49 protein-coding genes and 4 pseudogenes are annotated in these 57,671 nt (G+C 41.1%); 19 read left to right on the top strand and 34 right to left on the bottom strand.

Annotation, left to right across the window (positions count from 1 at the left end; translation table 11 throughout):
- The first annotated feature begins 469 nt into the window (after positions 1 to 469).
- Both ArsFIN_RS24360 and ArsFIN_RS24355 read left to right on the top strand, forming a co-directional pair.
- The gene (locus ArsFIN_RS24360) at positions 470 to 1,414 is read left to right on the top strand and encodes a replication initiator protein A (RefSeq protein WP_135679022.1); all 945 of its coding nucleotides are present in this window, start codon (positions 470 to 472) and stop codon (positions 1,412 to 1,414) included.
- A complete protein-coding gene (locus ArsFIN_RS24355) occupies positions 1,411 to 2,352 on the top strand; it encodes an Rpn family recombination-promoting nuclease/putative transposase (RefSeq protein WP_135679020.1) in 942 nt (313 codons plus the stop codon). Before ArsFIN_RS24360 ends, ArsFIN_RS24355 begins: the two co-directional genes overlap by 4 nt.
- 209 nt (positions 2,353 to 2,561) lie before the next feature.
- On the opposite strand, the gene ArsFIN_RS24350 is transcribed toward ArsFIN_RS24355, so the two are convergent.
- The 9 genes from ArsFIN_RS24350 to ArsFIN_RS24310 form a co-directional block, all read right to left on the bottom strand.
- Positions 2,562 to 5,756 (bottom strand): conjugal transfer protein TraG N-terminal domain-containing protein, encoded by a 3,195-nt coding sequence (locus ArsFIN_RS24350; RefSeq protein WP_026823970.1) that lies wholly within the window; start codon positions 5,754 to 5,756, stop codon positions 2,562 to 2,564.
- Positions 5,757 to 6,055: 299 nt separating this feature from the next.
- Positions 6,056 to 7,258 carry an IS91 family transposase gene (locus ArsFIN_RS24345; RefSeq protein WP_135678014.1) on the bottom strand — a complete coding sequence of 401 codons (1,203 nt, stop codon included), beginning with the start codon at positions 7,256 to 7,258 and terminating at the stop codon, positions 6,056 to 6,058.
- A gap of 9 nt (positions 7,259 to 7,267) precedes the next feature.
- The gene (locus ArsFIN_RS24340; protein WP_135678353.1) at positions 7,268 to 7,726 is read right to left on the bottom strand and encodes a hypothetical protein; all 459 of its coding nucleotides are present in this window, start codon (positions 7,724 to 7,726) and stop codon (positions 7,268 to 7,270) included.
- A gap of 59 nt (positions 7,727 to 7,785) precedes the next feature.
- Positions 7,786 to 9,126 carry a conjugal transfer protein TraH gene (locus ArsFIN_RS24335; RefSeq protein ID WP_167876781.1) on the bottom strand — a complete coding sequence of 447 codons (1,341 nt, stop codon included), beginning with the start codon at positions 9,124 to 9,126 and terminating at the stop codon, positions 7,786 to 7,788.
- Between the two features lie 2 nt (positions 9,127 to 9,128).
- Entirely contained in the window at positions 9,129 to 9,506 is a 378-nt protein-coding gene (gene traF / locus ArsFIN_RS24330) for a conjugal transfer protein TraF (protein WP_135679018.1), read from the bottom strand.
- Between the two features lie 14 nt (positions 9,507 to 9,520).
- Positions 9,521 to 10,680, bottom strand: a protein-coding gene (locus tag ArsFIN_RS24325) for an IS3 family transposase (RefSeq protein ID WP_135677411.1) whose coding sequence is annotated in 2 segments (ribosomal slippage) — positions 9,521 to 10,401 and positions 10,401 to 10,680 — 1,161 coding nt in all. Because the reading frame shifts where the segments join, the coding sequence is not laid out codon by codon here.
- A 43-nt stretch (positions 10,681 to 10,723) separates the two neighbouring features.
- Positions 10,724 to 11,440: a conjugal transfer protein TraF gene (gene traF, locus ArsFIN_RS24320; RefSeq protein ID WP_135679016.1), complete on the bottom strand. Its 717-nt coding sequence runs from the start codon at positions 11,438 to 11,440 to the stop codon at positions 10,724 to 10,726.
- Between the two features lie 2 nt (positions 11,441 to 11,442).
- Positions 11,443 to 11,622, bottom strand: coding sequence for a hypothetical protein (locus ArsFIN_RS24315; RefSeq protein ID WP_135679014.1), 180 nt, complete (start codon positions 11,620 to 11,622; stop codon positions 11,443 to 11,445).
- A 339-nt stretch (positions 11,623 to 11,961) separates the two neighbouring features.
- Positions 11,962 to 12,321 carry a VWA domain-containing protein gene (locus tag ArsFIN_RS24310; RefSeq protein ID WP_081700715.1) on the bottom strand — a complete coding sequence of 120 codons (360 nt, stop codon included), beginning with the start codon at positions 12,319 to 12,321 and terminating at the stop codon, positions 11,962 to 11,964.
- 39 nt (positions 12,322 to 12,360) lie between these two features.
- On the opposite strand from ArsFIN_RS24310, the gene ArsFIN_RS24305 reads away from it, so the two are divergent.
- Positions 12,361 to 13,520 (top strand): IS3 family transposase gene (locus ArsFIN_RS24305; RefSeq protein ID WP_135678034.1). Its coding sequence is split into 2 segments (ribosomal slippage): positions 12,361 to 12,640 and positions 12,640 to 13,520, totalling 1,161 coding nucleotides; the frame shifts between segments, so codons are not numbered across the junction.
- Positions 13,521 to 13,547: 27 nt separating this feature from the next.
- Here the strand turns inward: ArsFIN_RS24305 and ArsFIN_RS24300 are convergent.
- The 7 genes and pseudogenes from ArsFIN_RS24300 to ArsFIN_RS24270 form a co-directional block, all read right to left on the bottom strand.
- Positions 13,548 to 13,922, bottom strand: a pseudogene (locus ArsFIN_RS24300) (DNA methyltransferase); the annotation flags it as partial.
- A gap of 421 nt (positions 13,923 to 14,343) precedes the next feature.
- Positions 14,344 to 14,520 (bottom strand): Rop family plasmid primer RNA-binding protein, encoded by a 177-nt coding sequence (locus ArsFIN_RS24295; protein WP_135678700.1) that lies wholly within the window; start codon positions 14,518 to 14,520, stop codon positions 14,344 to 14,346.
- Between the two features lie 48 nt (positions 14,521 to 14,568).
- Positions 14,569 to 14,916 (bottom strand): plasmid partitioning/stability family protein, encoded by a 348-nt coding sequence (locus ArsFIN_RS24290; RefSeq protein WP_135678702.1) that lies wholly within the window; start codon positions 14,914 to 14,916, stop codon positions 14,569 to 14,571.
- 20 nt (positions 14,917 to 14,936) lie between these two features.
- Positions 14,937 to 15,833, bottom strand: a pseudogene (gene parM / locus ArsFIN_RS24285) (plasmid segregation protein ParM domain-containing protein); the annotation flags it as partial.
- A gap of 313 nt (positions 15,834 to 16,146) precedes the next feature.
- The gene (locus tag ArsFIN_RS24280; protein ID WP_135679010.1) at positions 16,147 to 16,698 is read right to left on the bottom strand and encodes a ProQ/FINO family protein; all 552 of its coding nucleotides are present in this window, start codon (positions 16,696 to 16,698) and stop codon (positions 16,147 to 16,149) included.
- A 3-nt stretch (positions 16,699 to 16,701) separates the two neighbouring features.
- Positions 16,702 to 17,679, bottom strand: coding sequence for an Rpn family recombination-promoting nuclease/putative transposase (locus tag ArsFIN_RS24275; RefSeq protein WP_135679008.1), 978 nt, complete (start codon positions 17,677 to 17,679; stop codon positions 16,702 to 16,704).
- A 32-nt stretch (positions 17,680 to 17,711) separates the two neighbouring features.
- Positions 17,712 to 18,065: a hypothetical protein gene (locus ArsFIN_RS24270; RefSeq protein ID WP_135679006.1), complete on the bottom strand. Its 354-nt coding sequence runs from the start codon at positions 18,063 to 18,065 to the stop codon at positions 17,712 to 17,714.
- Between the two features lie 254 nt (positions 18,066 to 18,319).
- Here ArsFIN_RS24270 and ArsFIN_RS24265 point away from each other — a divergent pair, with 254 nt between their 5' ends.
- Genes ArsFIN_RS24265 through ArsFIN_RS24255 form a run of 3 tightly spaced genes read left to right on the top strand, consistent with a single transcriptional unit; the run spans position 18,320 to position 25,294 of the window.
- The gene (locus tag ArsFIN_RS24265) at positions 18,320 to 20,911 is read left to right on the top strand and encodes a type I restriction-modification system subunit M (RefSeq protein WP_135679004.1); all 2,592 of its coding nucleotides are present in this window, start codon (positions 18,320 to 18,322) and stop codon (positions 20,909 to 20,911) included.
- A 1-nt stretch (position 20,912) separates the two neighbouring features.
- On the top strand, positions 20,913 to 22,109 hold the full coding sequence (locus ArsFIN_RS24260; protein ID WP_135679002.1) for a restriction endonuclease subunit S: 1,197 nt from the start codon (positions 20,913 to 20,915) through the stop codon (positions 22,107 to 22,109).
- An 8-nt stretch (positions 22,110 to 22,117) separates the two neighbouring features.
- On the top strand, positions 22,118 to 25,294 hold the full coding sequence (locus tag ArsFIN_RS24255; RefSeq protein ID WP_135679000.1) for a type I restriction endonuclease subunit R: 3,177 nt from the start codon (positions 22,118 to 22,120) through the stop codon (positions 25,292 to 25,294).
- Positions 25,295 to 25,617: 323 nt separating this feature from the next.
- Here ArsFIN_RS24255 and ArsFIN_RS24250 read toward each other — a convergent pair whose 3' ends face one another.
- Complete coding sequence (locus ArsFIN_RS24250) at positions 25,618 to 26,169, bottom strand: ProQ/FINO family protein (RefSeq protein ID WP_026823925.1); 552 nt, start codon at positions 26,167 to 26,169, stop codon at positions 25,618 to 25,620.
- Positions 26,170 to 26,172: 3 nt separating this feature from the next.
- On the bottom strand, positions 26,173 to 26,649 hold the full coding sequence (locus ArsFIN_RS24245; protein WP_246067598.1) for an Rpn family recombination-promoting nuclease/putative transposase: 477 nt from the start codon (positions 26,647 to 26,649) through the stop codon (positions 26,173 to 26,175).
- 127 nt (positions 26,650 to 26,776) lie between these two features.
- On the opposite strand from ArsFIN_RS24245, the gene ArsFIN_RS24240 reads away from it, so the two are divergent.
- Entirely contained in the window at positions 26,777 to 27,235 is a 459-nt protein-coding gene (locus tag ArsFIN_RS24240) for a hypothetical protein (protein WP_135678353.1), read from the top strand.
- Positions 27,236 to 27,244: 9 nt separating this feature from the next.
- Positions 27,245 to 28,447 carry an IS91 family transposase gene (locus tag ArsFIN_RS24235; RefSeq protein WP_135678014.1) on the top strand — a complete coding sequence of 401 codons (1,203 nt, stop codon included), beginning with the start codon at positions 27,245 to 27,247 and terminating at the stop codon, positions 28,445 to 28,447.
- 155 nt (positions 28,448 to 28,602) lie between these two features.
- Here ArsFIN_RS24235 and ArsFIN_RS24230 read toward each other — a convergent pair whose 3' ends face one another.
- From ArsFIN_RS24230 to ArsFIN_RS24220, 3 genes are read right to left on the bottom strand one after another with little or no spacing between them, the layout of a single operon-like run.
- Positions 28,603 to 29,097: an Rpn family recombination-promoting nuclease/putative transposase gene (locus ArsFIN_RS24230; RefSeq protein WP_246067597.1), complete on the bottom strand. Its 495-nt coding sequence runs from the start codon at positions 29,095 to 29,097 to the stop codon at positions 28,603 to 28,605.
- Between the two features lie 32 nt (positions 29,098 to 29,129).
- Complete coding sequence (locus tag ArsFIN_RS24225) at positions 29,130 to 29,465, bottom strand: hypothetical protein (RefSeq protein ID WP_135678998.1); 336 nt, start codon at positions 29,463 to 29,465, stop codon at positions 29,130 to 29,132.
- 43 nt (positions 29,466 to 29,508) lie between these two features.
- On the bottom strand, positions 29,509 to 29,772 hold the full coding sequence (locus ArsFIN_RS24220; RefSeq protein WP_135678996.1) for a DinI-like family protein: 264 nt from the start codon (positions 29,770 to 29,772) through the stop codon (positions 29,509 to 29,511).
- 184 nt (positions 29,773 to 29,956) lie between these two features.
- Here ArsFIN_RS24220 and ArsFIN_RS28465 point away from each other — a divergent pair, with 184 nt between their 5' ends.
- The 4 genes and pseudogenes from ArsFIN_RS28465 to ArsFIN_RS24205 form a co-directional block, all read left to right on the top strand.
- Positions 29,957 to 30,085: a hypothetical protein gene (locus tag ArsFIN_RS28465; RefSeq protein ID WP_276489444.1), complete on the top strand. Its 129-nt coding sequence runs from the start codon at positions 29,957 to 29,959 to the stop codon at positions 30,083 to 30,085.
- A 46-nt stretch (positions 30,086 to 30,131) separates the two neighbouring features.
- The gene (gene istA / locus ArsFIN_RS24215; RefSeq protein WP_135678994.1) at positions 30,132 to 31,172 is read left to right on the top strand and encodes an IS21 family transposase; all 1,041 of its coding nucleotides are present in this window, start codon (positions 30,132 to 30,134) and stop codon (positions 31,170 to 31,172) included.
- Positions 31,159 to 31,920: an IS21-like element helper ATPase IstB gene (istB, locus tag ArsFIN_RS24210; protein ID WP_135677409.1), complete on the top strand. Its 762-nt coding sequence runs from the start codon at positions 31,159 to 31,161 to the stop codon at positions 31,918 to 31,920. Before istA ends, istB begins: the two co-directional genes overlap by 14 nt.
- A gap of 66 nt (positions 31,921 to 31,986) precedes the next feature.
- A pseudogene (locus ArsFIN_RS24205) lies at positions 31,987 to 33,105 on the top strand (IS91 family transposase); the annotation flags it as partial.
- 148 nt (positions 33,106 to 33,253) lie between these two features.
- On the opposite strand, the gene parM (ArsFIN_RS24200) reads toward ArsFIN_RS24205, so the two are convergent.
- The 6 genes from parM (ArsFIN_RS24200) to ArsFIN_RS24175 all read right to left on the bottom strand — a co-directional run bounded on the left by parM (ArsFIN_RS24200) (position 33,254) and on the right by ArsFIN_RS24175 (position 37,074).
- Positions 33,254 to 33,511, bottom strand: coding sequence for a plasmid segregation protein ParM domain-containing protein (gene parM / locus ArsFIN_RS24200; RefSeq protein WP_135678992.1), 258 nt, complete (start codon positions 33,509 to 33,511; stop codon positions 33,254 to 33,256).
- Positions 33,512 to 33,684: 173 nt separating this feature from the next.
- The gene (locus ArsFIN_RS24195) at positions 33,685 to 33,873 is read right to left on the bottom strand and encodes a hypothetical protein (RefSeq protein ID WP_135678990.1); all 189 of its coding nucleotides are present in this window, start codon (positions 33,871 to 33,873) and stop codon (positions 33,685 to 33,687) included.
- Positions 33,870 to 34,418 carry a ProQ/FINO family protein gene (locus tag ArsFIN_RS24190; protein WP_135678989.1) on the bottom strand — a complete coding sequence of 183 codons (549 nt, stop codon included), beginning with the start codon at positions 34,416 to 34,418 and terminating at the stop codon, positions 33,870 to 33,872. Before ArsFIN_RS24190 ends, ArsFIN_RS24195 begins: the two co-directional genes overlap by 4 nt.
- 3 nt (positions 34,419 to 34,421) lie before the next feature.
- Positions 34,422 to 35,363 carry an Rpn family recombination-promoting nuclease/putative transposase gene (locus ArsFIN_RS24185; protein WP_135678987.1) on the bottom strand — a complete coding sequence of 314 codons (942 nt, stop codon included), beginning with the start codon at positions 35,361 to 35,363 and terminating at the stop codon, positions 34,422 to 34,424.
- A gap of 213 nt (positions 35,364 to 35,576) precedes the next feature.
- Positions 35,577 to 35,786: a hypothetical protein gene (locus ArsFIN_RS24180; RefSeq protein WP_026824315.1), complete on the bottom strand. Its 210-nt coding sequence runs from the start codon at positions 35,784 to 35,786 to the stop codon at positions 35,577 to 35,579.
- 589 nt (positions 35,787 to 36,375) lie between these two features.
- The gene (locus ArsFIN_RS24175; protein ID WP_026824316.1) at positions 36,376 to 37,074 is read right to left on the bottom strand and encodes a LuxR C-terminal-related transcriptional regulator; all 699 of its coding nucleotides are present in this window, start codon (positions 37,072 to 37,074) and stop codon (positions 36,376 to 36,378) included.
- Positions 37,075 to 37,173: 99 nt separating this feature from the next.
- On the opposite strand from ArsFIN_RS24175, the gene ArsFIN_RS24170 reads away from it, so the two are divergent.
- The 6 genes from ArsFIN_RS24170 (at position 37,174) to ArsFIN_RS24145 (ending at position 43,700) form a co-directional block, all read left to right on the top strand.
- Positions 37,174 to 38,448 (top strand): purine-cytosine permease family protein, encoded by a 1,275-nt coding sequence (locus tag ArsFIN_RS24170; protein WP_051297225.1) that lies wholly within the window; start codon positions 37,174 to 37,176, stop codon positions 38,446 to 38,448.
- Between the two features lie 179 nt (positions 38,449 to 38,627).
- Positions 38,628 to 39,086, top strand: a complete 459-nt coding sequence (locus ArsFIN_RS24165) for a hypothetical protein (RefSeq protein WP_210409078.1) — start codon at positions 38,628 to 38,630, stop codon at positions 39,084 to 39,086.
- A 9-nt stretch (positions 39,087 to 39,095) separates the two neighbouring features.
- Entirely contained in the window at positions 39,096 to 40,298 is a 1,203-nt protein-coding gene (locus tag ArsFIN_RS24160) for an IS91 family transposase (protein ID WP_135678014.1), read from the top strand.
- Between the two features lie 276 nt (positions 40,299 to 40,574).
- Entirely contained in the window at positions 40,575 to 40,886 is a 312-nt protein-coding gene (locus ArsFIN_RS24155; RefSeq protein ID WP_135678723.1) for a hypothetical protein, read from the top strand.
- Positions 40,887 to 41,041: 155 nt separating this feature from the next.
- The gene (locus tag ArsFIN_RS24150) at positions 41,042 to 42,244 is read left to right on the top strand and encodes an IS91 family transposase (RefSeq protein WP_135678014.1); all 1,203 of its coding nucleotides are present in this window, start codon (positions 41,042 to 41,044) and stop codon (positions 42,242 to 42,244) included.
- Positions 42,245 to 42,497: 253 nt separating this feature from the next.
- Positions 42,498 to 43,700 (top strand): IS91 family transposase, encoded by a 1,203-nt coding sequence (locus ArsFIN_RS24145; protein ID WP_135678014.1) that lies wholly within the window; start codon positions 42,498 to 42,500, stop codon positions 43,698 to 43,700.
- Positions 43,701 to 43,855: 155 nt separating this feature from the next.
- Here the strand turns inward: ArsFIN_RS24145 and ArsFIN_RS24140 are convergent, their stop codons facing one another.
- The 6 genes from ArsFIN_RS24140 to ArsFIN_RS24115 all read right to left on the bottom strand — a co-directional run bounded on the left by ArsFIN_RS24140 (position 43,856) and on the right by ArsFIN_RS24115 (position 54,952).
- The gene (locus tag ArsFIN_RS24140) at positions 43,856 to 45,529 is read right to left on the bottom strand and encodes a site-specific DNA-methyltransferase (protein WP_135678985.1); all 1,674 of its coding nucleotides are present in this window, start codon (positions 45,527 to 45,529) and stop codon (positions 43,856 to 43,858) included.
- 396 nt (positions 45,530 to 45,925) lie between these two features.
- Positions 45,926 to 47,377, bottom strand: coding sequence for a UvrD-helicase domain-containing protein (locus ArsFIN_RS24135; protein ID WP_246067595.1), 1,452 nt, complete (start codon positions 47,375 to 47,377; stop codon positions 45,926 to 45,928).
- Between the two features lie 685 nt (positions 47,378 to 48,062).
- The gene (locus ArsFIN_RS24130) at positions 48,063 to 48,383 is read right to left on the bottom strand and encodes a hypothetical protein (protein WP_026824070.1); all 321 of its coding nucleotides are present in this window, start codon (positions 48,381 to 48,383) and stop codon (positions 48,063 to 48,065) included.
- Positions 48,380 to 53,236, bottom strand: coding sequence for a DUF637 domain-containing protein (locus tag ArsFIN_RS27050; RefSeq protein ID WP_135678981.1), 4,857 nt, complete (start codon positions 53,234 to 53,236; stop codon positions 48,380 to 48,382). Before ArsFIN_RS27050 ends, ArsFIN_RS24130 begins: the two co-directional genes overlap by 4 nt.
- A 69-nt stretch (positions 53,237 to 53,305) precedes the next feature.
- Positions 53,306 to 54,535 (bottom strand): ShlB/FhaC/HecB family hemolysin secretion/activation protein, encoded by a 1,230-nt coding sequence (locus tag ArsFIN_RS24120; RefSeq protein ID WP_135678979.1) that lies wholly within the window; start codon positions 54,533 to 54,535, stop codon positions 53,306 to 53,308.
- A gap of 51 nt (positions 54,536 to 54,586) precedes the next feature.
- Entirely contained in the window at positions 54,587 to 54,952 is a 366-nt protein-coding gene (locus ArsFIN_RS24115; RefSeq protein ID WP_135678977.1) for a POTRA domain-containing protein, read from the bottom strand.
- Between the two features lie 617 nt (positions 54,953 to 55,569).
- Here ArsFIN_RS24115 and ArsFIN_RS24110 point away from each other — a divergent pair.
- Complete coding sequence (locus ArsFIN_RS24110) at positions 55,570 to 56,565, top strand: IS110 family RNA-guided transposase (protein ID WP_135678901.1); 996 nt, start codon at positions 55,570 to 55,572, stop codon at positions 56,563 to 56,565.
- A 535-nt stretch (positions 56,566 to 57,100) separates the two neighbouring features.
- On the opposite strand, the pseudogene ArsFIN_RS24105 reads toward ArsFIN_RS24110, so the two are convergent.
- A pseudogene (locus tag ArsFIN_RS24105) lies at positions 57,101 to 57,325 on the bottom strand (HU family DNA-binding protein); the annotation flags it as partial.
- Between the last annotated feature and the right edge of the window lie 346 nt (positions 57,326 to 57,671).

The following is a 57,671-nucleotide window of genomic DNA, read 5'->3' as shown; positions in this document are numbered from 1 at the left end:
CTTATCAGGAAAGAGCAAAATTAGGGATCTGATGGGTTTGCCAGATGTGAAGTTATCCACAGGCTCAAGGGGGTGAAACTCGGTTAAAAGACTAGTTATGTATAAGTTAAAAGAGTTAAAGGGATTTTTCTGGCTGTAGGTATATGAAATAAAATAAGTTTTTCGACTTGTTGGTTTTTGAAGTGCGATAGTTGGTTTTTGAAGTGCGATAGTTTGGTTTTTGAAGTGCGAGTGTCAAGCAGGGTTATACACAAAAATTCTCCGATAGTTTTGAATCGAATCTATCAAATTATTGACTTTGGTTTTTAAAGTACTATATTTTGTTTTTGAAGTGCGATGTTTTTTTTATCAAACATTGGTTTTTGAAGTGCGAAAGCGGTTTTTGAAGTGCGAAACAAGCGAACCGTCAAAGTGATGCAACACTATGACGGCTCTTACCAACAACCCTAGACTAGATAGGATTGAGGCTATGCCCGATCATACTGACAAAGTGAGAGCAAGCAAGTTGAAAACGTTACGCCCCCGTAGGCACGAAATAGATTTTTTTATTGCCGATGAGATAGAGCTTTCCAGCTTCCGTGATGAGATGGCGAGCATGGAGCATCCATTTTTTGCATTGAAAGCTGGAGATACGAAAGTTCGGGAGTACAAGAATGGATCTACCACGGTAACCGTTCGCCCTGCTGCGCAAATTGGGTTGGCTACTGTGTTTGATAAAGACATTTGGATTTATGCGATATCTAAATTACAAGAATCTATAAATAATAATGAGCCGGTAAGTAGAACTGTCTGTTTTACTCCGTATGATTTTTTTGTCACAACAAACAGAAGCAAAAGCGGGAAAAGCTATGATGATTTAAAGAAAGCTCTAAGGCGTTTAAAAGGAACAACGATAGAAACAAATATTATTTATTCTGAAGAAAACATAGATACAGAAAACTTTGGATTCATTGATAGATGGCGTGTCATTGAAGAAAAAAAAGGTAAGCTCGATATTGGTATGGTAGAGGTAACTTTACCTGACTGGCTATATCAGGCATTACATAAAAAGAAAATGCTGAAAATCAGTCCAGACTACTTCCGTATCAGAAAGGCGATAGACAGGCGAATTTATGAGATAGTCCGCAAGCATTGTGGCAACCAAGGGGAGTTTACCATATCCCTTGAAAAGCTGCATTTAAAGACGGGAAGTACCGCCTTATTGAAAATGTTCAGGCATAACATTAAGCAACTAGATAAAGCTAATGACTTGCCCGATTACAGTATTCGTTACGATGCTAAAGCGGATATGGTTATTTTTAATAACCGTAATCTGACGCCGGATCAGGAAGAGAAAGAGCAACAACGGGAAAAAGGTAAACGGGAAATTTATAAGTTAAAAAATTCACTGGCAGAAAAAAGGGCTAAAAATTGAGTAAACTATCCCACCACGACAGCCTGTTTAAGAAATTCCTCGGTGATATCACGATTGCAAGGGACTTTCTGAAAATTCATTTACCTGAAAAACTTCGTCAATTGTGTGATTTTAGTACGCTGGCGATGGAGTCCGGCAGTTTTATTGAGCCAGACTTGCGTAGCCAGTGTTCGGATATGCTCTATTCGGTACAGACGACAACGGGAGTGGGATATATCTATACTCTCATCGAGCACCAGAGCAGACCGGAAAAGATGATGGCGTTCAGGCTGTTAAGGTATGCGGTTGCTGCCATGCAACGGCATCTTGAGCAGGGCAACGACACCTTACCCGTGGTGATACCGCTGCTGTTTTATCAGGGGAAAACCTCGCCTTATCCCTACAGCACCCATTGGCTGGATTGCTTTGCTGATCCAGAACTGGCAAAGTCTGTCTATATGCAGACGTTCCCACTGGTTGACGTGACGGTTATCCCTGACGAGGAGATTGTCACGCATCGGCATGTTGCGCTGATGGAGCTTGTGATGAAGCATATCCGCACCCGCGATATGCTAGAGTTAAGTCATGAGATAGCATCCTTGCTCAATCAGTGGGTATTGGAGCCTGAGCTATTTCGAGGATTAATATGTTATATTGTAGAACGAGGAAATACTTCTGATGCAAAGCAATTTTTGTATCAGATTGCGGAGAAAGCGACTGATTATCGGGAGGTAGTGATGACCATTGCAGAGCAGCTACGGCAAGAGGGCGAGAAGCAAGGTATAGAAAAAGGTATCTTGAAAGGTCGTGAAGAAGGTATTCAGCTTGGCGAACAAAAAGGTAGGCAAGAATCCGCCAGAACCATAGCACGCCAACTTTTAGCCAACGGCGTTGATCGGGCGATTGTCAAAATATCGACGGGGCTGTCTGATACTGAGATTAATGCACTGATGGATTAATCGATGGAGCCATTTACACAAAATTCTTTACAGACTTTTTTTTGCTGCATTTACCCTGTGCGCCGTAAATCCCTGTCCTTCAGAGGCTGTCGAAAAAGAGGGATTTATAATAAAAATAATTTAATTTTTTCTTTAAAATCAAAACATTTAAATCATTAAAAACATGATATTACCTCTTTTGCGACAGCCTCTTTAGGGCGGGTAGGATGTCAATTTTTATCTATAAAACTACGCCATCCCTGTACAGCATAAGGTGTTATATCTATACCTGATATGGTTCTTTGATCTGAATTGTGAGGTATTTTATCCCCGCTGCCACCGACAAGCGCATTTGAAGCGTGATTGAATGTAGCCATTCCATCGCCTAGACGCATTGATCGTTGGGTCTGATTCAAGGCGGTGTACACTTGTGCATCAGTACCTGTTCCCCCATTCTCTCTATACACTTTCATAAAACGACTCGCTTGATCGTTTATTGTTTGAATGCCTCCTGCATTTTTTGCTACTGCTCCAAACTCTGCAAAGGAATTGCCTATATTTCGAGCCTGTTCTTGTGTGAGGCTTGAGCCTACTACTGAACGGTCTGTTATTTTGCTCAATTCATGTTGATCGGTTGCTTTAATGTTTTCGTAATCTCCCGTAATATTTTTCATTCCGTTCGTAATGCCTGTTCCAAGCTGCGTGAGTGATTCAGAGGTATTTACAGTAGAATGTGTTAGTGCTTCTGCGCTTTTCGCATTTCGGTCGGAATAAAACATTGCGGTTTGACCGTGTTCTTCTGCTGGAGAGAATTTATCTTTCAAATTTTCAAAGTGTTGTTGATTGAGACTCCCGTAATATAGGTCGGTTTCATTTTTGGCAAAATCTTTTTGATTTATGCCGTTTTGGTCTATGAAAGAACCATTATTATTTACGTCTGCCACACGCGCTGGTATTCCCCTGTTAACATCTCCTTCTACTCCGTTTGCAAGATTTGCGTTTCCTTGTACTTTTGATGAAGACAAACTTTCGGTATTGACACTAGGACCAAACAAATCATTTGCATAAGGAGCTAAAGTACCATTGTCATTAGCTGCATACAGAATCGCTGCTTGTTCTGCGTCTGAACGACTCATTGCTGTTGACAACTGTTGTGCATATTGCTGTTTCGATTTTTGGTATTCTTGATTTCCCAAGTTTTTATTATCAATACTGGTGAGTGTATCTTGATTATTTTCTGCCAAATAAGCCACTTGAGAAGGCTTAAAGGTTTGTTGCGTACCAATAGAATTATTGAGTGAGACTGCTTCATTGTAGGCTTTTTGTGCTGATTGTAATTCTGTAAGCGCGTCCTGATAACCACTGGTTCTTGAATGCGAACCACTGACTTGACCTTGTTTATTATATTGATAACCATCGGATAGAGAAGCAGATAGTTGATTTGCGTCAACTGAACTATCTCCTGTTTTCTTAGATATTTGATCTCCTGTTTTAATTGCTGTCGCATCAGTTTTTGCATCTACTACTGAACTACCTGAACGCACTGTACCCGTAATTGATCCTGAGACTGGAGATTTCCCGCCACCGCCTTTGTTCGGTGTTGATGTCGAAACTTGCCCCCCCACAGATGCAGAGATTGTTCCAGTTGAGTTTGTTGACAATGTTTTATTATGTTCCGACCCGCCAGACTCTAGTTTTGTAACTCCCACATCCTGATTGTGTGTATGAGTATCACCCAAAGTAAAATTAGAACCTTGGTTTATACCACCTGTTTCTGATAATCCCGTGCCGACATTTACGTTACTGCCACTTACCGCATTAAACTGTTTTTGTGCATTTTCGAGTCTTTGTCTTGATGATTGAAGATTGGATGATAGTGTCTTGCCAATATTTAAACTCGGTCCTGTTTGGTCTGTCCCTGTCATAGCTGATACAGCATTAAAGGCTGAATGTGATGATAGAGAAGACGTGGTGTTAATTGGTGCTGCATCGGTAGCTGCTGGAGCTAAAGGTGCTGAGTCTGGTGCGCTTGTGGATGATAAGCCACTTGTCAGCCCCATAAACGCATAGGACGAGCCAAAGACAACGAAAGCCCCCAATACAGGCACAGAAGCCATCAGATGCCCTGCTAGAGCGATATTTTTTTGCGTCACATCCAAGATATGATATAGGTCATTGAATGTGGTTATGCCAGACGACAACACGGATAAATCGGATTGGGTTTTCGTCAGTAAAATGGCGTTCATAATTGCCATTAGCGGTTGCCACGTTTGAACCCACAGCAAAACCAAAATGTATTTTAAGGTTAAGCCTATCCCCATCATTCCAAACGCCAGCGCAAACGCCACAAACGGTACTAATCCGTACACCGCAGCTTGCACAAATGATTGAAGATACTGTACCCAAATTAAGAAACTCGATCCCTCAGAAGCCCACTTAAACGATTGTTGTATTTGCGATTGATTCTTGGCAACCGCAGCATAATAGTGATAGGCGTTTTCATTCACCGTACTAGGCATATTCACCATATACGGGTACATCAACAACATTGTTTGGAATTGTCGTAAGTCAGTTCCCGAATTACTGTAAAACAGTAATGTGTTTTGCATACTATCTTCGGCAAAGGCAGATGTACATCGGTCTTTCGAGGTTACAGCGTTTTGATTACATCTCCTATTATAGGAGTTACGAACATTCATTATTCCGTCTGCTAACGAATTTTTCTCCCTTGCAACCAACGATTTAATGGCTTTCATAGCCTCTCTACACGTTACTTCCATTGTACCTGTAGTACCGTCAGCTTTTGGTAATAGTATTTTGCGGTTTGGACTCTGTGCAAATTCATCATTCATTGGCTTGTTCATTATGCTCAGATAACTTTGTGTACCCCTTGCTATATCAAACGAAAGGCACTGGCTGGTAAATGTTTGAATTGCCTTGTCAATATCTACACCATGAGAATATTTCGTCCACGTTAACGGATCTCGTGCAGCGTCATACATTGCTGACATCATATACAGTGGATCTATCGGACCGTACTCGGTCATTGAAGGAGTAGAAAAAGCCTGTTCTATCTTTTTTGAAAACTCATAACCTGTTCTGCTAATGATAGAAGCGGTGAAACCCACACCGAAAGGAACATTATCGACCGCACGAATCTCTCCCGTTGTCGTATCTTCTATCGTGACCCTAGTTGTAACCTGAAAGAAACAAAGGAACAGGACGATTGAAACCGCAGCATGTTGAAAGGATATTGTTCTCCCACTGTCTGCTGCTGCTTTTATGACATACCCTATAACGGCAAGTAACAAAGCTATTTTAAACGCACTCGTCAATACGCCATCGGTATTCAACATCGCCAGCGCATTGAATACCATTGAAAGCATGTCGGCAGCACCGCCCGTTGTAAATACTTTAAATTCCATCACCTATCCTTACTATTTTGCGCCATTGATGTTTGTCGGCATCTTCAACGGACTTGTGCCACTCATATAGGTATTGAAAATTTCCTGAATCCTTACCAATCCACCATTTTTGACAACATAGCTATTATGTACTTGAATGGTTAGGAAATTGAATCGCTTTTAAAGTGAGTAGCAAAAGCCATCCCTTATTGCAAAAAGGAGATGGGGATCGATTTATTGTGTTTAGTGCCAGTTAACATTTCCTCAGAGAGTGTAATTTCTAACCTGATTTCCTTATTTTAGACACATTAATCCTGCGTTTAGCTGCGTAACCATCGCTTTTTCTCCAGGTTATGCAGTCTTTCTGACAACAATTCCGTTGCTTTTTTACCCATTTGCGCCCCGGTGAAAAGCAGCCTGTCGCCACACAGAATACATTTGTACGGATCGGTACGCAGAAATCCTTTCATCAGCACAGAAAAACCTGGGTTCTCCGGTTTTTTACGTGCCGTCATCTCAAGTGCCTTATACACTTTCGGCAATAGTTTTCCCCGTTTACGATTCGACAAAAAACCAGAGTAACGCACCATTTTAAAATGCCTGGCCGGAATATGGCTTATATAGCGTCTAATCATCTCTTCCTGCGGCAGAGTCTGCTGCCGATGCTGGCCAGTTCGGTGGTCATGGTAGTGATGAACAACGGCACCCCCTCGGTAATGCCGCAGTTTTGACGCAGATACCGGTGGGCGTTTAAGGTAGCGACCGAGGTACTTAACACTATGCCATGCCCCTTTCGTTTTTTTAGCAAAGTGCACTTTCCAATAACGTCCGTACTGCGCCCTCAAGTAACGCCGCCAATGTTTTTTGTCACGGATATGGCCAAGACCGGGAAGAAGGCCAGGGTTAATTAAATCATAACTGTGACGCAGTAGTCGGATAACAGCCCCTCGCCAGATTTCTTCGACATCCTTTTTTTTGAAAAACAGCTTTCGCCATACACTATGTTTACTATCCAAACCCCCTCGAGTGACGGAAACATGAACATGCGGATGTTGATTGAGTTGCCGGCCATAAGTATGCAAGGCACAGAAAATACCAATTTCGATACCCTGTTTGCGAGCCAACTGCAGCATAGCTCGAGTGGCTGCCCGAAACAGAGCATTAAGTAGCGGCCAGTTATTGTTAAAAAAAGGCCAAAGGAGATGTGGCATGGTGAAAGTAATGTGTTGCCAGTCGCAGTCGGGTAAAATATGAACCTGCTGTGCTAACCACTGCTCGGTGGCTTTAAAGCCACATGAACTGCAGGCTTTTGACTTACAGCTTTGGCAGAAAAAACGGCTGTGAGAACAATCAGACGAAGCGCAACAATAGCGCCGGACACCCATGGCACAAGTGCCGCAGGCAAGCATGCGCTCCACAGATAAACTCGTCCACGAACTAACGCTATCGCCGTATTTTTCGAGGAATTTATTCCAACCGTCATCAATGGTGAAAAGTAGTTTAGCAGGACGAGGGATATACATCTGACTCAATTACCTTATGGGCATCTTGCCAAAGAAACAGAAATTGCCAGATTCGTCAGCCCAGTTATCGGTGTGTTTATCCCAGGGTTCAAAGGAAACAGGGATTATTCCTAGCTCCGTATAGGTGATGAATTCATCGGCAGGCAGACTTTCAGTTATTCCCCCCTCAGTGTAGTCGTATCCAGCGTCATCGGCTTGGTCTTGGCGTTGTTTAAAACCCCTGATAATCGTGACTAGCGGCGGGTAATACTGCGTGTCGAGAAAAAATTGGGGGCCGAGTCGGAGGCAGTGGCGTATGGCTTCTTTTAGGGTGTCATAAAAAAATTCAGGCGGTCTGTCATCATCATTTTCGGGTGGGAGAGAGAGCATAAAACGTTTCGGATAAACAGGCGCTGTGGCACGTGAAGTGACGGGCAGCCTGCCTGATTTAACCGGTTTACGCTTTCTGGGAGATTTATTGCGAGCCATCGAGATGAATCCCTGAAAAAAATTAACCTACTGCAGAGTATAAAACAGTACTTAACTCATTAACATCCCCGAAGCAGCACCGCTGCGCCGCTCACGCGTAGCGTGCTACGTTCACTTAATTCTTTTTTTGCTTCCTGTATTTTTTCAATTTGAATTTTCGTGTATGCCATCAGGGGATCGTCATTGCTCTGTATCATCTTCCCTAAACTCATTTCGGCAACATTGAGCATGGCATTTAAATACCCATAGACTGCTTCATAGGAAATGATAGGCGCAATAGAACGGTAGTAGTGCAAGGCTCTTGTGGTGTCTTGCCCTTCTATTAATTGATAGCCGTTCGTGACCGCCCCGTTCACATTAAACAGATATGCTTTTTGTAATAGCGCATTTGAAGTCTTGGCGTTACTGATATAATTTTCTAAAAAACCATCATCAAATAGTTTTAAAAAAATGTTTTCTAATCCATCTATTTTTATTTGTTTCGGTGACGGGTGAGCGCAGATATCGGTATCTGAACCACAACCATAAATACGAAAATTCGGATTATCCTTTGTTCCTTTCATTAAACTGTCATAAATTTCATTCATTGGAATAGGTGTGGCTACAGTATGGTTAAAAGGCATTTCGCCACTTGTGTTTTTGGTTGGTTTTTCTACTATCACCATTCCCACCATACTCATCACAAGCTCTTTTTGCTCTATCTCAGAACCCATAAAATTACTATTAAACCCGCCCCGATTTAACGCACACCACATTAAATTTCCATAGTGAGTACAAGGGGTGATTTTCCCCGCTTTTTCCGCAGTTTGGACTACAGGTTTTCTCCCCATAGGTTCGCTTGCTATTGACTCTATCGAATCTATAATTCCCTCAGAAGCAAGCGTATTACCGACCGCAGTTTTTGCATTTTCACTAAAGGCACTCGCCATATCGACTAATATCCCTTTGGATAATTGGCAAGAATTAGCACTATATTCATTAAGTTTTTGGATTAAAGCCTGTAATTTTGATATTTCGCCACCCAAAACAGAATCCATTGCGTTAATTGCAAGCTGAAAAGCAAGCCCTACGGAGTTAGCTGCAATGTTTCTTAATAACTGAACAAATTCATCAGCATTGATGAAGCTAAAAGAACCTGAAAAGAAATCTATGCCAGAACAGCCCGCAGAAATTTTTGGCGTTGAAATGTTGATTGGTGATATTGTTCTTAGTTGGTTTCTAACGACAAATCCACCGCCAATATACCCATCACGGGTTACGCTCTGGTATGATCCACTTCCAGTTGAATTTGACATAGAGCCAAACATTTCATTGAGTTGCGAATTAATGTTATCCGCATAGGTGATAGATGGAGTCGCCAATATCACAACAAGCATCAGTCCTAAAAATGTTTTTTTCATTTTCATTTTTTTGTTCTCAAATTGTCTTTTTCAACGGCTTTGCGAATGTACTCAACAAACTTTTCAGGGTTGTTTAATACGCCTTCTGGCATTTCTTCAAGTAGTCTACTGTCTATGTAGCCGTTGTCGTTGAAAGGTCTTGTGCTGGCGTATTCCTGCTCTGTTATTCCCCCCGCATCTTTGGCGACGAGTATTATCCTGTCTCTTAGAGTACTACCGCTAATCGCGCTGAATGAAAGTATCTTTATTTCTTTAGGCGGGATAGCTAAAGCCAGTGCCGGAACATTGGTGATCCCAAGTTTTTTTGCTTGACCGCTATCAATCCGAGAGGCTTCAAAAATATTATTTTTTAATTGGCTTCCGTCTGTAATGGTCAACAAATTCTGTAGAAGATCTAAGCGGCATTTTTTAGTTCATGATATTTTTGATGTGGCGTTAAATAACCAATCGTTGAATGGCGTCGATAATAATTGTAAAACTGAATATAATTTTCAACTTCACAGACAACAGATTGATGATTCATAAACGATAAACGGTTAAGTCTTTCTGTCTTTAAACTCCTAAAAAATCTTTCCATCACGGCATTATCGAGGCAATTACCTCGCCGACTCATGCTTTGAGTTATTTTCCGTTCAAAGAGGTGCGCCCTAAACTCCTCCGATGAATATTGGCAACCTTGATCTGAATGGAACATCAAACTTGTCGTATCCGGTAATTGCCGTTCAATTGCGTTATCTAAGGCTTCTTTCACTAATTTCGAATCCGGTTTTGTTGATAAGGCATAACCAATAATTTCTTTGGTGGCTAAATCCAACACACAGGCTAAATAGCTCCACCCATAGTGATGTCTAATATACGTGATATCCCCGACATAATAGTGATTATGCTGTTCAGGGGAAAATTGTCGTTTAAGCAAATTAGGGGCATATCGATGTTCGTTACCCGATGAGTGATAGTAGTGCTTTTTCGTTGGTCTAATTGCAACTAATTGATTTAATTTCATGATGTTCGATATTTTATAAGTGCCAATTTGGTGCCCTAAACCCTTTAACTCGGCTTGAATACGTCTTTTGCCATAAATTTGACCCGATGTATAAAAAATACGTTTGATTTCGCCACACAGTCTTTCATTTTCAACTGTCGGTATTTTCGTTTCATAATAAAAACTACTGCTGCTTACTTCAAAAAGATGGCATAACTCAGTGACCGTAAAATTGGGGTACATGATTTTCAGTTGCTTCACGATTTTGAGTTTTGATTGTCGAGGATGAAGTAAGCCGCGGCTTTTTTTAATATGTCATTATCCCTCTGAGCACGCTTAAGTTGAACTTCTAATTCTTGTATGCGCTGTTGCTCGGGTGTTAACGCTTTTGATTTTACAGGCGTATTCCCATTTAACTCGGCAAGATATTGTTGCTTCCATCGTGATACGGCAGATTTACCCGCACCGGATATTTTTTCAACTTGGATATTGCTATATCCACCTTCAACCATGAGTTTTGCATATTCCAGTTTTTGCTTTCCGCTAAAGGTTACTTTTACTTTTCGGGTCATATTTATACCTATAAGATTTTGCTTAATTATAAGCTATAAATCTCTACAGTTTTATTAGACCACTACAGTCAATAGATACAGGGATGATTGAAATCCCTGATTCTGTCTTAATAGCTCTTAATACCTCAACTTGCTTTTCGCACAATGAGCAACCTCTCCCCTTAAAGAAAAAGAAGATTCCCGCTTTTTTTGCGATAGTTTGTAGAACTTCTGTTTTTTTTTCTTCTGCGACACGGGATTGTTCCAGAGCAGCAAATGAAGATGTAGAACGCCTGTTGTTTTCATCGATGATAGGATCGGTGCTGGTTACGATTCTGGCAGTATCAGCGTACTTATTTGCCTTATCCAGCATAATCCTTTGAGCATAATAGTACCGCCTAACGTTTGTTGGTGTAGGATCATCTATTGCCTCATCACGGATTCTCTGTATGTTTTCTCTATACCACTTGACAGACCCTTTTTTTACTACAGGCTTTGGCTCTGGTTTAGGCTTTTGTTCGGGTTTAGGTTTTAGCTCTGGCTTTGGATTAGGTTTTAACTCTGGCTTAGGCTTTTTCTCCGCTTCTATCTTTTCATTGTAAAAAAACCAACCTTCATTTTTTTTCTCTATCTCTTTTACGCCACCACCTGTTACCTTCCCCCCTCTATCGATAACGCTGATTTCCTCATCAGTTTTGCTGTTTTCGTATGCAAATGAGTAAGGTAGTGTAAACATACTAGCGATGAACAGAGAAGTGAAAGTTGATTTTTTCTTATTCATTTTCAAACATTCTCGCTGTATATGATGTTGCTTATCAATTCCGTTAAAAACAGTTTGTTTTTGTTGTCGTGTAAACGTGCGGCTTTCAAAGATTCACCCAACTTGTTGTTTTTGGTGTACATAGCTTTCGTTACATAGTTTTTCGAGTATTTCAGTTCGTGGCAGACTTGTTCCAGCGTCATAGTTCGCCCGTAGTTCATAATAAGAAGATTTAGGTTAATATATGCCGAAATTTCTATGTCAGAGCAAAATGGCGTTAATACATCAAAAGGGCGTATTTTATTTAGATCTTTGCAGATATATGTTTTCATGTTCGTCTCTGTGAAGTGGGAATCTTGATCTTTTCGGGCTGAGAGCAGTCAATTTTTTATAACCTCGGTGTGTTTTTGTATTTTATCAATTTAAAATTGTTATTTTTTTCATTTGGTCAGAGATTTAGTGCAAAAAAAGCCCCCGTGAAGGAGGCTGTAAAGCAGGGAATCAACAACAACGGCGTTAAATCAAAACATAGTTGTTTTGGATCAAAGCGTATTGTTGATATATTTCTCGCAATAATTGATGATAGTCTCTTCAATTTGGTTGAAGTCTGTTATCATCACAAAGTTTGACGTAAACTGTTTAATCATTTTTTCTGTAATTTCTTTGTTTTTTTCTGAAGGTAGAAAGATTAATGAAATCACTTCAATGCCTTGAGATTTTGCGGTTTCATATGACTTTTTCGCAACCGAAACATCGTTAGGCTCACCATCAGTAATCACAAAGATAATTTTCTTTTTTTGTTTAGCGAGGCTTGTTTCTGTTATTACAGGAATCAGGGCTTCTCCTAGTGGAGTTCCTCCTTGCGCTGCTAAACTGTAGTGGTCTAATAAAACTGTAGAGATTTATAGCTTATAATTAAGCAAAATCTTATAGGTATAAATATGACCCGAAAAGTAAAAGTAACCTTTAGCGGAAAGCAAAAACTGGAATATGCAAAACTCATGGTTGAAGGTGGATATAGCAATATCCAAGTTGAAAAAATATCCGGTGCGGGTAAATCTGCCGTATCACGATGGAAGCAACAATATCTTGCCGAGTTAAATGGGAATACGCCTGTAAAATCAAAAGCGTTAACACCCGAGCAACAGCGCATACAAGAATTAGAAGTTCAACTTAAGCGTGCTCAGAGGGATAATGACATATTAAAAAAAGCCGCGGCTTACTTCATCCTCGACAATCAAAACTCAAAATCGTGAAGCAACTGAAAATCATGTACCCCAATTTTACGGTCACTGAGTTATGCCATCTTTTTGAAGTAAGCAGCAGTAGTTTTTATTATGAAACGAAAATACCGACAGTTGAAAATGAAAGACTGTGTGGCGAAATCAAACGTATTTTTTATACATCGGGTCAAATTTATGGCAAAAGACGTATTCAAGTCGAGTTAAAGGGTTTAGGGCACCAAATTGGCACTTATAAAATATCGAACATCATGAAATTAAATCAATTAGTTGCAATTAGACCAACGAAAAAGCACTACTATCACTCATCGGGTAACGAACATCGATATGCCCCTAATTTGCTTAAACGACAATTTTCCCCTGAACAGCATAATCACTATTATGTCGGGGATATCACGTATATTAGACATCACTATGGGTGGAGCTATTTAGCCTGTGTGTTGGATTTAGCCACCAAAGAAATTATTGGTTATGCCTTATCAACAAAACCGGATTCGAAATTAGTGAAAGAAGCCTTAGATAACGCAATTGAACGGCAATTACCGGATACGACAAGTTTGATGTTCCATTCAGATCAAGGTTGCCAATATTCATCGGAGGAGTTTAGGGCGCACCTCTTTGAACGGAAAATAACTCAAAGCATGAGTCGGCGAGGTAATTGCCTCGATAATGCCGTGATGGAAAGATTTTTTAGGAGTTTAAAGACAGAAAGACTTAACCGTTTATCGTTTATGAATCATCAATCTGTTGTCTGTGAAGTTGAAAATTATATTCAGTTTTACAATTATTATCGACGCCATTCAACGATTGGTTATTTAACGCCACATCAAAAATATCATGAACTAAAAAATGCCGCTTAGATCTTCTACAGAATTTGTTGACCATTACATTACCGGACGGCCTTTCGCCAACAGATAAGCATTTTCGTGGCTGTGCCCTAAAAACCCAGTTTTTGACGTATAGCGTTTCTTGAAAACGAGATGACCCACAATACGGAAGCCGGATTTTTTCCACGCATCAACAAATTTTTCAACCCGATTCCAGCCGTAAAAACTGACCATCAGACTATTGGGCTTCAATACACGAAACATTTGTTGACAGGCTGGCAATAACCAGTCGTCGTTTTTATCGTTGGCAATTGATCGCCCTGACCTGTCGGTATAATCAACCAGATATGGTGGGTCAGTTAAAATAAAATCGATTGCATTATCAGGAAAAGTTGACATAATTTTCTGGCTGTCGCCTTGTATAAATCGGGACATGGTCGTGTCTCCTATTTAGTGGGACAGCAGGAGGTGACCCCATGTCACCGTTCCCTTACTGCCCGATGTCACGAAGCCATTGACCATTTGGGGTCAAGTGGCTTTCGTGGAATACCGGAGCCATGTATGGCGAGGATATGCCGCGAAAGCCACTTGAAGGCTTGCCGTCCCCTAAAAATGGGCGAATGGCAAGCTGGCATCGGGCAGTAAGGGAAATCCTTCAAATTTTAAATTAATGCGATGGATAAATCTGATTTACAGGCGGAATTCAATTTATTTAAGCGATACGCTTTTTTTCACTATGCTTCTGACATCCCGTAGGGAAACATCAGCGGAGCCGCCATTAGCGGCGACATCCTTATTTTTATGAATAGCTACAGTATTTTGCTTGTTTTTCTGTGAAAAGAATAGGAGTGAGTAATCATCTTTCCAGTGTTATCTTCAAATTAAGATAAAGTTCTTCTGCCATGTCGTGCAAATCTTCGCACTCATCTGCACAATCATCCAGATTAAGTTGATTGAGCTTATCTAAGAGTATTAATGTTTGGCTTTTGATAAAACCCGCCATATTGAGGGCTGATAGTTCTTGTTTGTTCATCGTTTGTTAAAAGAATTAATACATTAATGAGAGAGTTGATATCGCCAATTATCTTTTCAGATTTGATAACATAGCAGACACATTTTTTTCAGAAGAAAGTTCATTAGTCGCCTCATGCTTAAGTTCTACAGATTGACTGATTTTTTCTCTGCCTGTTGTCTGCTCTAAAATTGAATAAAAATTATTAATATCAAACTCTTTAGAATAGAAAGTACTAATCAATCCTAACAAACGACTATCAATCTCGGATAAGGCCGCCGCCGTTATTATTGCCTGACGATAAAAATCGCCTTTCAGTTGACTAGGTAAGTTTTCAATAAAGTCAATGGCCTTTTTATCCTGTTGATATATTGAAGGATGAAGGTAAGCAGTGATTTTTTTTCGACTATTATTCATAAAGTTTTAACCTTATTCAGTTAAGACAAAGCAATCGCTTTAACTAAGGCTAATTGCGGTTCAAAAATTTTCTCTACCTTATGATTTTTAAAATAATCGTTAACATAAGAATAAATAATTTCAGCCCCCCCACCTGTTAAATAAATTCGATTAATATTATTAATTTTCTCAATCTCAGAGATAACTCTGTCCGCTAAATTTTTAGAACCTTCAATCACAACTTCAGTAATATGCGTGATTTTTTTCGGGTCATTAATGACTTTTTTTAATAACGCCATATTATTCACATTTTTAATAACTTCATCGGCAATGTAATAACTACTCGGTGATGAGGCAAGATAAAGTGCATTGATAACAGATTTAGTCAGTTTTGATACGCCTATTTCAGAATTACCTTTAATCTCTGAAATATTATCTAACAGACCTTGAATTACCGCGCAATCTAATGTTGTGCCACCTAAATCAACAATTAAGCTTCGTTCTAAAGAAGAAATATTATCTTTTATTAATACTTCTCTCACTGCAGGAATAGACTCAGGCATCACCATCACGTTAACGATGTTAAAGTTTTCCCCTTTATTTAGATTAACTTTCCTTAAAATATTTTCTTTTTTTCGCTGAATGTTTTTTTCGTTAATTTGCGCATCTTCCGTAAAGAATTCAGTAACAGGAAGCGTCACAGTCAACTCAATATCTTGGGGGAGTAAACCCGAAGTTAAAAGCGCATGGTGAATGGCGAGTCGGTTAAGCGCGCTGTATTGATAGGACACGTGCGTGGTTTCAATAACAGAACTACTCCCGATATCGAAAGTATATTTTTTATCGTCAACTAAATAATTGAATACGGGATTATTACTCAATATCTCAGTATTCCAACCTTCTTTAAAGCTATTTGGTGATATATGTGTCACTATTTTTTCATTTTCTAGCTAGGCTAATTTAACGCTAGTAGAACCATCATCACAGGCAATTTTCAACATAAATAAAACTCAATAAGAGTGATTATATTTGCACAACTTAACTCAAAACGAGTTAAATTTCAAATAAAAACTCATTATGAGTGTCAATAAAAATAAAATTAAACATAAATAAGCAAATGTAGAGCATTAACCAACTCAAATTGAAACAAAAAATAACAAAACCTCAAATTGAGACCACACAAGAAAAGATATGCTTTTTATCATATTAAGATAATAACAATCTTGCTCACTTTGAGATTATTGTCTTTGGTTATATCTTTTTCTTGTTTCGCCGCGCTAAACGTTGCAGATTATCCTCAACATCCGCTTGGGTAACTTCTCCGACTATCTGACCGTCTTTGTCATAACGAAACGCGCCTAACTGAATGAGTCCGCGATAATCAGCGTGATGACCAATACTGCCTAAACAGGCTCTCAAACGCCTTCTGGCTATCGGTAAACACTTATCCTTAACCTCTTGCCACATATCCTGCTGGATACCAATTTTCATTGGGCATAACTTGCCATCAGGGAAAAGATAAGGCCAAAACGTGGTTATCTGTGAGATGGCTTCTTCTAACGGCAATCGATTTTTTGGCGGAGTCGGTGGTTTTGGTGTTTTAACCTTCACTGCCTGTTTAGGTTTAACGACAGGTTTCTTGGGTTGCTGTTTTGCTACTTTGGGAAGATGAGGCTTTTTTACCTGTTTTTTGGGCACAGCATTCACCCATACCTTTTTACCGTAAGCAGGGGTACTTGAAGTCTGTTCTTCTGGTGAAGCCTTTCTAGGGCGATTGAGGTTTAATTTCTGGCGTTCTTTCATGATTCAATCTTTAAACAGGGTGCTCATTTCAGCATCAGTAAGCCCTGTTGATAGTTTCACAATATCTCTTTCTACGCCTTTATCAAGAAGTTGGCGCGCTATCTTCATCGAAGCCTGTTTTTCACCCTTCTGCATACCCTCTTGAATGCCTTCAATTTTACCTTCTTGGCGACCTTCGGCTTTACCTTGTTGCATACCTTGTTGCATACCTTTCTTGATTCCAATTTCTTCAATCTGTTGAGCAATAGTCATAAGTGCGCCTTCGTGTTTCTCTGATTGTTTGGCTATCTCGGTGATAAATTCCATGGGCTTTTGTGCGTTACCTTCTTGGATGAGATAGTTAAACATGGTGATAACTTGATTATCGGTATAATAATTATACGACAACAATTTAACAATGCTATCCAGTAGCTCGGTCATATCCCTTCTGCGAATGTGCTTTTGGAGTAACTCAAGCAACGCTATTCGCTTGTGTTGCATAATCTCACCATCATCAAGTGTGGTGACATCGGCTAACTTAAAAGGATTGGTGTAGATACGTTCTGCTAGTTTCCTGTCTTCAAAGCAATCAAGCCAATCAGTGCTATAGGGGTGAGGACTCTGTTCACCACAATAAAATAACATTGGGAAAACTAACGGTAATTGCTTGTGTCCGGCTTCTAGGTGCTTCTGCATGGCAGCAAGGCTATAACGCATTAATCGCCATGCAATGAGCTTATCAGGAGTGGATTGGTGCTCAATTAATATATAGATATATCCGCTTCCCTTTGAGATACTGACTGAATAGAGAATATCACTCTGGTAATTTTTCATCTCACTATCGATAAAAGAGCCAGATTCCACTTTTAGGCTCTCTAAGTCGCATAGTGCTTTAATCTCATCCGGTAGCCAGACATCAAAGAAGTCTTTTGCCGTCTCTTTTTCGCTTAGAAATTGTTTAAACACAGCATCGTGTGGGGTTGGGGTGAATTTTTTATTCATCTTGTAATGTTCGCTTTTAACTTAGAAAAATATCAATGAAGAGAGTTTGAAGGACAAGGTAAAAAGACCTTATCAGCCATAATCTCTTTGCTCACTTCCTCAAAATCATCAACATCAATCACATAGATTGTTGATGAATTCTTTGGTACAAAGTAAAAATTAACGGGAGAGAGGGAAAGCTCATTAAAATTAATGTAACTCACCTCTCCGACTTCCAGAAATGTTGATAATCCCTTATCAATACAGTAATCGGCTGCTTCATCGTAAGTATCAAAAAGTTGTGAAGAATGCTGATTATTAATATCAAATACCAAAAACGGTTTAGCTACAAAAGCATTGTCTTTACGTTTGATGTTTAACTTTTTCAAACTGCGGGTTTTACTCATCTCATATTTTCACTGTTTACATAACAAATTGCATCATAACAAACGAAAGCGCTATATTGAATGAGCAATCTTTTCACTACATGACATTAATTTTTTAACAATTGCTCCGGATTGACGATGATCTGACAGACGTACTGTCCTACACTGGGAGCTTACGCATTTGATGACAGACCCTAGCAAGAAGCTTTTATCAAACGTACAATCAAACCCTAAAATAGCCTTTTCAAAAAGAATTGCTCTAAACAGGAATTATAGTGAATAAACAACAGCTTGCGGCAAAAATATGGGAATCTGCCAACCAGATGCGCTCTAAAATTGAAGCCAACGAATACAAAGACTACATACTCGGCTTTATCTTCTACAAGTATCTAAGCGACCAGTTGGTGCAGTTTGTCACCAGACAGGGAATGACGCCCGAAGACATCAAAGCGCTCAATGAAAAAGACGCTGACACCGTTAAATACGTACAAAGCAACTTGGGCTACTTTATTGCCTACGATAATCTGTTTTCTACATGGATTGATCCAACATCCGAATTTGATGAATCTAACGTGCGTGATGCGCTCTCGGCCTTTAGCCGTTTGATTTCGCCAACTTACAAAAAACTGTTTGAAGGCATTTTTACCACACTGGAAACAGGTTTAAGCAAACTGGGTGAAAGTGCAGGCAAACGCACCAAAGCCATCAGCGACTTACTACACCTGATCAAAAGCATCCCCATGAATGGCAATCAAGGGTATGACGTACTGGGCTACATTTACGAATACCTGATTGAAAAATTTGCTGCCAATGCAGGTAAAAAAGCCGGTGAGTTTTACACGCCTCATGAAGTTTCGGTACTTATGTCGAACATCATCGCTCATGAGTTAAAACACAAAGATACCATCAAAATTTACGACCCCACTTCCGGCTCTGGATCGTTGCTGATCAATATCGGTGAGGCATTCGAGAAATACGCGAAAAATAAAGACTGTATTACCTATTACGCTCAAGAGTTAAAAGCCAATACCTACAACCTAACCCGTATGAACCTCATCATGCGCGGTATTAAAGCTAGCAACATTAAAACCCGAAATGGCGACACCCTAGAAGACGATTGGCCGTATTTTGATGACAGCGACCCGCAAGGCTCATACTACGCCTTGCATGTCGATGCCGTGGTGTCCAACCCCCCTTACTCACAAAACTGGGACCCCAGCTTTAAAGAAAGCGATCCACGCTATTCACGTTTTGGCCTGGCACCTAAAACCAAAGCCGATTTTGCTTTTTTGCTACACGATCTCTACCATCTAAAACCTGATGGCATTATGGCTATCGTACTACCTCATGGTGTTTTGTTCCGTGGCGGTGAAGAAGGTAAAATTCGCAAGCAACTCATTGAACAGAATCACATTGACACGATTATCGGTTTGCCAGCTAATATCTTTTTTGGTACTGGCATTCCCACGGTGATTTTGACACTCAAGCAAAAACGCCAAAACAACGATATATTGGTGGTCGATGCCTCTAAACATTTTATAAAAGATAGCAAAAACAACAAACTGCAAGCCAGTGATATCAAGCGCATTACTGATGCGGTGATTAACCGCGAAAGTATCGACAAGTTCTCGCAACTGGTGAGCAAACAAACCCTGCGCGACAACGGTTACAACCTCAACATATCGCGCTATGTGGATTCCTTTGCGACAGCAGAAAGCTGGGATTTACACGCCACCATGCTCGGCGGTATTCCCAATAGCGAAATTGCCGAGCTACACAATTTTTGGCAAGCGTTTCCGCAATTGCACGGCGCTCTGTTTACACCAAAATCCGCCGCTTATAGTGAACTACACATTGACAAACAAGCTGTTAACACCTGTATTAGTGAGCACCCTCAAGTGCTAGCGTTTATCAGCGCCTATCACCATGCTTTTAATGGCCTTGATGACCTTCTAAACCGCCAGTTAATTCAAAATTGGGAAAACGTACCACGTAACCAGCAAGAGGAGGTATTAAGTACCGAGTTATTTACTCGCTTAGCTCCCATAGCCTTAATCGACAGATACCAAGCTTATCAATTTTTGAGTAACCAATGGCAAATTATCAGCGCTGATCTAGAAATGATGCAAACCGAAGAGTTTGCCGTCACCAAACAAGTTGACCCCAACATGGTTATTAAGAAGAAAAATGGCCAAGACATAGAAGTTCAGGAGGGTTGGAAAGGTCACATACTGCCGTTTGATTTAGTTCAACAAACCTATTTGAGTGATGACTTACAAGCATTGAAAGATCAAGAAACTCGCCTAGCGGAAATCGCCAACGAGTTGGAAGAAATTCTAGAATCACTAAGTGAAGAAGAAAAAGAACAAGATACGGTTAAAGAAAGCAAAGACGGCTTTGCTAATGTCGAAGTCGGTAAAGCTGCCAAAGTGTTCTTAAAAGAGCAAAAAGATCTTAAAGCTAAATTTGCCGAAGACAGCTATGAAGCAAAAGTCATTCGCGCGAACACATTAATTGATGAAGAAAAAGCCCTGAAAAAAACGATCAAAGATGCCACTACTGCCCTGCACTTAAAAACCAAAACCACCATTGAAGCCTTCAGTGATGAACAAGTGAATAATCTACTGCACTTGAAATGGATTACACCGCTGTGCAATGAACTTGCGGCGATGCCAAACACAGTAATTACCCAGCTCACCAGACAAGTGCAAGCCCTTGCCGAAAAATACGCCGTGACCTATTCGCAAGTGGCGAATGAAATAAAAACCACCGAGCAAGAACTGGCACAAATGATGGGTGAACTCACTGGCAACGAATTTGATATGCAGGGCTTAACCGAACTTACCAACTTATTGAAGGGTGAATAAGATGAGTATGGATAATAAAGTGCCTGAGGTTCGGTTTAAGGGGTTTAGTGAGGAGTGGGAGGAAAAGGGACTGGGCGAGGTGTTTACTTATGAGAGACCTGATAATTACATTGTTAAATCATCTGTATATTCTGATGAGTATCATACACCAGTACTAACTGCTAACAAGGGGTTTCTTCTTGGCTATACTCATGAGAAATCGACATATAATGATCCGAGTATTATTTTTGATGATTTTACTCTTGACTGTAAATTTGTTGATTTCCCTTATATGGTAAAATCGTCAGCGATTAAAATTCTTACGGTAAAAAACAGTAGAGAAGATGACCTTATATTCGCATTTCATTTACTGAATACCGCACAAATTGAGGTAATGGGGCATGCCCGACACTATATAAGTGTTGTACAAAATACAAAAGTAAGTATACCTAAGAAAAATGAACAAATCATGATCAGCAACTACTTCCAAAAGCTCGATAGCCTAATCAATCAGCACCAACAAAAGCATGACAAACTCAACAACATTAAAAAAGCCATGTTAGAAAAAATGTTTCCTAAACAAGGTGAAACCATACCTGAAATCCGCTTTAAAGGGTTTAGTAGGGAGTGGGATGAGATCAGCTTGCTTGATAGCATTGAACGGATTATTGACTTTCGAGGCCGCACGCCTAAAAAGCTAGGCTTAGATTGGAGCTCTTCAGGGCACAGAGCGCTGTCGGCTTTAAATGTTAAGCAAGGCTATATTGATTTTTCAATTGATCCGCATTTCGGTGATCAAGAGCTGTATGATAAATGGATGAGTGGTTCTGAACTCCATCAGGGCCAAGTGCTTTTTACTACAGAAGCGCCAATGGGCAATGTGGCTCAAGTTCCTAATACTGATAAATACATTTTAAGTCAGAGAACAATCGCTTTTATAGTTAAATATGGAATTATTGCGGAAGATTTCCTGGCAGTTTTACTTAGAAGTTCTAAAGTGTTTCGAGAGCTTTCTGCACTATCTAGTGGTGGTACCGCTAAAGGGGTAAGTCAAAAAGTTTTAGCTAATCTAAACGTTTCTATACCCACTGATTTGGTCGAACAGTCTGCCATCGGCAACTACTTCCAAAAGCTCGACGCATTAATCAACCAGCACCAGCAACAAATCACTAAACTCAATAATATCAAGCAGGCCTGCTTGAGCAAAATGTTTGTCTAGGAGTAAGTATGACCACCTTTAAAACTGAAGCACAATTTGAGCAGGCCTTTATTGAGGTACTTACCCAAAAGGGTTGGGAACCAGAGATTCTAAAAAACAAAACTGAAGCGGAGTTATTGCATAACTGGGCAACCATTTTGTTTGAAAACAACCGCCAACAAGACAGATTAAACGATGTGCCGTTAACTGACACCGAAATGCAGCAAATTATTGAGCAAATCAAAGAACTGAAAACGCCGCTCAAACTCAACGGGTTAATTAATGGTAAAACCGTCGCCATTAAACGCGACAACCCTGCCGATACCTTGCATCTTGGCAAAGAAATCAGCTTAAAAATATACGATCGCCAAGAAATCGCCGCAGGACAAAGCCGCTACCAAATTGTTCAGCAGCCCAAATTTGAACGCGGGAGCCCTTTGCGTAACGACCGACGTGGCGATGTACTATTACTGATCAATGGTATGCCAGTGATCCATGTCGAGCTAAAGCGTAGCGGTATTCCGGTTAGCCAAGCAGTGAACCAAATTGAAAAGTACAGCGCAGAGGGCATATTCAGTGGTTTGTTTTCGCTTATCCAAGTATTTGTGGCTGTGGAGCCAAACGAGACCAAATACTTTTCCAACCCCGGGCTAGACGGCAAGTTTAACCCCGACTATCAGTTTAACTGGGCCGATTTTAATAACGAACCCATGAACTATTGGAAAGACATCGCCTCTACCTTGCTTTCTATCCCTATGGCGCACCAGTTGATTGGTTTTTATACCGTCGCCGACGATACCGATGGCGTGCTTAAAGTTATGCGCAGTTATCAGTATTACGCCGCCAATGCGATATCTGACAAAGTGGCTAAAACCAACTGGCAGCAACTGGGTAGCGCTGCCAATAACCCTGATCGTCTCGGGGGCTATGTGTGGCATACTACCGGTTCGGGCAAAACCATGACTAGTTTTAAATCGGCACAGTTAATTGCACAATCGAAAGATGCCGATAAAGTGATTTTTTTAATGGACAGGATTGAGCTGGGTACCCAGTCGCTGACGGAATATCGCAATTTTGCTAGCGATAGCGAAGACGTACAAACTACTGAAAATACTCACGTACTGCTCACCAAATTAAAAAGCACCAACACCTCCAACACCTTGATTGTTAGCTCCATTCAAAAAATGAGTAATATTTTTGAAGAGGTAGACAATCAAGGCACAGCCACAAACTCTGCAGATATTGAAAAAATACGAGCTAAGCGCTTGGTGTTTATTATTGATGAAGCGCATCGCTCAACCTTTGGCGATATGCTGATTAAGATTAAGCATACTTTTCCACGCGCCTTATTTTTTGGTTTTACAGGTACACCTATTCAGGAAGAAAACGAAAAAAAAGGCAATACCACCAGTACTGTATTTGGCAACGAGCTACACCGCTATAGCATAGCAGATGGTATACGTGATGGTAACGTTTTGGGCTTTGATCCTTACAAAGTGCCTACCTTTAGAGATAGTGACCTAAGGAAAGAAGTTGCATTAGAACAAGCCAAAGCTGGTTCGGTTGCTGATGCGATGGCGGATCCAGCTAAAAAGAAAAAATTTAATCACTTTATAAAAGATGTACCTATGGCTGGCTACAAAGATGCCACAGGCAAATACCACAAAGGCATTGAAGACTATGTACCTAAAAGCCAATATTTAACTGTCACCCACCAGGAAAAAGTCGTTAGTGACATCTTAGATAAATGGGATGTGCTCAGCCAAAGCAATAAATTTCACGCGATTTTAGCCACGAATAGTATCGCTGAAGCGATTGACTATTACCGGCGTTTAAAAGCGGCTAAACCTGAGCTAAAAATCTCAGCCTTATTTGATCCTAATATTGATAACGACGGCAGTGGCGACCATGGCTCCACCTTTAAAGGTGATGGCTTAGACGAAATTATGGCCGACTATAACGCGCGTTACGGTCAGGATTTTGATTTTGCGCGCCATGCAGCTTTTAAAAAAGATGTAGCCAAGCGGCTTGCCCACAAAAAGCCTTACGAGCGCATTCATACCGATCCTTCGAAGCAATTAGATTTACTGATTGTAGTGGATCAAATGCTCACGGGTTTTGACTCTAAATGGCTTAATACCTTGTATTTAGACAAGGTAATTAAATACCAACATATAATTCAAGCATTCTCACGCACCAATCGCTTGTTTGGTCCTGATAAACCCCACGGCATCATTCGTTATTATCGCTATCCACATACCATGGAGCAGCACATTAATGCTGCGGTAAAACTCTATTCCGGCGATAAGCCTATCGGCTTGTTTGTTGACAAGTTAGAAAGCAATATTAAAGCCATGAATGAATTAGTGGATAACATTTCCGAGCTGTTTGTTAGCACCAGTGTTGAGAATTTTGAAAAACTACCAGACGATATAGAAGCCTGTGCCCAATTTGCCAAGTTGTTTAACACCTTTAGCCAGCACCTGGAAGCGGCTAAAGTACAAGGTTTGCATTGGGAACAGTCGGTCTATTCCTTTACTGAAAATGATGTAGAACATGAGGTAACGTTGGCTATAGACGAACAAACTTACCTGAGCCTGGCCCTGCGCTATAAAGAGTTAGTAGGCAAAGGTGATCACGATGTTGCAGGTGGCAGCGATGTGCCTTTTGATATCAGTGGTTATTTAACTGAGATAGATACCGGCAAAATCGATGCCGACTATATGAACAGCCGCTTTGATAAATATTTAAAAGAGCTGAACAAACACCAAAACCCTGCGAGCATTGAATCCACATTAAATGAACTGCACAAGTCGTTTGCAACGCTCACCCAAATTGAGCAAAAGTACGCCAAACTCTTCTTGCACGACTTGCAGCGCGGCGATGTGCAGCTAGTTGAAGGCCATACTTTCAGAGACTACATCAACATCTACAAAGATAACGCTGAAAACGCACAATTAAACGCCGTTGTTAATGCTCTTGGTTTAGATAAAGAACTACTCATAGCATTAATGGTTAATAGTGTTAATGAGAAAAACCTAAACGATTTTGGTCGCTTCGACGCATTAAAAGAATCGGTAGATAAGGTGAAAGCAAAAGTCTATTTTGAAAAACAAGATGGCGTAACCATATCTCTATTTAAATTGAATATACGCATTGATCTGTTTTTAAAGCAGTTTATTTGTAGTAGCTCAGACTTGAGCTGACAGCTACTGTAGTGGTCAAGAACGTAGCACGCTACTTTTTACCTGCGCCCAGGCAGGCAAACAGGCAACGGAATTGTTGTCAGAAAGACTGCATAACATGGAAAAAAAACGATGGTTACGCAGCTAGACGCAGGGTAAATGTGTCTAAAATTAGGAAATTAGGTTAGAAATCACACTATCTGAGGAAATGTTAACTGACCCCAAACACAATAAATCGATTCTCTCTCCTTTTTGCAATAATCGATGGCTTTTGCTCCTCACTTTAAAAGCGATTCAATTTCCTAACCATCAAGTGGATCAGTTTTGCATGATCGGTGACAGGGTTATGGGTTTGATTTTTTTCGCCGTGCTAAACGTTGCAAATTATCCTCAACATCGGCTTGGTTGACTTCTCCGACTATCTGACCTTCTTTGTCATAACGAAACACGCCTAACTGGATAAGTGCGCGATAATCAGCATGATGACAAATACTGCCTAGACAGGCTCTTAAACGCCTTCTGGCTATTGGTAAGCTCTTTTCTTTCACTTCCTGCCACATATCTTGCTGTATACCTACTTTCATTGGACGTAATTGATTTTCAGGAAATAGATTAGGCCAAAACGTGGTTATCTGGGAAATAGCCTCATCTAACGGCAATCGCTTTTTGGGCGGTGTAGGTGGTTTTGGAATTTTAACCTTCACTTCCTGTTTAGGTTTTTCAACCAGCTTCTTGGGCTGCTGTTTTACTACCTTTTGGGGCTTTGGTTTTTTTGCCTGTTTTTTGCGCGCAGGATTTACCCAGACCTTTTTACCGTAAACAGAGGTACTTGAGGTCTGCTCTTCTGGTGAAGCTTTTTTAGGACGATTGAGGGTTAATTTCTGGCGTTCAGTCATGACTTAATCTTTAAACAGGTTGATCATTTCATCATCATTTAAGCCCGTAAATTTCATCACAGATTGTCTGTCCATACCACTTTCGAGCATTTGGCGCGCTATCTTCATCGATGCATGTTTTTCGCCCTTTTGCACCCCATTTTGTTCACCAATTTGAATACCCTTTTGAATTCCTTCTTGAATTCCTTCAATTTTACCTTGTTGTATGCCTTTCTTAATTCCAATTTCTTCAATCTGTTGAGCAATAGTCATAAGTGCTCCTTCGTGTTTCTCTGATTGTTTAGCTATCCCAGTGATAAATTCCATTGGCTTTTTGGCGTTACCTTCTTGAATGAGATAGTTAAACATCGTGATGACTTGATTATCGGTATAATAATTATACGACAACAGTTTAACAATACTATCCAGTAATTCTGTCATATCCCTTCTGCGAATGTGTTTTTGCAGCAATTCTAATAGCGCCATTCGCTTGTGTTGCATGATTTCACCATCATGAACGTAGCACGCTACGCGTGAGCGGCGCAGCGGTGCTGCTTCGGGGATGTTAATGAGTTAAGTACTGTTTTATACTCTGCAGTAGGTTAATTTTTTTCAGGGATTCATCTCGATGGCTCGCAATAAATCTCCCAGAAAGCGTAAACCGGTTAAATCAGGCAGGCTGCCCGTCACTTCACGTGCCACAGCGCCTGTTTATCCGAAACGTTTTATGCTCTCTCTCCCACCCGAAAATGATGATGACAGACCGCCTGAATTTTTTTATGACACCCTAAAAGAAGCCATACGCCACTGCCTCCGACTCGGCCCCCAATTTTTTCTCGACACGCAGTATTACCCGCCGCTAGTCACGATTATCAGGGGTTTTAAACAACGCCAAGACCAAGCCGATGACGCTGGATACGACTACACTGAGGGGGGAATAACTGAAAGTCTGCCTGCCGATGAATTCATCACCTATACGGAGCTAGGAATAATCCCTGTTTCCTTTGAACCCTGGGATAAACACACCGATAACTGGGCTGACGAATCTGGCAATTTCTGTTTCTTTGGCAAGATGCCCATAAGGTAATTGAGTCAGATGTATATCCCTCGTCCTGCTAAACTACTTTTCACCATTGATGACGGTTGGAATAAATTCCTCGAAAAATACGGCGATAGCGTTAGTTCGTGGACGAGTTTATCTGTGGAGCGCATGCTTGCCTGCGGCACTTGTGCCATGGGTGTCCGGCGCTATTGTTGCGCTTCGTCTGATTGTTCTCACAGCCGTTTTTTCTGCCAAAGCTGTAAGTCAAAAGCCTGCAGTTCATGTGGCTTTAAAGCCACCGAGCAGTGGTTAGCACAGCAGGTTCATATTTTACCCGACTGCGACTGGCAACACATTACTTTCACCATGCCACATCTCCTTTGGCCTTTTTTTAACAATAACTGGCCGCTACTTAATGCTCTGTTTCGGGCAGCCACTCGAGCTATGCTGCAGTTGGCTCGCAAACAGGGTATCGAAATTGGTATTTTCTGTGCCTTGCATACTTATGGCCGGCAACTCAATCAACATCCGCATGTTCATGTTTCCGTCACTCGAGGGGGTTTGGATAGTAAACATAGTGTATGGCGAAAGCTGTTTTTCAAAAAAAAGGATGTCGAAGAAATCTGGCGAGGGGCTGTTATCCGACTACTGCGTCACAGTTATGATTTAATTAACCCTGGCCTTCTTCCCGGTCTTGGCCATATCCGTGACAAAAAACATTGGCGGCGTTACTTGAGGGCGCAGTACGGACGTTATTGGAAAGTGCACTTTGCTAAAAAAACGAAAGGGGCATGGCATAGTGTTAAGTACCTCGGTCGCTACCTTAAACGCCCACCGGTATCTGCGTCAAAACTGCGGCATTACCGAGGGGGTGCCGTTGTTCATCACTACCATGACCACCGAACTGGCCAGCATCGGCAGCAGACTCTGCCGCAGGAAGAGATGATTAGACGCTATATAAGCCATATTCCGGCCAGGCATTTTAAAATGGTGCGTTACTCTGGTTTTTTGTCGAATCGTAAACGAGGAAAACTATTGCCGAAAGTGTATAAGGCACTTGAGATGACGGCACGTAAAAAACCGGAGAACCCAGGTTTTTCTGTGCTGATGAAAGGATTTCTGCGTACCGATCCGTACAAATGTATTCTGTGTGGCGACAGGCTGCTTTTCACCGGGGCGCAAATGGGTAAAAAAGCAACGGAATTGTTGTCAGAAAGACTGCATAACCTGGAGAAAAAGCGATGGTTACGCAGCTAAACGCAGGATCAATGTGTCTAAAATAAGGAAATCAGGTTAGAAATTACACTCTCTGAGGAAATGTTAACTGGCACTAAACACAATAAATCGATCCCCATCTCCTTTTTGCAATAAGGGATGGCTTTTGCTACTCACTTTAAAAGCGATTCAATTTCCTAACCATCAAGTATGGTAACATCGGCTAACTTAAAAGGATTGGTGTAGATACTTTCTGCCAGTTTTCTATCTTCAAAGCAGTCTAACCAGTTCGTGCTATAGGGGTGAGGGCTTTGCTCACCGCAATAAAACAGGATGGGAAACACCAAGGGTAATTGCTTGTTTCCGTCCTCTAGATGTTTCTGCATGGCAGCAAGGCTATAGCGCATTAATCGCCATGCTATGAGCTTGTCAGGTGTGGACTGGTGCTCTATGAGAACATAGATATATCCGTTTCCCTTCTTGGTGTTAACAGAGTAGAGAATATCACTCTGGTAATTTTTCATTTCACTATCGATAAATGAGCCAGATTCCACTTTTAGGCTCTCTAAGTCACACAGCGCTTTAATCTCATCGGGTAGCCAAATGTCGAAGAAGTCTTTTGCCGTCTCTTTTTCACTTAAAAACTGCTTAAATACCGAATCGTGTGGCGTTGGGGTGAATTTCTTATTCATCTTGTAATATTCGCTTTTAACTTAGAAAAATATCAATGAAGAGAGTTTGAAGGACAAGGTAAAAAGACCTTACCTTCCATTATCTCTTTGCTCACTTCCTCAAAATCATCAACATCAATTACATAGATTGTTGATGAATTCTTTGGCACAAAATAAAAATTAACGGGAGATAGCGAAAGCTCATTAGAATTAATGTAACTCACTTCTCCGACTTCCAGAAATGTTGATAATCCCTTATCAATACAGTAATCGGCTGCTTCATCGTAAGTATCAAAAAATTGTGAAGAATGCTGATTCTTAACATCAAATACCAAAAACGGTTTAGCTACAAAGACATGGTCTTTGCGTTTGATGTTTAACTTTTTCAAACTGCGGTTTTTACTCATACGATATTTTCAATGGTGTTAATGTCTAAAGAGGGAGCCAACTATCATCTTCCCAAATTTTCTCTATCGCTTTCATTACTTGTTTTTTTTCTTCACCTTTAACTCCAGATATATTTATCCCCTGAGATGAGCTTTTTCTAACCCTCAATATCATATCAGAATAACGAATACCTATTTTTTTTATAATTTCTTTTTCCAGCGCTGACATCGAACCCTTTGGCATTCCCTGGATGTCTCTTTCTGTGAATTTAATATCAATGTTTAACATAACACCCTCAATGCTGTTCATTTATACAGTATAAGTGTATTGTAACGCTTGTCAAAAGTTCCTTTAAACTGATAAAAAAATAAGTGCATGAATTTGCATAAAAGTGCACAAATTCGCAGAACATAAGCACGCCTTTGGCGTGAGCATCGCGGCAAAGGCGCTCTATTTCTAGGCAATTCCCTTCTCGTCTTTTATACTCTGCTCTATGTACATCCCCAGACCTGCAAAACTGCTATTTCAATACGATGACGGATGGAACCTTTTCATCGAAAATAATCACGTGGATGAATGGTGTCACCGATCATGCAAAACTGATCCACTAACGATCATCTAAAACTGATCCACTTGGTATTATTCGCACATTTTTGTACGGATAATTTATGTTAACCAAGGAGATATTTGTGGATATTCATGTTCGCTTTGCACAAGGACAAAGCCTTCGAAAAATTGCCAGTGAGTTGGGTATATCCCGTAACACCGTAAAACATCATTTACAACAACAGACAATGCCAACTTATGCTAAAAGAAGTCAACAACCGACTAAATTATCCCCCTTTAAACCTTATTTGCTTCAGCGAATTGAACTGGCTAAACCTGATTGGATCCCTGCAACAGTCTTATTTGATAAGGTAGTTGAAAACGGCTATCAAGGTGGTATTGCTCAATTACGCCGATTTGTTTGTCAATTTAAACCAAGCATTGTTCCCGAAGTAGTCGTCCGTTTTGAAACACAGCCAGGTCAACAAATGCAAATCGACTTCACCAGCATCCGGCGAGGTAAAAAATCGCTGAAAGCGTTTGTTGCAACGCTAGGCTATTCGCGTGCGAGTTATGTAAAGTTCTTTGATAATGAACGAGCAGAATCGTGGCAGCAAGGTTTAAGAGAAGCTTTCGACTACTTTGGTGGTGTACCACAGGAAGTATTGTGTGATAACGCAAAATCCCTCATCATCGAACGGGATGCTTATGCAGAAGGTGATCATAAATTACATGTCGAAATGCTTCAAATGTCGAAAGATTACGGGTTTAAATTGAAGGCTTGCAAGCCCTACAGGGCAAAAACGAAAGGGAAAGTAGAGCGCTTTAACCACTATTTAAAAAACAGCTTTATCGTGCCATTAAACACCGACCTTCGTGCTCATAATCTTGAACTGGATATTGAAATAGCTAATGCAAAAGTGGGTCCATGGTTACAACGCGTTGCCCATCAGCGAATTCATGGAACAACGTTAGAGAAGCCAGCAGATAGATTAGCTAAGGAAGTTAAGTCTCTTCTACCCTTACCAGCAAGGGTTTGCCAATCTATCCCACAGACTAATACGCTTAATATCCCTATCGTACCGCCCCTTGAATCTGTCAGTTTGCAACACTCAATCAGCGTATACAAAGCATTACTGGGAGGTGAACATGTTATTGCATGAACAAATTGAACACCTGTGTGAGTCATTGAAATTAAATTCTATTCCGACTCATTGGTCATCACTTGCCGAAAAATGCATTGCCCAAGACAAAAGCTACGGAGAGTTTTTACTGTCCCTGTTAAAATGTGAGCAACAACAACGAGATGAACGAACTCGTAATCTTTTGAGTCGGATGGCAGGATTCCCAGCACATAAAGAACTTAATACGTTCGATTTTAAGTTTGCAACGGGGATCCCCAAACAACACATACAGGAATTAAGCGCATTAACGTTTATTGAACGTAATGAAAATGTCGTGTTGCTTGGCCCAAGCGGTGTAGGCAAAACGCATTTAGCTATTGGGTTAGGATTAAAAGCAGTACAGGCCAAGAAGAAAACCCGCTTTACCACGGCAGCTGAACTGATGTTGCAACTCTCAACTGCCAAACGACAAAATAAGCTCAAACAATATCTATCACGTTCGGTGATGGCCCCGAAGTTGTTGATTATCGATGAGATTGGATACCTGCCGTTTGGGCGAGAAGAAGCAAACCTGTTTTTCAATGTGATTGCCAAGCGTTATGAGCATGGCAGTGTCATATTGACGAGTAACCTATCATTTGGGCAATGGCCAAGTGCTTTTGCTGATGACGCAACATTAACTGCCGCTATGCTTGATCGTTTACTTCATCATTCGCATGTACTGCAATTAAGCGGTGAAAGCTACCGATTGAAAGATAAGCGGCGCTCAGGAGCAATAACTGAGTAAAACAGTGGATCAATTTTGATTGATCGGATTTAGATAAAAAGTGGATCAGTTTTCGGTGATCGTTGACAATGGCAACTACTCTCTGTCGAAAAGATGCTCGCCTGCAGCACCTGCGCTATGGGCGTTCGCCGTTATTGCTGTTCTTCACCTGAATGCTCTCATTCACGCTTCTTTTGTCAAACCTGTAAATCCAAAGCCTGCAGTGCGTGTGGCCTCAAAGGCACCGAACAGTGGATTGCCCAGCAGCGCCATATTTTGCCGGATTGCGAATGGCAACATATTACCCTCACTATGCCTCACCTACTTTGGCCTTTTTTTAACAATAACTGGTACTTGCTCAACCAACTCTTTCGCTGTGCAACCCGCGCCATACTCAAACACGCCAAGCGCCAAGGCCTCGAAATTGGCATTTTTTGTGCGCTGCATACTTACGGTCGCCAACTCAATCAACATCCGCATATTCATTTATCCGTCACGCGTGGGGGACTCACTCAATATGACACCTGGAAACCGATTTTCTTTAAAAAGAAAGACGTTGAAAAGGTCTGGCGCAGTGCGGTCATTCGACTCCTTAGGGATAACTATTTTCAGTTACAACCCAATAAATTGCCTGGCTTCGGGCACATTCGCAATTATCAGACCTGGTGCCGTTACCTTAATGCCCAGTTTCAACGTTATTGGAAAGTACATTTTGCCAAAAAGACACGCGGGGCCTGGCATAATGTGAAATATCTGGGCCGTTATCTTAAACGTCCCCCTATCTCCGCTTCTCAATTGAAACACTACAGCGGCGGCACCGTGGTTCATCATTACTATGACCACCACAGCCAACAATACAGACGACAGACCTTATCCCAAGAAGAAATGATACGGCGTTATGTCAGTCATATCCCTGCGCGACATTTTAAGATGATCCGTTATTACGGTTTTTTAGCCAATCGCAAACGCGGGTGCTTATTACCGAAGGTGTATGAGGCGTTAGACATGATATCTCCTAATGTGCCTGAAAAACCTGGGTTTGGGGCCCTTATCAAAGGTTTTTTAAATACTGACCCGTACCAATGTATTTTATGTGGAAACCGATTGCGGTTTATGAGTGCGGAAAAAGGAATACACGCCGTCACTTTACTGTCAGAAAGGCGGGATAAAATGGTCAAAAAACGATGGTTACAAACCGCAGCCTAGGAGCAGTGTGCCTATTATTAGGCTTTTAGATGATAATTTAACCGAATTACTGTTCTCATGGTTAATCAACGAGAAAACTGTCAGAATTTAATAGAAATATTAAGTTCAAAACACCTCCATTAATGCCTTACTGTATTGATTGAGATTCCTAACCATGAACAGAGAGCAAATTTTCATCGCTATATTGATAATTAACCGTTGTGGTTTCGCTAGCGTTATTAATTCCATCGTTAAAAGAATAACGTTTGCCCTCTATTTCATAGTTATAAATGTTTTGTCCAAAAGCAAAATTCCAGTTTCCCGCTAAAAATGAGGTTTCTGTTATTTTTGTCACTAGCTTTTTTTGCTCATCAGCGTAAGCCAGCTTCACGAAAGTAGAGCCATCATCACAAAATATCTTTTTCATAAAATAATCCTTATTGGTATTAATTTAATTACCAATAGTAAACCAAAAATAAAAAAATCAAAATAAAAACACAAAATAAACCCAATTTGGTTAATTAAATAAAACCAATTAATGAAAATAATAAAATTAAAAACCAATCTGGGTTTATTTTGGTATTGTTTTTAATAAGGGATTTATTTTATTTCGCCCACTCTTTGGAGGATTTTAAATGCGGTGGCTTTTTGTTTCGGTGAAATGTTATTCCATTGCCGATACGAAGTGATGACATTATTTAAAAAACGGACTTCCCAATTTGTTAGTGTCGGATATTTTTTCCACAAAGTGGCATTTTCAGCATGAGCAATTAATTCAGATTCTTTCATTTATCTTTGTTTCGCCGTGCTAAACGTTGCAAATTATCCTCAACATCGGCTTGGTTGACTTCTCCGACTATCTGACCTTCTTTGTCATAACGAAACACGCCTAACTGGATAAGTGCGCGATAATCAGCATGATGACAAATACTGCCTAGACAGGCTCTTAAACGCCTTCTGGCTATTGGTAAGCCCTTTTCTTTCACTTCTTGCCACATATCTTGTTGTATACCAATTTTCATTGGGCATAACTTGCCATCAGGAAATAGACTAGGCCAAAAAGTGGTTATCTGGGAAATCGCTTCTTCTAACGGCAATCGCTTTTTAGGCGGTGTAGGTGGTTTTGGTATTTTAACCTTCACTTCCTGTTTAGGTTTAACTACCGATTTCTGGGGCTGCTGTTTTGCTACCTTTTGGGATTTCGGTTTTTTTAACTTTTTTTTGGACGCAGGATTTACCCATACCTTTTTACCATAAACAGGGGTACTTGAAGTCTGCTCTTCCTGAGAAGCCTTTCTAGGTCGATTGAGGGTTAATTTCTGCCGTTCGGTCATGGTTTAATCTTTAAACAGGTTACTCATTTCAGCATCACTTAAGCCCGTAAATTTTATCACAGATTGCCTATCCATGCCACTTTCTAGCATTTGGCGCGCTATCTTCATCGAAGCCTGTTTTTCGCCTTCAAGTTTGCCTTTTTGAACACCTTTTTGTTCACCAATTTGAATACCCTTTTGAATACCTATTTCTTCAATTTGTTGAGCAATAGTCATAAGTGCTCCTTCATGTTTCTCTGATTGTTTGGCTATCTCAGTGATAAATTCCATTGGCTTTTGAGCATTACCTTCCTGGATGAGATAGTTAAACAGGGTGATAACTTGATTATCGGTATAATAATTATACGACAACAGCGTGACAATTTCATTCATAAGCTCTGTCATATCCCGTCGGCGAATGTGCTTCTGTATCAGCGTTAACAAAGCCATTCGCTTATGTTGCATAATCTCACCATCTTCAAGTGTGGTGACATCTGCTAACCGAAACGGTTGCGTATAGATACTTTCGGCTAGTTTTCTATCATGAAAACAGTCCAACCAATTCGTGCTATAGGGGTGAGGACTTTGTTCACCACAGTAAAAGAGTATTGGAAATACCAACGGTAATTGTTTGTTTCCGGCTTCTAAATGCTTTTGCATGGCAGCAAGACTATAGCGCATCAATCGCCACGCAATGAGTTTATCAGGGGTGGACTGGTGCTCTATGAGAACATAGATATATCCACTTCCCTTCGTTGTACTGACTGAATAGAGAATATCACTCTGGTAATTTTTCATTTCGCTATCGATGAATGAGCCAGATTCTACTTTGAGGCTATCCAAGTCACACAGCGCTTTAATCTCATCCGGTAGCCAGATATCGAAGAAATCTTTAGCCGTTTCTTTCTCACTTAAAAACTGCTTGAATACGGCATCATGGGGCGTTGGAGTAAATTTTTTGGTCATTAATGTTAATGCCTTGTTTTACCTAACAATAGGGTATTTAACAATTTATCACAATTGAGTAAAATTTTATCGTTAGGGTAATTCTTTTCTTCTTCCAGATTTCTTTAACGTAAAAACTATATGAAATTGCTGTATTCAATGCGCTGTCGTCATTTTCAGCGCATTTTTATTTTTACATTGGTAGGGGTGGGATGAGTTGAATTTTTTTCTAATTTAGCAATTTTTGGGCGTGTATATTCGGGTTCCGCTTTCTCCTATCAAAATCCCGTTTCCGCCGATAACATCAAAGTGGTACATCAATCCTTTTTCTGTCATTTCTCGCTTTCTCAATTTCACGATTTTTAACATTTCTTCGTTATGAAGAACGGACATGCCAGCCTTCAAATGTCGAAAGGTTGTTCTGTATTTTCTGGGCTGAATCATGAGTATTTCCTCTTTGTTATCAAACGGAAAATAGAAATATCAAAAATCTTTTGTTTTATTTAAAAAAAGGGAATATGCTACTTTTTTGCTACATATTCCCTTTGGGTGTTTCCCTGGTGTTGGTAAGTAAAAATTAATCTTTAAAGCAAAATAATTATTATTGTATTTCCCTGATGTTGGCCAACTTGACAGCCTTAATCATCTATAAAATCCCCGTTTCTCGGGGTTTTTCATTATTAAAATTCTGTTATTTTTATTTGAAAAATCTAATTTGTATTCGTACATCAGCCTTCCCTTATCAAAACAAGAGAAACAGAAGTCTAGACACCAGATTTGAAATTGAGATCGGGTGGCAGACTGAATGGGGTTGATACTACCGGACTTAAGAAGACGGCGAGCCTTTCGGCTCCCCCACCCAGCCCACCATTGATAACATGAGCGAAGGATGCCGGCACTATACTACATGCCGGTCTTAAGCCTACGGGGTATCAATCCCGACCTATGATTTATCATAGGAGTTTTTAGATTACTTACTTTTTTTAATAAAAATACACCTAAATATTAGGTGTAGACAAGAAAAAATAAATCATTAATTGACTAACTGTACACCTTTACGAATAAAATCAGCGGGAATATAACTATCAAGCCCTGTATGTTCACAATATTCAATAAGCTGAAAGATACTATGAATATCAGCTTTTTTATAAATTGCCTTCAAATGTCCTTCTACCGTTTGATGAGAAATATTTAACCTTTTAGCTATTTCTTTAGAAGTGAGCCGTTGTTGTGCCCAAAATATGACCTCCAATTCTCTCTTAGTAAAGAGGTCATTAGGCGCATCTATTTGTATTATCTTTCGATTAAATCTATTTATGTAATAAAGTAGTGTTGGTATTTCAATTTGTCTACCATAACAAACCAACCCAATTATATTATTTTTATCGTCGTAAAGAGGTGATTTTTCTGATAAATGGGGTATTAAATAACCTGTATTTCCATATCCGTAACGGTGAATATCTATAGATGTTATTCTCCTATTTTGAGATATTACTTTTTGGTCATGATTTATAAAGTCAGGCCAAAGCTCTTCACATATTTCAGTTGGTACTTCTTTGTCTGACTTCCCTTCTGGATTGAATTTTTTAGGAAATCTAAAAAATTCAAATGCGGCATTATTTATAAAAGTATATTTTGAGTCATTGTCCTTTATACACCAGTGATCTTTGCTATTTTTTATGAATGATATTATAGAGCGAATTGATGACAGTTTATTTTCATAAATATTCATGGTATCACCTTTAATTAAAAAATTAATTGGACGGTTTAAGTATAGTATTAAGGGTGGTATTTTTAATATCGAAAATAAATTAAAAGGAAGTAAACGATAATGAAGATTTCTAAAGATGAATATGTATTTAGCCGATTACCAGAAGAAAAAAAAGTAAGTTTGTTTGACATTACAATAGTTCGTATTGGTATGGCGACTTCGTTAGCTCAATTTATGTTGGGCGCCACATTAGGTCATAGAATGACATTTATCGAAGCTATGATAGCTACGACGCTCGGTAGTTTAGTTTTAGTATTTGTTAGTTTTGGTTTGGGTTATGCTGGCATGAAAGAAAGTTTATCAACCAGTGTGTTATCAAAAATGTGTGGCTTTGGAAAAATAGGTTCTATATTAATAGGATTTATTATTTCCATCAGTTCATTAGGGTGGTTTGGTATTAATATATCGCTTATTTCTCAAGGATTTGTTAATACAGTTTTTCCTAATATTAGTTTAGGATTGATTACTGTTATGACGGGATTATTCTTTACTATTCTAGTCTCATTTGGTTTTAATGGCTTAAGTATTACAGCTAAGCTAGCAGTACCATTATTTTTGATGGTAATATTATTTGTTAGTTTAAAAGAAGTTTTTTTCAGTCCAATTAATAATTTCAATTTTTCGCATCCTAATGGTAAATTACTTTCTATAGGGGATGCAGCTACAATGGTGGCTGGATTATTTATTGTTGGGGCGTTAATTACCCCTGATATTAGTCGATATTGTAAAAACGACAAACATGTATTTTGGATGATATTTAGTTCTATTCTTGTCGGCGAGTTTTTTATTAATGGTATAGCTATATTAGTTTCTCATGCATTAGGGACTGATAATGTTGTAGAAATAATGTTACATAGCGCTGGATTTATTGGACTACTTACAATTATTTTATCCGCAATTAAAGTTAATGACACAAACCTTTACTCTTCATCAATTCACATATCAGCTTTTCTAGAAGCTATTACAAAAAGAAAATCTAATTATTCTGTAGTGACTATTATTCTTGGTTTATTTGGTACGTTATTATCAGTCCTTGGTATTTTAAACTATTTCGTTGATTTCCTCTCCATGCTTGGTGTTATTTTTCCACCAATAGCCGGTGTGATGCTGGTTGATTATTATATTTTGAAAACGAGTCGAAAAATACTAGATAAAACCAGAGAAAAAGGGTTATTACCTGACGATTCCTCTACGCCACTCATTGGCTGGTCGGCTATTATTGCCTGTATTATAGGTACTATCGTTGGTGTAGTACTTAAATTTGGCATCCCTTCTTTAAATTCTATTCTGGTGGCTGGCTTGGCTTATTGGGTATTAATGAAGGTAAAATCATGAGTAAAGAAATTTTGCTATATTTAAATTGAATTGCTGATATTAATCCTTTGGATCTCTTCTAGCTCTGAACGTAGCACGCTACGCGTGAGCGGCGCAGCGGTGCTGCTTCGGGGATGTTAATGAGTTGAGTACTGTTTTATACTCTGCAGTAGGTTAATTTTTTTCAGGGATTCATCTCGATGGCTCGCAATAAATCTCCCAGAAAGCGTAAACCGGTTAAATCAGGCAGGCTGCCCGTCACTTCACGTGCCACAGCGCCTGTTTATCCGAAACGTTTTATGATCTCTCTCCCACCCGAAAATGATGATGACAGACCGCCTGAATTTTTTTATGACACCCTAAAAGAAGCCATACGCCACTGCGTCCGACTCGGCCCCCAATTTTTTCTCGACACGCAGTATTACCCGCCGCTAGTCACGATTATCAGGGGTTTTGAACAACGCCAAGACCAAGCCGATGACGCTGGATACGACTACACTGAGGGGGGAATAACTGAAAGTCTGCCTGCCGATGAATTCATCACCTATACGGAGCTGGGAATAATCCCTGTTTCCTTTGAACCCTGGGATAAACACACCGATAACTGGGCTGACGAATCTGACAATTTCTGTTTCTTTGGCAAGATGCCCATAAGGTAATTGAGTCAGATGTATATCCCTCGTCCTGCTAAACTACTTTTCACCATTGATGACGGTTGGAATAAATTCCTCGAAAAATACGGCGATAGCGTTAGTTCGTGGACGAGTTTATCTGTGGAGCGCATGCTTGCCTGCGGCACTTGTGCCATGGGTGTCCGGCGCTATTGTTGCGCTTCGTCTGATTGTTCTCACAGCCGTTTTTTCTGCCAAAGCTGTAAGTCAAAAGCCTGCAGTTCATGTGGCTTTAAAGCCACCGAGCAGTGGTTAGCACAGCAGGTTCATATTTTACCCGACTGCGACTGGCAACACATTACTTTCACCATGCCACATCTCCTTTGGCCTTTTTTTAACAATAACTGGCCGCTACTTAATGCTCTGTTTCGGGCAGCCACTCGAGCTATGCTGCAGTTGGCTCGCAAACAGGGTATCGAAATTGGTATTTTCTGTGCCTTGCATACTTATGGCCGGCAACTCAATCAACATCCGCATGTTCATGTTTCCGTCACTCGAGGGGGTTTGGATAGTAAACATAGTGTATGGCGAAAGCTGTTTTTCAAAAAAAAGGATGTCGAAGAAATCTGGCGAGGGGCTGTTATCCGACTACTGCGTCACAGTTATGATTTAATTAACCCTGGCCTTCTTCCCGGTCTTGGCCATATCCGTGACAAAAAACATTGGCGGCGTTACTTGAGGGCGCAGTACGGACGTTATTGGAAAGTGCACTTTGCTAAAAAAACGAAAGGGGCATGGCATAGTGTTAAGTACCTCGGTCGCTACCTTAAACGCCCACCGGTATCTGCGTCAAAACTGCGGCATTACCGAGGGGGTGCCGTTGTTCATCACTACCATGACCACCGAACTGGCCAGCATCGGCAGCAGACTCTGCCGCAGGAAGAGATGATTAGACGCTATATAAGCCATATTCCGGCCAGGCATTTTAAAATGGTGCGTTACTCTGGTTTTTTGTCGAATCGTAAACGGGGAAAACTATTGCCGAAAGTGTATAAGGCACTTGAGATGACGGCACGTAAAAAACCGGAGAACCCAGGTTTTTCTGTGCTGATGAAAGGATTTCTGCGTACCGATCCGTACAAATGTATTCTGTGTGGCGACAGGCTGCTTTTCACCGGGGCGCAAATGGGTAAAAAAGCAACGGAATTGTTGTCAGAAAGACTGCATAACCTGGAGAAAAAGCGATGGTTACGCAGCTAAACGCAGGATCAATGTGTCTAAAATAAGGAAATCAGGTTAGAAATTACACTCTCTGAGGAAATGTTAACTGGCACTAAACACAATAAATCGATCCCCATCTCCTTTTTGCAATAAGGGATGGCTTTTGCTACTCACTTTAAAAGCGATTCAATTTCCTAACCATGAACGTAGCACGCTACGCGTGAGCGGCGCAGCGGTGCTGCTTCGGGGATGTTAATGAGTTGAGTACTGTTTTATACTCTGCAGTAGGTTAATTTTTTTCAGGGATTCATCTCGATGGCTCGCAATAAATCTCCCAGAAAGCGTAAACCGGTTAAATCAGGCAGGCTGCCCGTCACTTCACGTGCCACAGCGCCTGTTTATCTGAAACGTTTTATGATCTCTCTCCCACCCGAAAATGATGATGACAGACCGCCTGAATTTTTTTATGACACCCTAAAAGAAGCCATACGCCACTGCGTCCGACTCGGCCCCCAATTTTTTCTCGACACGCAGTATTACCCGCCGCTAGTCACGATTATCAGGAGTTTTGAACAACGCCAAGACCAAGCCGATGACGCTGGATACGACTACACTGAGGGGGAATAACTGAAAGTCTGCCTGCCGATGAATTCATCACCTATACGGAGCTGGGAATAATCCCTGTTTCCTTTGAACCCTGGGATAAACACACCGATAACTGGGCTGACGAATCTGACAATTTCTGTTTCTTTGGCAAGATGCCCATAAGGTAATTGAGTCAGATGTATATCCCTCGTCCTGCTAAACTACTTTTCACCATTGATGACGGTTGGAATAAATTCCTCGAAAAATACGGCGATAGCGTTAGTTCGTGGACGAGTTTATCTGTGGAGCGCATGCTTGCCTGCGGCACTTGTGCCATGGGTGTCCGGCGCTATTGTTGCGCTTCGTCTGATTGTTCTCACAGCCGTTTTTTCTGCCAAAGCTGTAAGTCAAAAGCCTGCAGTTCATGTGGCTTTAAAGCCACCGAGCAGTGGTTAGCACAGCAGGTTCATATTTTACCCGACTGCGACTGGCAACACATTACTTTCACCATGCCACATCTCCTTTGGCCTTTTTTTAACAATAACTGGCCGCTACTTAATGCTCTGTTTCGGGCAGCCACTCGAGCTATGCTGCAGTTGGCTCGCAAACAGGGTATCGAAATTGGTATTTTCTGTGCCTTGCATACTTATGGCCGGCAACTCAATCAACATCCGCATGTTCATGTTTCCGTCACTCGAGGGGGTTTGGATAGTAAACATAGTGTATGGCGAAAGCTGTTTTTCAAAAAAAAGGATGTCGAAGAAATCTGGCGAGGGGCTGTTATCCGACTACTGCGTCACAGTTATGATTTAATTAACCCTGGCCTTCTTCCCGGTCTTGGCCATATCCGTGACAAAAAACATTGGCGGCGTTACTTGAGGGCGCAGTACGGACGTTATTGGAAAGTGCACTTTGCTAAAAAAACGAAAGGGGCATGGCATAGTGTTAAGTACCTCGGTCGCTACCTTAAACGCCCACCGGTATCTGCGTCAAAACTGCGGCATTACCGAGGGGGTGCCGTTGTTCATCACTACCATGACCACCGAACTGGCCAGCATCGGCAGCAGACTCTGCCGCAGGAAGAGATGATTAGACGCTATATAAGCCATATTCCGGCCAGGCATTTTAAAATGGTGCGTTACTCTGGTTTTTTGTCGAATCGTAAACGGGGAAAACTATTGCCGAAAGTGTATAAGGCACTTGAGATGACGGCACGTAAAAAACCGGAGAACCCAGGTTTTTCTGTGCTGATGAAAGGATTTCTGCGTACCGATCCGTACAAATGTATTCTGTGTGGCGACAGGCTGCTTTTCACCGGGGCGCAAATGGGTAAAAAAGCAACGGAATTGTTGTCAGAAAGACTGCATAACCTGGAGAAAAAGCGATGGTTACGCAGCTAAACGCAGGATCAATGTGTCTAAAATAAGGAAATCAGGTTAGAAATTACACTCTCTGAGGAAATGTTAACTGGCACTAAACACAATAAATCGATCCCCATCTCCTTTTTGCAATAAGGGATGGCTTTTGCTACTCACTTTAAAAGCGATTCAATTTCCTAACCATGAACCCTGGGATAAACACACCGATAACTGGGCTGACGAATCTGGCAATTTCTGTTTCTTTGGCAAGATGCCCATAAGGTAATTGAGTCAGATGTATATCCCTCGTCCTGCTAAACTACTTTTCACCATTGATGACGGTTGGAATAAATTCCTCGAAAAATACGGCGATAGCGTTAGTTCGTGGACGAGTTTATCTGTGGAGCGCATGCTTGCCTGCGGCACTTGTGCCATGGGTGTCCGGCGCTATTGTTGCGCTTCGTCTGATTGTTCTCACAGCCGTTTTTTCTGCCAAAGCTGTAAGTCAAAAGCCTGCAGTTCATGTGGCTTTAAAGCCACCGAGCAGTGGTTAGCACAGCAGGTTCATATTTTACCCGACTGCGACTGGCAACACATTACTTTCACCATGCCACATCTCCTTTGGCCTTTTTTTAACAATAACTGGCCGCTACTTAATGCTCTGTTTCGGGCAGCCACTCGAGCTATGCTGCAGTTGGCTCGCAAACAGGGTATCGAAATTGGTATTTTCTGTGCCTTGCATACTTATGGCCGGCAACTCAATCAACATCCGCATGTTCATGTTTCCGTCACTCGAGGGGGTTTGGATAGTAAACATAGTGTATGGCGAAAGCTGTTTTTCAAAAAAAAGGATGTCGAAGAAATCTGGCGAGGGGCTGTTATCCGACTACTGCGTCACAGTTATGATTTAATTAACCCTGGCCTTCTTCCCGGTCTTGGCCATATCCGTGACAAAAAACATTGGCGGCGTTACTTGAGGGCGCAGTACGGACGTTATTGGAAAGTGCACTTTGCTAAAAAAACGAAAGGGGCATGGCATAGTGTTAAGTACCTCGGTCGCTACCTTAAACGCCCACCGGTATCTGCGTCAAAACTGCGGCATTACCGAGGGGGTGCCGTTGTTCATCACTACCATGACCACCGAACTGGCCAGCATCGGCAGCAGACTCTGCCGCAGGAAGAGATGATTAGACGCTATATAAGCCATATTCCGGCCAGGCATTTTAAAATGGTGCGTTACTCTGGTTTTTTGTCGAATCGTAAACGAGGAAAACTATTGCCGAAAGTGTATAAGGCACTTGAGATGACGGCACGTAAAAAACCGGAGAACCCAGGTTTTTCTGTGCTGATGAAAGGATTTCTGCGTACCGATCCGTACAAATGTATTCTGTGTGGCGACAGGCTGCTTTTCACCGGGGCGCAAATGGGTAAAAAAGCAACGGAATTGTTGTCAGAAAGACTGCATAACCTGGAGAAAAAGCGATGGTTACGCAGCTAAACGCAGGATCAATGTGTCTAAAATAAGGAAATCAGGTTAGAAATTACACTCTCTGAGGAAATGTTAACTGGCACTAAACACAATAAATCGATCCCCATCTCCTTTTTGCAATAAGGGATGGCTTTTGCTACTCACTTTAAAAGCGATTCAATTTCCTAACCATCAAGTTCGGTGTAAAACTGCGCTTTCTGGATTTGATGTACAAAATACGCATTCAACTCCATCAGTTCAGCATAAACAAAACTGCCACCACCTTGCCAGTGGACGTCTTTGGATATACCGCCTTGTTCGCCATCAATAACTTTTTGCAATCGTGGAACAGTAATATCATTAATGTAATCCATCTGCTCTATACCAATGTAACGGCGGCTCATTTTGTGAGCTGTAGCTGCAGTTGTTCCACTGCCGATGTGAAAATCTAAAACTATATCCCCTTTACTGCTTGCTAGTTCTAATGCTCGTTGAACAAGCCCTTCTGGTTTTGGGTTTTCAAATACGATGCCATCAAAGATTTTTTGTTGATGTTTTGTCGCATTAGTTGTTGTATCTGTAGAGTTCCATAGAATTATGTCAGGACTTATGGTATCCCAGATCGTTGACGCTGATTTACCTTTACCTGCCTGTATCGCATCTTCTAAGTAAACTTTGAGCTGAGGTTTTGCTATTCCACTAGTACCGAACTGTATCCGGTTGTTTTTTAACAAAGATAAAAATTCATTTTCTGTCGTTCTCCAATGTCGACCCTTTGGTGGGATATGAACACTCCCATTGGTAGGATTGGTTATTTTATATGAAAGATTTTTTCTTTCATTTGGAGCGTCAAACGGTTCTACTTTGTATTTACCAAACTCATCTTCTAAGTTAAACCCTTCGACATCTAAAGCCATCCTAAAACTATTTTTATTTATGCTTTTTTTGTTTTTGGCATAAGTTAGAACGTGGTTACTGGATATTGATATCAATCCATCACTAGAGATTGACTTTCTTGATTGCCATATTACATCTGCAATAAAATTCTCTGGTGAGAAAACTTGATCCATTAAAACTTTGAGATAATGAGCCCCATCATCAGATATTGTTATATAAATTACCCCATCACTACACATTAGATCCTTGGCTATCTCTAATCTATTTTTCATGAACACCAACCAAGAAGATAGCTTGAAGTTTGAATTATATATAAAGGTATCAGCAGGTTTGGTATCATGGAAATAATATGGTGGATCGATAAAAACACATTTTATTGATGATTGGTATTTAACTTTTAGTGAATGCAATACAATTAAATTATTACCTTTGATGATTAAATTATCGTTATTGTGAAAATCAATAATGTTTTCTTCAATGTTATCTTTAGTGTAACGTTTTGCATTAGTTAATACCTTTGGTGATAAAAGGCAATCTATCTCATCACGGGCAATAATTTCATTGTAATAAACCTCATCTTTACCCTGATCTTCTTTCGTCATTCCACCTTCGAGCACGCAATCTTTAAACGGGAAGTCTAAAACTACGTCGGAGCTGTAATCAAGGTATTTCCCTTCACTGGTTAATCCGACTTTGTTGCGGTATTTGGTGAAGCTATTTGCCCAGTATTCTTTGTATTTCAGTAGGCTACAAAGCTTTCCAAAATCAAAAATAAAAATTCCGTCAATATCCGTGCCGTAAACTGATTTTATTTTTTCATTACTCACTAACGCTTTGATGACTTCCGGTTGTTTGCGATTGATAGCTTCAATTACCATCGTTCGGTGTAATTCCTCACCGTTCCAAAACTGCGGAAATGCTTTTAGTACCCTGTTCAGTTCTCGGAACAATTTAGTTTGCATACCATTACCTTATGATGGAAGAAAAATAAAATGAATCATAATAAATAGTAACTTTTTCAGTTATCTGTTCAAAGTCGGATAGTATTATAAATATCAAAAGTTGCTTATTTGTGAAAAATTTCCGTTAACGGCATTCTTTTTTTGGAGAGTTGGTGTATATTTTTTACTCATCCGATATCTTCAATAATTGCTCACGTCAGATTGAATTATGGCAAACAAACCCGCTATATTAAATATGCTATTTATTCATTATCTATCAAACATCATAATCCAGCCATACAAAAACGCACCCTATCTTCTCAGGTGCGTCTATTTTTTGTTACTGGTATTTTTCATGGCCAACCACAGAAAAATGGCTCACAATCGATTACAAGCTCTTCTAGAGGTATTACTGAATTAATCCTGTGCCGTTTTTTCATTCTCAGCAACGTTGGCTAGAATATTTACCAACAATTTATTGATGATAAGTGTCTTCTTCGCTCTGGTCGCGGAAACATACAGCAAATTCACTTCATCCCTAAAGGCTGCTTTGTCCATTTCAGGGTCAAAAAGATTATTCGGAAAGTCATTATTGATTTCGACGATATCCCATTCCAGTCCCTTTGCGCGGTGGGCAGTGGTAACCGTAACCGTTGCTTCATCTTCACTGTCTACCGTTCGTTTGCGTAAAATATCCACTTTCTTCGGTAACGGGGTAAATCTTTCGATGATTTTGATAGATTGCAACATTTCCTGGTCACCACTGGCATTCGCCATGCGCTTATAATTCGAATAATTGCGATATTCGGTGTAAAGCCGTTGGTGACTCATCTTTTTTCGCTTGCCGAGTGAAAACCAGTGAAGGTTAATTAATTCATCGATACGATAAGCCTCTATCCCATTGACCCAATAGATAGTCGCTTTTTTGCTACTGGCTTCCAGCGCTGAACCAATCACCCCTGCTACCGTTCGACTGAGGATGGCGCGGTGAGGAAAACCTTGCTTAGGAATATCAATGAGAATGTCATCTTTTTCACCTCTGCCAACCACCTGATGCGTTTCACCGTTCATGGCCAGTAATGCATTCGCCATATCCGCGATACAGGCACCAAAGCGAAAGCTATGCGTTAACCAGAGTCGGTCAGCATCACTAAGCAAAGGGGCTTTTAACGCATCGACCGCCCCTCGAAAACGATAAATCTGTTGATGGGCATCCCCCACCATCACTAACTTAGTGCTTTGACGAAACACAATATCGTGAGTAACCGGATTAGCGTCCTGTGCTTCATCAAACAAAATAACGTCAAAACGAGGGGAAAGGTTAGGTTGGGAGAGTTGGTACAGTTTTAAATACATATCATGAATAACAGGGAAATTATCAGCAAGGTCAATCATTCGATGCCAGAGCCGTTCACTCTGGATGACAACATCATTAGCGGTAAATGATTTTTTAACTTCCCCCATCAATATTGAGGGACAGTGGCGTAACATAATCTGATTATCCACGCTGCACATAAAGTTCTTTAAGGTGTCCTGAATCGCTTTTACGTATAGCCAGTCATCGCTCTGAGTGGCATTAGCAATGTCAAAAAGCCGCAGAGAATTGGTTAATCGATTAGCATAATTTCTACCAAAACCAGGCCATGCCAGTTGATGGGATGTTTTACAAAGCACATTAGCGGGAAATTTCTCGTCTGCCTCCTCCCTCACTGAGCGATTAAACGCGATGTAGAGCATCCGGAGTTCGGGATGCTTTTCAGCATATTTCACTAGGGTTGAGGTTTTTCCTGTTCCGGCAAAAGCATTAACCACAAGCTTATCGCCCTGCCAGTCAATGACGGCTTGTTGTTCTGGCGTTGGATTTATCAAAATTTTCTCCTGCATAACTTAATGCTATAAGTTTACCAGAGAATCCAATAAATAGTTTTGTAGATAAAACGTCTACACTTGCCGAAACGCATAGCCTGTAAAATTAGTTGGCAAAATATAATAATTTGGATGGGTTTGCTTGTGAAATATGGAGTTGAAAATCTTTGTTGAAAGTCTATGATTGAGTTGCCATGAGTCGATATTTGATAAATTAGAAAGAACGAATCAGCCTACGGCTGCAAATCGATAGCCTGTGCCCATGGTTATTAAAACGTCTTGTATTGCATTCTAAGACCACCAAATTCAAAAGCGCTACCATTGGGCATTACCTAACATAAGATCTCTTCATACAGAGCAAAATGCTGCGTTTTAAACGGCATTTTAACAGTGAGGTGAGATAATATTTGCAGTTCAACTTAAAAATCGCCTTTTTGTTAATTTTCTTGTTAAAGAGAGATTGAAGATGTTTTAGGGATTTTTTTAAACTTGAATTAAGATTATATTATCAATCTACGTTAAACTTGCTTCTTTTGATTATTATTTAATCTACCTTTCCTATGAAAACAGATTTCCAACCCCGACCATTAAAGTCGCTTTTTGAGCGGAATAAGTTTAATTAGTAACCATTTAGGGTATTAATTTCTTATACATTGAAAAGACTAAACGAAATTTAGGATCTTTATTTTCAGTAAAAATCATCGTCTAATTGACCTTCAGATTTTAATATATCTAAAAACCTTTTATAGGCAATTTCATCTAATTCAAGCAAGTCATCTAATAATGACTCTTCGATTAGAGCCCAATGATATACACCTGAACCTGCTCCATCATTTTGGAAGTAAACCAACTTGCCATTCAGTGATGATTCTATTAAATCAACTTCTGACAGTTCATAAACAGATAATCCACCATATCCTTTAGGTAAACCAAGGCATAATGATTTATTATTTATCCAATAAATAGCAAACACATCAATAGATTCACCATCCGATTCTTTTATTCTCATTTAACTTTGTCCTTTATTGTGTCTACAACTTGTTTCGGATCTTGTTGAACTCTTTGAGGTGTAGTAATTTTCATATCATAAGCTTTACCAGTAGTTGAATTATACTGATAATGTATGGTTATAGTTTGGCCATCGGGAAGTTTATGTTTTGCTTCCATTTTTTGAAAACCTGCTGATGTTGGAAAACTAGGATCATTATTTAGTCCAGGTAACTCTTTACCTTGTAATGGTTTAGATTGAACTGATTTCCAGAATGTTTGTTCATTAAGATCCCTTGGTACTGCTGTTTGTTGCCCTGGTTTAGCGGTTGAGATTTTTTCTGCATTTTTAATCAGTTGTTGGTTATAGACTGATGCAGCTACCGACTCGACTTTACCCGCAGCAACTTTAGCCACAACTTTATCTATTAGTATCGCACCACCCTTGGCGATTCCTGCCACCCCGGCAAGGGTACTGGCGATATCAAAAATGATTTTACCGCCTTCAATGCCCGCGTTAAAGGCCCCAGCGGTTCCTGCTTTTTGATACTCAGCCTCCATTCGCTCAAGACGCACGATATACGACTGTTTCACTGCATCGCTTATGATGCCTAATGTGTCATCGCTTTGCAAAACTGCTTTTATGGCCGTATACGTTTCTTTCGGGTTACTGGCCAGGTTCGCTAACCCGTCTATGGTCTCATAAAGCCCAACTGGCGCGCCAGCCACCATCCCCGCCCCAAGACTGACATCCTGGTCAAGGGACGTGTATCCCCATTTCAGGGAAATCAGCGCTTTTTTAAAATCATTCGATGTTGCCGTCAGCTCTTTTTCCATTAATGCCTGCTGGTGATGGGATAAATAATTATAACGAAAACTGTTCTCGGCAGCGGTCGCGCCACTGTACACGCCTCCAGGCTGACCCGTAAACACTGCGCCGGCAATCCCTCCAAATGCCCGCGCTAACTGCGCCTGTGCTTCGGATTTTTTCTGCCACTGCTCAGCGTTAATCAGGTTATTCCCCAACGAAATGGCGGCCAGCTCAGCAGCTAATCCACCCACCACCGCGCCCTTAACATTTCCCCGACTGATTTCAGCGGTTAAGCCTGAAAGGACGGCATGACTAAGGGCTTTGCCTGGATAACCGAGTATTTCCCCCTGAGTGCCAATAAAATTAGCCCCTTCGGTATGGACTTGACCGGATACCTGGCTTAAGAGGGCCGCTTTAAAATTATCAGTAAAACTTCCGCCTTGAATAGCCGTGCCTAACGTTGCACTAATCACGCTTTGCCCCGCAACCCTTTGCGCTGCCTGACTCCAGTCACCATGACTTAATTGCGGTAAACGGACGATGGCGGGGTCAGTGGCTTTACCGTATAACGCCATATCAAACCCTTGAAATGCCCCTGCCATCGCCATACTGGTAACCAGCGATTTGACATTATCGCTTTTACCGAGCGCAGATAACGTTTTCGACAGGTTGCCTTTGTTTTCCACTAGCGCCACAGCGGCCTGCGCGGCAAGCGCTGAAAAGCCCGATTGCGCCGACGCTGAGAGAATCGCCGCGGTGGTCGGAAAGCCACCTGCGCTGGTCACCGCCGAACTCACCAGTCCCCCGATATTGGCCGCTGCAGCGGTGCCGTAGGTCGCCGCCGCCACCGCTATCGTAATCACGGCACTCACCACGGGGTTGAGATGTTCACTTTTCTTATCCCACTGGCTGTAAGCTTCTTTTACAACCCGCCAGTTTACGTTTTTGTTATTTTTGATTTCATTAAGCCACTCATATCCCTTGGTATGGCTTAATACCGCCACCGCCTGCTCAAATGACTGGCCTTCTTTTACTTTTACATCTGCTGAAAGACCGTTTGCCGCCTCTAAGACCAGCTTACCGCCCAAATGGAGACTCGGTAGCACCCATTTATTTTCGGCAAAGCCTTTATCCTGATGGGTAATAAAGAAGCCTTTGCTATCGGTAATCGTTTGTTCAAAGGCCGTATTGTTAACCGCTTTAAAATTAATTTTCCCTTTTTGACTGGTTAGTTTGGCATTTTTTTGTGTATTAACCTTAGTTGCCTCGAGGGTGATATCATCTCTTGCCATTAGCGTGATATTGCCGTCGGCGGTAAACTCGGTGACTTTATTGGTGGCATTGCTTTTTTGGCGAGTTTGCGTTTCGGAGCCAAAAACGCGGCAAGATTTAATCCCTAAAAAACGGTTACAACTTTTCTTTGTTTCTTCCCATCTGTAGGTTTCTTCCATCGCCTGAGCGAAGAGAAATCCCCCTTTCGCCGCAATGTCCATTGCGCCTTTAGCAACCAGTTTGGTCGCCTGGAACAAGATACTGCCATTAGAGAGAACGGTCAGGTTTCCGCCGCTGTTAAGCTGGGTGATGTGTTGGGTGGTTTTTTCAGTATTCCCCTCATTTTGGTATTCCTGTAAGGCATTAAAGGTCATGTTCCCATTCGACGTTAAAAAGAGATGACCGTTTGAGGTTAAATCCGATGCATACGCTGAAAACTTATCGCCGATGGAAAGATTCAGTTTTTTTGCCGATTTAATGTGGGTGGTGGCGTAAACCGATTTTTTTTGCGCATCGTTAACCGGCGAGTATTGCTGTGCCGATAACATCATATCTCGCCCCGCATTGACCATCACATTGCCTTTTTGGGAAGATAACGTCGAGGCTTGGGCAACAATATCGCGACCTGCGTAGATAGACAGGTCGTCACCGGAAGTCACCCTGGTACCCGCTTCCGACAGGCGAGATAAGGCAAATAAAGGGGCCGGAACCGGCGGAGATGCTTTGCCATGCATGTCGATATCATGACCTGCATGCAGTATCAGGTGTTTACCTGCATTTAATTGTGAGCCGCGTAAAATTAAATCATTGCCGGCCACCAGGCTGATTTCTTCTGCTGCTTCAAGCTTATTGAGCAGGGTATATTTCTGATTAATCAAACCGCTTTTTAGGGCGTTAGCGTTTTGTAGTGCACTACCTATCTGATAAGCTTCCGGCGTCTGACCGATTTTAATATTCTGTCCGGCATGTAAAGAAACATGGTTGGTTTTGTTGACTAAGGTGTCAAGCAAACTAATGTTTCTGCCGGAAGAGAGAGATAAGGTATTCGTCGCAGTGATAGACGGAACCAAACGACCGCCATCGGTATTAAAATAACGCGATTTGTCTAATGTCCCCATCTGGATGTGTCCCTCTCGGGAGACCAGACTCACGTTTTTGCCCCGTAACTCAGTTTGATAAGCATCAATGTCACGAACCACCATGACCGACAAATCGTTACCCGCTTCCAGTTTGCCGTGACTTGTTTCTAGGTCATCTTCCGCAATAATAGACAGGTTATCTTTTGCTGTTGCATAAATACTGTTTCGGATATATTGGCCTTTGAGTACCACATTCTTTCCGCTGACGGCAACGTGTTTATGGTCACCCTGATGAGGGGTCTCAGCGAGTAGCTTCACGCCTTTCGAAAAATCAGCCACCAGATTGCCCCCCGCATGAATACCGCCTCTGGCGCCTGGCAGGGCGCTGATATCTTCTTTAAAATTGAGATATATACCGCTTAAAATCATATTGTTACCGGCACTGAGCTGACCTTGCTCGTTATTAAGGTTGCTTGCATTCACGTAAGCATGACGCCCGGCAGAGAGTGTCGAAATGGGGTCAGATACCTGTCTATCTCGTCCGTTAACGAGACTGAGCATCTTTGTTCTAACAATGAGGTCACCGGTATTGGTCTTTAAGGTTGCGGCGTGATTATAAACAGAAGTGTTGTAATTGCCCGTTGCATCTTTTTGTATCCATAAATGATTATGGGCTTGAATGACGGCTTGTTGACCCATATTGGTCAAACGGGCGGTGAATAAACGCATATCCTGTCCAGCGGTTATTTTACCGCTGTTTTTCAGCCTGTCGGTCGCCAGCGTAATATCGCCACCCGCCTTCACGGTGGCGGTCGGCTTGGGCGTTATAAAGGCTTGACTGCTAACATTGATATCCGTTTTGGCATTCGCGTTATTGACCGTGATTTCGCCTTTCACCGTCATCGTAATCGCGCTCTGGTCAGTGACGATATTCACTAAATTGACGCCCACCCCAGTTTCGGTGGCGACTAAACGGATTTTGTTGGCGTACATACCCCCTAACGCTGCGCTATCAACGGCCAAGCTCGGTGCCGGACTATCCCCTTTTATCGGGGTGATAGTTCCCTGCTTTAAATCAATTCGGTTCGTCCCCTGCGTCAATGATAGGTTTTTTGCCTGTATTTTTCCGTTTAACACGGTGGCCTGACTAAGAATATCGACATAATCCTGTGCTTTTGCATCCCATCCCTTATCACCAATGGTCACGGCACCTTTTTTCACCGCCAGCGCCTCAAGCGCCCCCTGTTTGTCAAATACCGGTTTACCGGTTGATAAGGTCACCGATGGCGAGTTAATAAAACCACAGCCATCACAGGTAATCCCGTTTGGGTTAGCAATCAGGATATTTGCCTTTTGTCCGGCCACTTCCAGTTTACCCTGCAGGCTAGACACATTACCGCTAACCACCTCATTGATAATCAGGTCGGCCGATTTACCGTTAAGATTACCGTTAGCACTCATTTGTCCGGCCAGTTGTGATGTCACCGACGAGACGGCGTTATTGAGCACCGCCCCGGTGGGGGCAACATTAAAATCTTGATACTGGTTATGAGAAACACCCGCCGCATTCGGGGTGGCAATGTTAATCACCGGCACTTGACCTTGCTGTATCACCTGCGTCTGATTCCCCGCCACACTGATGCCCGCCCCAATGGCAGGATGAAGCGGGTAAAATGCCGTTAAGCCAGTCAGCAAGTAGCTGATGATTTTCATTCGAAAAGACGGGGGCTCAGTTAACATGGGTTTGTCCAACAATTTTCAAAGAAAAAGAAAAAAACAAAATCACCATTCAATCCCCGCAGACCAGTAAACACTCCACCGGTCAGGCTGTAATGAAGTGGGATAATAAAGCGGCTTACCCAGCAGTATCTGGGTATTGAACAGCCTGGCGGAGGCAGAGAGACCAACCCCACTACCAAGAAGATGAGCACGTTCAATTCCATACTTAGGCTGGTGATGCAAATAACCGTAATCGACCGCGCCGGTGAGATTGACGGTTAATGCTCCCTGGCGTATCACGGGGTAGCTCATCTCATTGCGCCAGTAAAAGCCTTGATTACCACTGAGTGTTTGCTCCTTATAACCACGGACAGAATAAAGCCCACCTAAGGATAGGCGTTCTGAGAGAAAGAGGTTATGTGATGTCATCTGACCATAAAAACTGGTCAAATAACTCATGTTGTCGGTTAACAAAGTAAAATAGCTGCTGCTTAACGTGAATTTCAGGAAATCCGCTTGCGGGGCCATCCGGTTGGCGTGACGGGCTGTGGTGTCCCAGATAGACAGACCGTATTCAACACCCGGATTTACCGTCAGGTAACCACCCGCAACGACAGAACTGTACTGTACTTGCGAAAACACGGTATTAAAAGTAGCACTGCTGGTCACTAAAGTTTGTCCAGCAAGCGTGTTTTTGACCGTTTTGTGGCGCCCGCCGACTTGTAAGGTCAGCTTTTGCTGCCTATCACGGTACATTGTGCGGTTCACATCCAGTTGATGGGTTTCATTCTTCCCGAGATAAAGATAGGATTTTTTCATCACCGTCATGGATTGCGGTGACGTACTATGAAGATAACTATACCGTCCCGTCCAATAACCATAAGGGAGACTAAGGCTAGCAGACAGATTCCGTGTAGAGTTGGATGCACTAAAATCAACATCACGCGATAAGGAAGCCTGCCACTGCTCTCCCAGTCCTAAAGGCGTATCGAAGACCAGTCCGACCTGCATTTTGGTTTCGGGGGGGCTTTTCTGGCCGCTATTATCCACACTGAAATTTATTTTACCGGGCAAGCCGTCGACCTGACGGCGAATTAAGACCCGTGAATAGCCTGGATGCATCCCAGGCTGAATATCAATCGTATAACGGGCAGAGGCCAAGCGATTAAGCTGCTCTAATCCCTGCTCAATATCCCGCAGGTTTAATACCTGACCGGTCAAGTTTGGAAAAACCATATTTACCATACGAAGCGGTTGCCCTTCAATCTCCACCGATTCAGTCAATCCTTCCATGACAGCAATTCGTAGCGTCCCCTGACGAATATCCTGCGCCGGTAAATAAGCTTAAGACGTGACATATCCTTTTTCAATATAGGTATTCGTGATATCGCGTACCAGTTGCTGAATGTCAATCAATGTAAGACAACGGTAAAGATAAGCGGCTTTTAACGCAGATTGGGTTGATGGCGAAAGCGAACGAGCATTTTCAAACTGGATAGTGCGAAGCGTAAAACACGGTGCGGGATGTGAATCAGTTGCAACAGGCGGCAGCAACGGCACTAAAAATGAAGGGGATTTTTGCAACGCGTTTCTTTGCTGATTTGCTTCATCTAATAACGCTTTTTGCTGTTGTTGGGTCGCATCCATTGTCGCTGATTGTGCAAAAGAAGTGATTAGTAAGTAACAAAAAACGTTATAATTGGGTGTCACAAACGCTAACTCTTGTTTTTATTTTCTATAAAAAAATATAAACATAAGCTGTAAACAAAAAAACCAAATTTCGCTCAATTTTATTACAAATAGAATAAGGACTAAGAAAGTAGAGGTATCCGGTCAAAGATCACTAAAAACTGATCCACTTTTTAGCTAAATCCGATCAATCAAAATTGATCCACTGTTTTACTCGGTTATTGCTCCTGATCGCCTCTTATTCTTTCAATTTTAGTTGACCACTACACTTATCGCCCTGCCAATCAATGACAGCTTGTTGTTTTGTGCAGTTTTTTGATATTGCGTTTGACGTTAGCATAGACGTTAAAGTTAAAACCACCGATAACGCATTGTGCGAAACGATAATTTTTTGGCTGCATGAATTTACGTTTTTATCGATAAAATCGCTTGTATCTTGTTTTTTGTGATAGTTAGCTACTATCGCATGAAACAGAGTGAGCTTGTAAAATCGCTAATGGGACAACCTTGTTTCTGAGTTAAAGCCCTCTGTTTCCCCTTTCATGCCAGCATTTAAATTGAACGGTTACCAAGAGCATTGACTCTGTATGTACAAGCAGAATAGGCATGATGGTTTATTATGTGAAAGGAGTATTCTCATGTATCAAGTCGGAATAGATGTCAGTAAAAAAAAGTTAGATATCTGCCTGTTAGCTAAAGTTATTGAGGGAAAACAAAAAACTAAAGTCATAAAAAATGATCAGCATTCAGCTAGGACATTGATTGAGTGGCTGAAAAAACAAAAATGTTTACTCGAAGATGTAAGGATTACTCTTGAGTCCACAGGGACTTATCACGAACAACTCTGCATTGAACTTTATGATATGGGTATTCATATTTCCATCGTAAACCCTTATCGTATAAGAGAATTTGCAAAAGGCATGGGTATTTTAACTAAAACAGATAGAGTCGATGCCTTCGTTTTAGCGTGTTATGGGGAGTTAAAAAAGCCTTCAGCATGGATAGCTCCATTGCCAGAAATTCGAGCATTGAAATCATTGATCAACCGTCGAGAGGCACTTTTAGCTGATTTATTGCGTGAACAAAACCGTCAGGAAAAGACGTTAACAACGTCTACACCAAAGATTGTTAGACAGTCACTTGTTAAGTGCATAAAAATATTAGAAAAAGAGTTGCTGGCTATTGAATCTGAAATTTCTAATCATATTGATAATCATCCAAAATTAAAGCAAGACATGGAATTGCTGACATCAATCAAGTCAATTGGTAATCAGGTAGGTGCCAACATGCTTATGGTGTTAAGGAGCCATGACTTTACTAGTGCAGAACAGGTTGCCTCCTATCTGGGATTAGTCCCTGTAGAACGGCGTTCTGGCACATCTGTTAACGGTCGGGCTCACTTATCCAAAACAGGATCGTCCCAAATTCGCGCAAAATTATACTTCTCAGCCATAACAGCAATACGCCATAACCCACATATCAAGTCATTGTATGATCGTCTATTAGCAAGAGGTAAGTCAAAAATGTCCGCTCTAGGTGCGGCAATGAGGAAATTAGTTCACTTGTGCTATGGAGTATTAAAGACGGGTCTAGCTTATGACCAAAACTACGCCCGCCAAATTTTCGCTTCATAAAATCGATTTTAAGGCATTTTAAATTTTAGTTGGTACGTTTTCATGTCTTACATAGAGAAAATAGCGCTACGGGCTTCCTAGGTGTCTTAAAATCGATTTACAGATGATAACGCAAACTCAGTTTTGGCTTTAATCGACAAACCATCCTCTAAGCTAACTCTATCCGCTCACCGGAGTCTGAGAGCAAGCGAACGGACGAGGAAGCGGAGTTAACCTAAAATTACAGAATAAATAGGTTAATTTTTTGTTAAAAAATTTTTGAAATTCTTAGACGTTAAATTCATGGATTTTAAGGTTGACTTTAAAGACGGTAACTCAGAATCGATTACAGCGCATTTTAGAGGGGTTTGTGACGGTGATTTCTATTTTAATTTTCAAAAATGATTAGATTTAACGATTTTTCGTTTCTGATAGGTGAGGTGATTCTTGCTGTTCAAAATCGTTCGTTTTCGTACATTATCCAAAACGCCTGTACAAAAATAGGTAAATTATGTTCCGTACAGGTGTCTTAATTCGTACATTTTTTTCGGTCAGGTTATTTGACCGCTTCTTTCAACGTTTTACCTGCTTTAAAACTCGGTACGTTTGCAGCAGCAATTTTAAGTATTTCACCCGTTTTTGGATTACGTCCATCTCTGGCTGCACGTTGCTTAACCTGAAAGCTGCCAAAACCAACGAGTTGTACGTCATCTCCGGCCTTTAGCGCTTCTGTCACGGTTTCAATGAAGGCGTTCAGTGCCTTCTCTGAATCTTTTTTTGTTCATGATGTGCCTGAATTAGTGGATTACGTTAATCTTAGTGATGCTAGCTGTAGTAACTGAATAGAGCAATGTTTCAGCTTTAATTAACTCAGAAAATATTTTTAATTAAAATCCCGCCGCTCGCCACAAGTCTGTGACCGAGCGTAGCGAGTGAGCAGACGAGGAAGCGGAATATAACTTTAGTAACAAAGAAATACGGTCACTCAGTAGTAACATATTTTTCGGGTCAGGGTCTTTGTTAGAAGAAAAGTTATCCACAGAAAAACCTCGCGCGCGCGTAGTTATATTTAGTTATGTATAAGTTAAAAGAGTTAAAGGCCAAAAAAAGATATATAAGAATTTGTT

It is taken from the genome of Arsenophonus nasoniae, assembly GCF_004768525.1.
Lineage (GTDB): Bacteria > Pseudomonadota > Gammaproteobacteria > Enterobacterales > Enterobacteriaceae > Arsenophonus > Arsenophonus nasoniae.
Note: the sequence above shows the minus strand (reverse complement) of the source record. Positions and strands in the feature narration are given on the sequence as shown.

Bases quoted from the DNA above. Each gene is read 5' to 3' on its own strand.
- ArsFIN_RS24165 (WP_210409078.1), top strand. From the start codon at position 38,628: ATGGCTCGCAATAAATCTCCCAGAAAGCGTAAACCGGTTAAATCAGGC.
- ArsFIN_RS24110 (WP_135678901.1), top strand. From the start codon at position 55,570: ATGTATCAAGTCGGAATAGATGTCAGTAAAAAAAAGTTAGATATCTGC.
- ArsFIN_RS24340 (WP_135678353.1), bottom strand. From the start codon at position 7,726: ATGGCTCGCAATAAATCTCCCAGAAAGCGTAAACCGGTTAAATCAGGC.
- parM (WP_135678992.1), bottom strand. From the start codon at position 33,511: ATGAAAAAGATATTTTGTGATGATGGCTCTACTTTCGTGAAGCTGGCT.
- ArsFIN_RS24150 (WP_135678014.1), top strand. From the start codon at position 41,042: ATGTATATCCCTCGTCCTGCTAAACTACTTTTCACCATTGATGACGGT.
- ArsFIN_RS24180 (WP_026824315.1), bottom strand. From the start codon at position 35,786: ATGATTCAGCCCAGAAAATACAGAACAACCTTTCGACATTTGAAGGCT.
- ArsFIN_RS24140 (WP_135678985.1), bottom strand. From the start codon at position 45,529: ATGCAAACTAAATTGTTCCGAGAACTGAACAGGGTACTAAAAGCATTT.
- ArsFIN_RS24175 (WP_026824316.1), bottom strand. From the start codon at position 37,074: ATGAATATTTATGAAAATAAACTGTCATCAATTCGCTCTATAATATCA.
- ArsFIN_RS24130 (WP_026824070.1), bottom strand. From the start codon at position 48,383: ATGAGAATAAAAGAATCGGATGGTGAATCTATTGATGTGTTTGCTATT.
- ArsFIN_RS24160 (WP_135678014.1), top strand. From the start codon at position 39,096: ATGTATATCCCTCGTCCTGCTAAACTACTTTTCACCATTGATGACGGT.
- ArsFIN_RS24195 (WP_135678990.1), bottom strand. From the start codon at position 33,873: ATGAAAGAATCTGAATTAATTGCTCATGCTGAAAATGCCACTTTGTGG.
- ArsFIN_RS24235 (WP_135678014.1), top strand. From the start codon at position 27,245: ATGTATATCCCTCGTCCTGCTAAACTACTTTTCACCATTGATGACGGT.
- ArsFIN_RS24185 (WP_135678987.1), bottom strand. From the start codon at position 35,363: ATGACCAAAAAATTTACTCCAACGCCCCATGATGCCGTATTCAAGCAG.
- ArsFIN_RS24295 (WP_135678700.1), bottom strand. From the start codon at position 14,520: ATGAACAAACAAGAACTATCAGCCCTCAATATGGCGGGTTTTATCAAA.
- ArsFIN_RS24170 (WP_051297225.1), top strand. From the start codon at position 37,174: ATGAAGATTTCTAAAGATGAATATGTATTTAGCCGATTACCAGAAGAA.
- ArsFIN_RS24270 (WP_135679006.1), bottom strand. From the start codon at position 18,065: ATGAGTAAAACCCGCAGTTTGAAAAAGTTAAACATCAAACGTAAAGAC.
- ArsFIN_RS24345 (WP_135678014.1), bottom strand. From the start codon at position 7,258: ATGTATATCCCTCGTCCTGCTAAACTACTTTTCACCATTGATGACGGT.
- ArsFIN_RS24250 (WP_026823925.1), bottom strand. From the start codon at position 26,169: ATGACTGAACGCCAGAAATTAACCCTCAATCGTCCTAAAAAAGCTTCA.
- ArsFIN_RS24155 (WP_135678723.1), top strand. From the start codon at position 40,575: ATGGCTCGCAATAAATCTCCCAGAAAGCGTAAACCGGTTAAATCAGGC.
- ArsFIN_RS24350 (WP_026823970.1), bottom strand. From the start codon at position 5,756: ATGGAATTTAAAGTATTTACAACGGGCGGTGCTGCCGACATGCTTTCA.
- ArsFIN_RS24240 (WP_135678353.1), top strand. From the start codon at position 26,777: ATGGCTCGCAATAAATCTCCCAGAAAGCGTAAACCGGTTAAATCAGGC.
- ArsFIN_RS27050 (WP_135678981.1), bottom strand. From the start codon at position 53,236: ATGAAAATCATCAGCTACTTGCTGACTGGCTTAACGGCATTTTACCCG.
- ArsFIN_RS24315 (WP_135679014.1), bottom strand. From the start codon at position 11,622: ATGACGCTGGAACAAGTCTGCCACGAACTGAAATACTCGAAAAACTAT.
- ArsFIN_RS24230 (WP_246067597.1), bottom strand. From the start codon at position 29,097: ATGAATAAGAAATTCACCCCAACGCCACACGATTCGGTATTTAAGCAG.
- ArsFIN_RS24255 (WP_135679000.1), top strand. From the start codon at position 22,118: ATGACCACCTTTAAAACTGAAGCACAATTTGAGCAGGCCTTTATTGAG.
- ArsFIN_RS24260 (WP_135679002.1), top strand. From the start codon at position 20,913: ATGAGTATGGATAATAAAGTGCCTGAGGTTCGGTTTAAGGGGTTTAGT.
- ArsFIN_RS28465 (WP_276489444.1), top strand. From the start codon at position 29,957: ATGTACATCCCCAGACCTGCAAAACTGCTATTTCAATACGATGACGGA.
- istB (WP_135677409.1), top strand. From the start codon at position 31,159: ATGTTATTGCATGAACAAATTGAACACCTGTGTGAGTCATTGAAATTA.
- ArsFIN_RS24190 (WP_135678989.1), bottom strand. From the start codon at position 34,418: ATGACCGAACGGCAGAAATTAACCCTCAATCGACCTAGAAAGGCTTCT.
- ArsFIN_RS24220 (WP_135678996.1), bottom strand. From the start codon at position 29,772: ATGAACAGCATTGAGGGTGTTATGTTAAACATTGATATTAAATTCACA.
- ArsFIN_RS24275 (WP_135679008.1), bottom strand. From the start codon at position 17,679: ATGAATAAAAAATTCACCCCAACCCCACACGATGCTGTGTTTAAACAA.
- istA (WP_135678994.1), top strand. From the start codon at position 30,132: ATGTTAACCAAGGAGATATTTGTGGATATTCATGTTCGCTTTGCACAA.
- traF (WP_135679016.1), bottom strand. From the start codon at position 11,440: ATGAATAAGAAAAAATCAACTTTCACTTCTCTGTTCATCGCTAGTATG.
- ArsFIN_RS24280 (WP_135679010.1), bottom strand. From the start codon at position 16,698: ATGAAAGAACGCCAGAAATTAAACCTCAATCGCCCTAGAAAGGCTTCA.
- ArsFIN_RS24120 (WP_135678979.1), bottom strand. From the start codon at position 54,535: ATGGAAGGATTGACTGAATCGGTGGAGATTGAAGGGCAACCGCTTCGT.
- ArsFIN_RS24290 (WP_135678702.1), bottom strand. From the start codon at position 14,916: ATGAATAATAGTCGAAAAAAAATCACTGCTTACCTTCATCCTTCAATA.
- ArsFIN_RS24245 (WP_246067598.1), bottom strand. From the start codon at position 26,649: ATGCAACACAAGCGAATGGCGCTATTAGAATTGCTGCAAAAACACATT.
- ArsFIN_RS24145 (WP_135678014.1), top strand. From the start codon at position 42,498: ATGTATATCCCTCGTCCTGCTAAACTACTTTTCACCATTGATGACGGT.
- ArsFIN_RS24335 (WP_167876781.1), bottom strand. From the start codon at position 9,126: ATGAAAAAAACATTTTTAGGACTGATGCTTGTTGTGATATTGGCGACT.
- ArsFIN_RS24360 (WP_135679022.1), top strand. From the start codon at position 470: ATGCCCGATCATACTGACAAAGTGAGAGCAAGCAAGTTGAAAACGTTA.